The sequence below is a fragment of the Indolivaga capnocytophagoides DSM 22835 genome, from assembly GCF_000426485.1.
Taxonomy (GTDB): Bacteria; Bacteroidota; Bacteroidia; order Bacteroidales; family Dysgonomonadaceae; genus Dysgonomonas_A; species Dysgonomonas_A capnocytophagoides.
Genome location: NZ_AUFL01000005.1, coordinates 1 through 57,671 on the forward strand (window position 1 = coordinate 1; position 57,671 = coordinate 57,671).

At 37.6% G+C, this 57,671-nt stretch carries 49 protein-coding genes, 1 tRNA gene and 1 riboswitch (1 of these 51 running past the window's edge); of the genes, 36 read left to right on the plus strand and 14 right to left on the minus strand.

Annotated elements, in window-relative coordinates:
• Nucleotides 1–216, plus strand: a 216-nt coding sequence (locus K322_RS18310) for an ATP-binding protein (protein WP_035331106.1), incomplete at its 5' end; no start/stop codon positions are given.
• A gap of 431 nt (nt 217–647) precedes the next feature.
• On the opposite strand, the gene K322_RS0101730 is transcribed toward K322_RS18310, so the two are convergent.
• The 3 genes from K322_RS0101730 to gnd all read right to left on the minus strand — a co-directional run bounded on the left by K322_RS0101730 (nt 648) and on the right by gnd (nt 3,657).
• Nucleotides 648–1,844 (minus strand): site-specific integrase, encoded by a 1,197-nt coding sequence (locus K322_RS0101730; RefSeq protein WP_026625309.1) that lies wholly within the window; start codon nt 1,842–1,844, stop codon nt 648–650.
• 109 nt (nt 1,845–1,953) lie between these two features.
• A tRNA-Arg gene (locus K322_RS0101735) sits at nt 1,954–2,027 on the minus strand.
• A gap of 178 nt (nt 2,028–2,205) precedes the next feature.
• Nucleotides 2,206–3,657 carry a decarboxylating NADP(+)-dependent phosphogluconate dehydrogenase gene (gene gnd, locus K322_RS0101745; protein WP_026625310.1) on the minus strand — a complete coding sequence of 484 codons (1,452 nt, stop codon included), beginning with the start codon at nt 3,655–3,657 and terminating at the stop codon, nt 2,206–2,208.
• 677 nt (nt 3,658–4,334) lie between these two features.
• Here gnd and K322_RS0101750 point away from each other — a divergent pair.
• Nucleotides 4,335–7,499: a TonB-dependent receptor gene (locus tag K322_RS0101750; RefSeq protein ID WP_026625311.1), complete on the plus strand. Its 3,165-nt coding sequence runs from the start codon at nt 4,335–4,337 to the stop codon at nt 7,497–7,499.
• Between the two features lie 99 nt (nt 7,500–7,598).
• Here K322_RS0101750 and dapA read toward each other — a convergent pair whose 3' ends face one another.
• The 5 genes from dapA to gloA2 all read right to left on the minus strand — a co-directional run bounded on the left by dapA (nt 7,599) and on the right by gloA2 (nt 12,294).
• A complete protein-coding gene (gene dapA, locus K322_RS0101755) occupies nt 7,599–8,492 on the minus strand; it encodes a 4-hydroxy-tetrahydrodipicolinate synthase (protein WP_026625312.1) in 894 nt (297 codons plus the stop codon).
• A 78-nt stretch (nt 8,493–8,570) separates the two neighbouring features.
• Nucleotides 8,571–9,092, minus strand: a complete 522-nt coding sequence (locus K322_RS0101760; protein WP_026625313.1) for a DUF6913 domain-containing protein — start codon at nt 9,090–9,092, stop codon at nt 8,571–8,573.
• A 7-nt stretch (nt 9,093–9,099) separates the two neighbouring features.
• Nucleotides 9,100–11,097: an NAD-dependent DNA ligase LigA gene (gene ligA, locus K322_RS0101765; protein WP_026625314.1), complete on the minus strand. Its 1,998-nt coding sequence runs from the start codon at nt 11,095–11,097 to the stop codon at nt 9,100–9,102.
• Between the two features lie 119 nt (nt 11,098–11,216).
• Complete coding sequence (locus K322_RS0101770) at nt 11,217–11,831, minus strand: 4'-phosphopantetheinyl transferase family protein (RefSeq protein WP_026625315.1); 615 nt, start codon at nt 11,829–11,831, stop codon at nt 11,217–11,219.
• Nucleotides 11,832–11,907: 76 nt separating this feature from the next.
• Entirely contained in the window at nt 11,908–12,294 is a 387-nt protein-coding gene (gloA2, locus tag K322_RS0101775; protein ID WP_026625316.1) for an SMU1112c/YaeR family gloxylase I-like metalloprotein, read from the minus strand.
• Between the two features lie 368 nt (nt 12,295–12,662).
• On the opposite strand from gloA2, the gene K322_RS0101780 reads away from it, so the two are divergent.
• Both K322_RS0101780 and K322_RS0101785 read left to right on the plus strand, forming a co-directional pair.
• Nucleotides 12,663–14,207: an alpha-N-arabinofuranosidase gene (locus K322_RS0101780; RefSeq protein ID WP_026625317.1), complete on the plus strand. Its 1,545-nt coding sequence runs from the start codon at nt 12,663–12,665 to the stop codon at nt 14,205–14,207.
• A 333-nt stretch (nt 14,208–14,540) separates the two neighbouring features.
• Nucleotides 14,541–17,147, plus strand: a complete 2,607-nt coding sequence (locus K322_RS0101785; RefSeq protein ID WP_026625318.1) for an alpha-L-arabinofuranosidase C-terminal domain-containing protein — start codon at nt 14,541–14,543, stop codon at nt 17,145–17,147.
• 132 nt (nt 17,148–17,279) lie between these two features.
• Here K322_RS0101785 and K322_RS0101790 read toward each other — a convergent pair whose 3' ends face one another.
• Nucleotides 17,280–17,600, minus strand: coding sequence for an Hsp20/alpha crystallin family protein (locus K322_RS0101790; protein WP_035331110.1), 321 nt, complete (start codon nt 17,598–17,600; stop codon nt 17,280–17,282).
• A gap of 142 nt (nt 17,601–17,742) precedes the next feature.
• Nucleotides 17,743–19,365 (minus strand): hypothetical protein, encoded by a 1,623-nt coding sequence (locus tag K322_RS0101795; protein WP_026625320.1) that lies wholly within the window; start codon nt 19,363–19,365, stop codon nt 17,743–17,745.
• A gap of 213 nt (nt 19,366–19,578) precedes the next feature.
• Here K322_RS0101795 and K322_RS0101800 point away from each other — a divergent pair, with 213 nt between their 5' ends.
• The 5 genes from K322_RS0101800 (at nt 19,579) to K322_RS0101820 (ending at nt 24,057) form a co-directional block, all read left to right on the plus strand.
• Nucleotides 19,579–20,169: a LuxR C-terminal-related transcriptional regulator gene (locus K322_RS0101800; RefSeq protein WP_260200843.1), complete on the plus strand. Its 591-nt coding sequence runs from the start codon at nt 19,579–19,581 to the stop codon at nt 20,167–20,169.
• Nucleotides 20,166–20,858 carry a hemerythrin domain-containing protein gene (locus K322_RS0101805; RefSeq protein ID WP_026625322.1) on the plus strand — a complete coding sequence of 231 codons (693 nt, stop codon included), beginning with the start codon at nt 20,166–20,168 and terminating at the stop codon, nt 20,856–20,858. The genes K322_RS0101800 and K322_RS0101805 overlap by 4 nt, the downstream gene beginning before the upstream one ends.
• 476 nt (nt 20,859–21,334) lie before the next feature.
• The gene (locus K322_RS0101810) at nt 21,335–21,919 is read left to right on the plus strand and encodes a hypothetical protein (RefSeq protein WP_026625323.1); all 585 of its coding nucleotides are present in this window, start codon (nt 21,335–21,337) and stop codon (nt 21,917–21,919) included.
• Nucleotides 21,920–21,928: 9 nt separating this feature from the next.
• Nucleotides 21,929–23,479: a PKD domain-containing protein gene (locus tag K322_RS0101815; protein ID WP_035331112.1), complete on the plus strand. Its 1,551-nt coding sequence runs from the start codon at nt 21,929–21,931 to the stop codon at nt 23,477–23,479.
• The gene (locus tag K322_RS0101820; protein WP_026625325.1) at nt 23,479–24,057 is read left to right on the plus strand and encodes a hypothetical protein; all 579 of its coding nucleotides are present in this window, start codon (nt 23,479–23,481) and stop codon (nt 24,055–24,057) included. Before K322_RS0101815 ends, K322_RS0101820 begins: the two co-directional genes overlap by 1 nt.
• A gap of 74 nt (nt 24,058–24,131) precedes the next feature.
• Here K322_RS0101820 and K322_RS0101825 read toward each other — a convergent pair whose 3' ends face one another.
• Together K322_RS0101825 and K322_RS0101830 are read right to left on the minus strand one after the other, a co-directional pair.
• Nucleotides 24,132–25,394: a phosphoglycerate kinase gene (locus tag K322_RS0101825; protein WP_026625326.1), complete on the minus strand. Its 1,263-nt coding sequence runs from the start codon at nt 25,392–25,394 to the stop codon at nt 24,132–24,134.
• A gap of 210 nt (nt 25,395–25,604) precedes the next feature.
• Nucleotides 25,605–26,042, minus strand: a complete 438-nt coding sequence (locus K322_RS0101830) for a hypothetical protein (protein ID WP_026625327.1) — start codon at nt 26,040–26,042, stop codon at nt 25,605–25,607.
• A gap of 532 nt (nt 26,043–26,574) precedes the next feature.
• On the opposite strand from K322_RS0101830, the gene K322_RS0101835 reads away from it, so the two are divergent.
• From K322_RS0101835 to K322_RS0101890, 12 genes are all read left to right on the plus strand, one after another.
• Nucleotides 26,575–27,567 (plus strand): AAA family ATPase, encoded by a 993-nt coding sequence (locus K322_RS0101835; protein ID WP_026625328.1) that lies wholly within the window; start codon nt 26,575–26,577, stop codon nt 27,565–27,567.
• Between the two features lie 92 nt (nt 27,568–27,659).
• Nucleotides 27,660–28,538 carry a DUF58 domain-containing protein gene (locus K322_RS0101840; RefSeq protein WP_026625329.1) on the plus strand — a complete coding sequence of 293 codons (879 nt, stop codon included), beginning with the start codon at nt 27,660–27,662 and terminating at the stop codon, nt 28,536–28,538.
• 42 nt (nt 28,539–28,580) lie between these two features.
• Nucleotides 28,581–29,696, plus strand: coding sequence for a hypothetical protein (locus K322_RS18315; RefSeq protein ID WP_157279368.1), 1,116 nt, complete (start codon nt 28,581–28,583; stop codon nt 29,694–29,696).
• Between the two features lie 26 nt (nt 29,697–29,722).
• Nucleotides 29,723–30,706 carry a vWA domain-containing protein gene (locus K322_RS0101850; RefSeq protein WP_026625330.1) on the plus strand — a complete coding sequence of 328 codons (984 nt, stop codon included), beginning with the start codon at nt 29,723–29,725 and terminating at the stop codon, nt 30,704–30,706.
• 55 nt (nt 30,707–30,761) lie between these two features.
• Nucleotides 30,762–31,784 carry a VWA domain-containing protein gene (locus K322_RS0101855; protein ID WP_026625331.1) on the plus strand — a complete coding sequence of 341 codons (1,023 nt, stop codon included), beginning with the start codon at nt 30,762–30,764 and terminating at the stop codon, nt 31,782–31,784.
• A 92-nt stretch (nt 31,785–31,876) separates the two neighbouring features.
• On the plus strand, nt 31,877–32,629 hold the full coding sequence (locus K322_RS0101860) for a tetratricopeptide repeat protein (RefSeq protein WP_026625332.1): 753 nt from the start codon (nt 31,877–31,879) through the stop codon (nt 32,627–32,629).
• A gap of 52 nt (nt 32,630–32,681) precedes the next feature.
• Nucleotides 32,682–34,514 carry a BatD family protein gene (locus tag K322_RS0101865; RefSeq protein WP_026625333.1) on the plus strand — a complete coding sequence of 611 codons (1,833 nt, stop codon included), beginning with the start codon at nt 32,682–32,684 and terminating at the stop codon, nt 34,512–34,514.
• Nucleotides 34,515–34,541: 27 nt separating this feature from the next.
• Nucleotides 34,542–35,300, plus strand: a complete 759-nt coding sequence (locus K322_RS0101870; RefSeq protein WP_026625334.1) for an SH3 domain-containing protein — start codon at nt 34,542–34,544, stop codon at nt 35,298–35,300.
• 3 nt (nt 35,301–35,303) lie between these two features.
• Nucleotides 35,304–36,038 (plus strand): phosphatase PAP2 family protein, encoded by a 735-nt coding sequence (locus K322_RS18320; RefSeq protein WP_051290558.1) that lies wholly within the window; start codon nt 35,304–35,306, stop codon nt 36,036–36,038.
• Nucleotides 36,039–36,097: 59 nt separating this feature from the next.
• Nucleotides 36,098–36,352, plus strand: a complete 255-nt coding sequence (locus tag K322_RS0101880; protein WP_026625335.1) for a DNA-binding protein — start codon at nt 36,098–36,100, stop codon at nt 36,350–36,352.
• Between the two features lie 9 nt (nt 36,353–36,361).
• Nucleotides 36,362–37,480 (plus strand): universal stress protein, encoded by a 1,119-nt coding sequence (locus tag K322_RS0101885; RefSeq protein ID WP_026625336.1) that lies wholly within the window; start codon nt 36,362–36,364, stop codon nt 37,478–37,480.
• A 342-nt stretch (nt 37,481–37,822) separates the two neighbouring features.
• Complete coding sequence (locus K322_RS0101890; RefSeq protein ID WP_035331115.1) at nt 37,823–39,883, plus strand: dipeptidyl-peptidase 3 family protein; 2,061 nt, start codon at nt 37,823–37,825, stop codon at nt 39,881–39,883.
• 101 nt (nt 39,884–39,984) lie between these two features.
• Here K322_RS0101890 and K322_RS0101895 read toward each other — a convergent pair whose 3' ends face one another.
• Nucleotides 39,985–40,596: a hypothetical protein gene (locus K322_RS0101895; RefSeq protein ID WP_035331174.1), complete on the minus strand. Its 612-nt coding sequence runs from the start codon at nt 40,594–40,596 to the stop codon at nt 39,985–39,987.
• 145 nt (nt 40,597–40,741) lie between these two features.
• On the opposite strand from K322_RS0101895, the gene recN reads away from it, so the two are divergent.
• From recN to K322_RS0101965, 14 genes are all read left to right on the plus strand, one after another.
• On the plus strand, nt 40,742–42,403 hold the full coding sequence (recN, locus tag K322_RS0101900) for a DNA repair protein RecN (RefSeq protein WP_026625339.1): 1,662 nt from the start codon (nt 40,742–40,744) through the stop codon (nt 42,401–42,403).
• The gene (locus K322_RS0101905; protein ID WP_026625340.1) at nt 42,400–43,113 is read left to right on the plus strand and encodes a hypothetical protein; all 714 of its coding nucleotides are present in this window, start codon (nt 42,400–42,402) and stop codon (nt 43,111–43,113) included. Before recN ends, K322_RS0101905 begins: the two co-directional genes overlap by 4 nt.
• A 31-nt stretch (nt 43,114–43,144) precedes the next feature.
• A complete protein-coding gene (gene rlmB, locus K322_RS0101910; protein WP_026625341.1) occupies nt 43,145–43,885 on the plus strand; it encodes a 23S rRNA (guanosine(2251)-2'-O)-methyltransferase RlmB in 741 nt (246 codons plus the stop codon).
• Nucleotides 43,886–43,897: 12 nt separating this feature from the next.
• A complete protein-coding gene (locus K322_RS0101915; protein ID WP_026625342.1) occupies nt 43,898–44,272 on the plus strand; it encodes a RidA family protein in 375 nt (124 codons plus the stop codon).
• Between the two features lie 7 nt (nt 44,273–44,279).
• Nucleotides 44,280–44,657: a YccF domain-containing protein gene (locus tag K322_RS0101920; RefSeq protein ID WP_374116869.1), complete on the plus strand. Its 378-nt coding sequence runs from the start codon at nt 44,280–44,282 to the stop codon at nt 44,655–44,657.
• Nucleotides 44,658–44,830: 173 nt separating this feature from the next.
• Nucleotides 44,831–45,343 carry a hypothetical protein gene (locus tag K322_RS0101925; RefSeq protein ID WP_026625344.1) on the plus strand — a complete coding sequence of 171 codons (513 nt, stop codon included), beginning with the start codon at nt 44,831–44,833 and terminating at the stop codon, nt 45,341–45,343.
• An 81-nt stretch (nt 45,344–45,424) separates the two neighbouring features.
• Nucleotides 45,425–46,504: a tRNA 2-thiouridine(34) synthase MnmA gene (gene mnmA / locus K322_RS0101930; protein ID WP_026625345.1), complete on the plus strand. Its 1,080-nt coding sequence runs from the start codon at nt 45,425–45,427 to the stop codon at nt 46,502–46,504.
• A gap of 39 nt (nt 46,505–46,543) precedes the next feature.
• A complete protein-coding gene (locus tag K322_RS0101935) occupies nt 46,544–47,182 on the plus strand; it encodes a trimeric intracellular cation channel family protein (RefSeq protein WP_026625346.1) in 639 nt (212 codons plus the stop codon).
• A gap of 140 nt (nt 47,183–47,322) precedes the next feature.
• Nucleotides 47,323–47,958 (plus strand): peroxiredoxin, encoded by a 636-nt coding sequence (locus tag K322_RS0101940; protein WP_026625347.1) that lies wholly within the window; start codon nt 47,323–47,325, stop codon nt 47,956–47,958.
• Between the two features lie 527 nt (nt 47,959–48,485).
• Complete coding sequence (locus K322_RS0101945) at nt 48,486–50,429, plus strand: NAD(+) synthase (protein ID WP_026625348.1); 1,944 nt, start codon at nt 48,486–48,488, stop codon at nt 50,427–50,429.
• A 184-nt stretch (nt 50,430–50,613) separates the two neighbouring features.
• On the plus strand, nt 50,614–52,032 hold the full coding sequence (locus K322_RS0101950; RefSeq protein ID WP_026625349.1) for an aromatic hydrocarbon degradation membrane protein: 1,419 nt from the start codon (nt 50,614–50,616) through the stop codon (nt 52,030–52,032).
• A gap of 166 nt (nt 52,033–52,198) precedes the next feature.
• Nucleotides 52,199–53,566 (plus strand): GDSL-type esterase/lipase family protein, encoded by a 1,368-nt coding sequence (locus K322_RS0101955; protein ID WP_026625350.1) that lies wholly within the window; start codon nt 52,199–52,201, stop codon nt 53,564–53,566.
• A gap of 17 nt (nt 53,567–53,583) precedes the next feature.
• Entirely contained in the window at nt 53,584–54,993 is a 1,410-nt protein-coding gene (locus K322_RS18325) for a LysM peptidoglycan-binding domain-containing protein (RefSeq protein WP_051290560.1), read from the plus strand.
• Between the two features lie 88 nt (nt 54,994–55,081).
• Complete coding sequence (locus tag K322_RS0101965; protein WP_260201338.1) at nt 55,082–56,497, plus strand: MBOAT family O-acyltransferase; 1,416 nt, start codon at nt 55,082–55,084, stop codon at nt 56,495–56,497.
• Nucleotides 56,498–56,560: 63 nt separating this feature from the next.
• On the opposite strand, the gene K322_RS20775 is transcribed toward K322_RS0101965, so the two are convergent.
• The gene (locus K322_RS20775) at nt 56,561–56,719 is read right to left on the minus strand and encodes a hypothetical protein (RefSeq protein ID WP_157279370.1); all 159 of its coding nucleotides are present in this window, start codon (nt 56,717–56,719) and stop codon (nt 56,561–56,563) included.
• Nucleotides 56,720–56,917: 198 nt separating this feature from the next.
• A riboswitch (cobalamin riboswitch) is annotated at nt 56,918–57,083 on the plus strand.
• Nucleotides 57,084–57,193: 110 nt separating this feature from the next.
• On the opposite strand from K322_RS20775, the gene K322_RS0101970 reads away from it, so the two are divergent.
• Nucleotides 57,194–57,671, plus strand: the beginning of a protein-coding gene (locus tag K322_RS0101970) for a TonB-dependent receptor plug domain-containing protein (RefSeq protein WP_026625352.1). It continues 1,517 nt past the right edge of the window; the window shows 478 of its 1,995 coding nt (coding positions 1–478); it begins with the start codon at nt 57,194–57,196; the stop codon falls past the right edge of the window.

Consider the following 57,671-nt stretch of genomic DNA (forward strand, 5'->3'; position numbering starts at 1 on the left):
GCTAAAGAACGTTCAATACTGCTTGACATCATCGAGGATCGTCATGAGCGAAAATCTATCATTGTGACTTCACAATTACCGGTTGCCAACTGGTATGATGCAATAGGAGAGCCAACAGTCGCTGATGCCATTCTTGACCGCATCGTGCACTCGGCACATCTGATAGAACTCACCGGTGAGAGTGTGAGAAAAATGAAGGTAGGTAAAAACAAGTAAATCTGAAATAAAAATGACCCCATCGACCAGGATATTTTAGGGGTAATTATAAAGTTTTTTCAGGGGGCAATTTAGATTTGGCACGAGGGGGCAACGCTCACTGGATTTTCCAATTATCACCTTTTAGAATTTTCTTAAAAGAATCAATTAAGAATTTGCCTTCTTTGTCGAAACAGTTAGGAAAATGTTTTTTCAAAATGGTAATTTGTTTGCTATTGGCGGTTATATCCTTGTTGTCGAATATGTTTTGTTCTGTCATAACGCTTTATCTTGTATTATTTTTAGAATTATAACAAAAGTAACATTAAATCAAATTAAAGTGATGTATAATAGCTATGAAAATTTAGCCATAGGACATATTGAATACATCTTTTAAAAGAAAAATATATGTTGTCTAAAAAAATAGGGCAGTCGATAAACTGCCCCAATGCCTACAACAAATTCTTCATTGCTTCATCAATCTGACTATTTTCAAAGCTGTCTAAGTAGATTTGAGTGATCTTTTCGGAACTATGACCTAGTGATTCAGAAATTATAGAAGTATTCACTCCAGAGCGTTTTAATACAGTTGCGTATGTGTGCCTTGCAACATAGGTTGTAATATCAATCGGTAGTTCCAACTCTTCACCTATCTCTTTTAAACTCTTATTGATTATTCGTAAAACCTTATTCACTCGATTAGCTTTCTGCTGAGCTGTTTTATGAAATGCAGAAAGGATTGGAAACAGGTACGCATTGTCCGAATGGTACTTTTCTACTATAAATAATGCCTTATCTTGAATAGGTAACTTTATAAGCTTCTTCGTTTTCTTTCTAGTATATACAAGCCTAGTATCAATAATATTATCTCTTGTAAGATAAGCCATATCAACAAAGTTGATTCCTCCAGATAAATAAGAGAAATAAAATAAATCGATTGCTAATTGTGTATATTCTCTGTCTACTTTATAATTTATAATCTGTTCAACATCTGTCTTTGTAATAGAGCGTTTAACAGTCTCTTTTTTGAGCTTAGAGACTTTATATATTCTAAATGGGTAATAGTCTGCTTTAACAATATTTTCTGTAATAGCACGATTGTATAACACCCTAAAAGTTCTAAAGCGTACTCCGATTGAATTATCACCTAAACCTTTATTTCTAAGAAATGATTCATATTGTTTCAACCAATTAATATCAATATCTGAAAAATATACGTCAAGATGCTTATTAAATTCTAACAATGAAGCTCTTAATTCCTTAAATGTCGATGCATATTTTAATCTCCCCTCATTGTAAAGTCTATCTATTTCGGAATGTAAGAAATCAGATACAGTCTGAATACTGTTTCCTCCTACTACAACTTCAACAAGTTTAGTTACTGTAAAATCTTTGCTTTCAGATTTGAATTCTATAATTTGATTAGAAAACTCTTTTGTCTTCTCTGTAATTAGATTGTTTATTAACTCTTTGTTCGGACAATTTCTTCGTGGTTTATTCTTGTCAAAATCCCAAAATTGTGGTAAAATAGATATTCCAAGACTTAAATATTTAAGCTTTCGACCTTGACAAAGTCTAATCATTAATGGATGTTCTCCGTTTGCTAAAGTTTTTGATTTGTAACATACAACATTCACAGTCGTTTGCATTGTTTTGTCGGTTTAAACCTTGGTTTAAACATCTGTCATATTCCATCACCAAAACCACCCATATCCACAACAAAAAAGCACTCATAATTTCTTATAAGTGCTTTTGGAGTGACCTCGACAGGATTCAAACCTGTAACCTTCTGATCCGTAGTCAGATGCTCTATTCAGTTGAGCTACGAAGCCATTGCTTAAATGCGTTGCAAAAGTACGGAGCTTTTTTTAATTTTGCAAGAGTTGATGCGTATTTTTTTGAATTAAAATAACCTGATAACTGTAAATGATTAGTAGCTCAGCATTTAAGAAATAAAAAAAGCAGAGTAATTTTTATTTACTCTGCTCTATATTCTATGATATCGACTGCTTATACATTATATGTCGAAGAAGCTGTGTCTCCACCGTGACCTGTCCAATTTGTATGGAAGAATTGTCCGCGAGGTTTATCAATTCTTTCATAAGTATGAGCTCCGAAATAGTCTCTTTGAGCTTGCAGTAAGTTCGCAGGCAATCTATCGGAACGTAATCCGTCGAAATAATTAAGAGCAGCAGCCAATGCAGGCACTGGCACTCCATTAAGTACAGCTTGTGCAATAACTTGTCTCCAACCATCTTGAGTTTGTTCGATTTTCTCTTTGAAAAATGAATCAAGGATCAAGCTTGGTAAGCTAGGATTCTTATCAAATGCTTTTTTGATATCTCCCAAGAATGCAGAACGGATAATACAGCCACCTCTCCACATAAGAGCGATACCTCCATAATTAAGGTTCCATTTGTATTCTTTAGCAGCTTCCATCATCAGGTTGTAACCCTGAGCATACGAAATAATTTTAGCTCCATACAAAGCCATTTTCAGATCGTCAACAAATTTCTGTTTGTCTCCTTTGAAGTTTGCTTTAGTTCCGGTAATTTGTTTCGAAACTTCTACTCGAAATTCTTTCTGAGCCGATAAGCAGCGAGAGAATACCGATTCGGCAATTAGAGTAAGCGGTATACCTAATTCTAAAGCCGAATCTACAGTCCATTTACCTGTTCCTTTTTGCCCGGCAGTATCAAGGATAGAATCAACTAGAGCATTTCCGTTTTCATCTTTGTATGCAAGAATATCTGCTGTTATTTCTATTAAATATGAATTAAGCTCTTCAGTATTCCATTTTTTGAAAACTTCGTGTTGTTCATCAGCACTCATTCCCAATAAATCTTTCATTAATTGATATGCCTCTGTTATGATTTGCATATCTCCATACTCAATACCATTGTGCACCATTTTCACAAAGTGTCCGGCTCCACCTTCGCCAACCCAATCACAACAAGGTTCACCATCGACTTTAGCGGCAATCGATTGGAATATGCCCTTTACATAAGGCCAGGCAGCAGGAGAACCTCCGGGCATCATTGAAGGTCCTTTCAATGCACCTTCTTCACCACCCGATACACCTGTACCTACATATAACAGCCCTTTGCTTTCTACATAAGCTACTCTACGGTTAGTATCGGTATATAGACTGTTTCCTCCATCTATAATAATATCACCTTCTTCAAGATGAGGTAACAACAATTCGATGAAATCGTCAACAGGCTTTCCAGCTTTAACCAACATCATCACTTTTCGGGGACGCTCAAGAGATGCGATAAGTTCTTCAATAGAGTGCGTGCCGATAAAATTCTTTCCAGCTCCACGTCCATTGACAAAAGCATCTACTTTCTCCACTGTTCGGTTATATACAGCTACGGTATAGCCTTTACTTTCCATATTTAACACTAGGTTCTCACCCATCACGGCAAGACCAATCAATCCTATATCCGCAAGTTTTTTCATATTATATTATTGATATATATTATTTGTTAGAACAATCGGTTTTAGTATGTGTTTTCATTAATTTTTTAATATTTGCTAAAGTTAATCAATAGTTTTGAATTTAAGCCCAATATAATAGATAGAAACTATTTATATCAATTACTATCTTATAGCAATCATCTCCTCATCACGCTATCTACATGATACATAATACATTGTACACTTCCCTCCAGCAGAACAAGCTTCCTAAAGAGATGAAAAGCATCCTATTTATGTTAAATTGAAAAGTAATTCTATCTATTTTATTTCATTATGATAATTTATTCTATATTTGCATTTCAAATTGACATTAATAAAAGTAGTGATATAATTTTAAGTTTTTCTATTATTAATTATTGAGTTATAGCTTCTGCCTAAATAATAGATTTACGCAAAAAAAGAAATTGAACAAGTGTTATTACAGTGTTTAAAAGATTCGTTTCGATTTTCGGTTATTTAAAAGAGTGGAGTTAACAGATAATAAGTGGATAATTTATTTAATGTTACCCATCTGAACCTATCAGCGTAACAATTATGAAATAATTTCTTCACATAAGCTTATTGCAAATGCAATATATCTGTAAAAAAAATATAAGTATTTAGCATCGCATTTAAAGTTTTTTTAAGGCATATATTATAATATTAATCAACAGGTAATTATGGTAAAGAGAATCAGTCATTACTTATCACTAATTTTGTTAGTGGTTTCTATTACTGTTAACGCACAGGTTACGACCTCGTCAATGAGTGGTAAAGTAACTGACGTAAACAATGAAGTTATTATCGGGGCTACAATCCAGGCTCTTCACGTTCCTTCCGGTACTTCATACGGTGGAGTAACCAATACTGACGGACGCTACACAATTCAAGGAATGCGTGCCGGAGGTCCTTACAAGGTTACAATCTCTTATGTGGGCTACGAAACAAAGGTCTTTTCTGAATTAGTCCTAAAATTAGGAGAAGCCACAAACATTTCCACAGAATTAAAGGAGTCTACAGAGCTAAAAGAAGTTGTAGTACTAGGTAGATCCGGTGTAGATGCAAATAAAACGGGAGCCGCAGCAAGTATAAATGCTGCGCAAATAAATAACATGCCTTCTATTACTCACGGTATAGCAGATGTTCTGAGACTGAACCCTCAGATAAGTGTAAGTTCGTCGGGAGCAATGTCGTTCGCTGGTGTTAACAACCGTTATAACAGCTTTCAGATTGATGGAGCTATGAATAATGATGTTTTTGGGTTAACATCGAATGGATCGAATGGAGGACAAGCCGGAACCCAGCCGGTATCAATGGAAACGATTGACCAAATACAGGTTAATATAGCTCCATTTGATGTTCGTCAATCAGGATTCACAGGAGGCGCTATAAATGCCATCACAAAATCGGGAACTAATAATTTCCATGGATCTGTTTATGGTTATGGAAACAATCAGAATCTGATAGGAAATAAATACACCCTGATGAATGGCAGCAACAGTGAAAAATATGACAAGCAGAAAGAATATCAAACAGGTATTACTTTTGGAGGTCCTATCATTAAGAACAAGTTATTCTTCTTTACAAATTACGAAAAAGCAAGCAAAACATATCCAAATGGCTATGGACTGGGAGCTTCTGCATCAAGCATCACTCCTGCACTAGCTGAAAGTATTTTAGCGATAATCCAAGCTAAGGCTCTAGAACAAGGAGTTACTTACAATGGAGGCTTCAGTAATTCTGATGTATATACTAAATCAGACAAAGCAAGTGCAAAATTAGATTGGAATATCAACGATAAACATAAAGCCTCTTTCCGTTGGAGCTTGGTATCTGCAAAGCAATTAAATAGCACCAGTACAGCTTCTAATCTCAACAGTTCTGACTATAGCTATGACTTTATATCTAAAACAAATACATTTGTTGCAGAATTACAAAGCCGTTTATCAAACAATTTAAGCAATGAATTCCGCGCATCTTATGTTCGCGCAAGAGATCAACGTGATCCGGGAAATCCATTTCCTATGATAAGCATTTCCAATGTAGGAAACGGAACTTTAAATATAGGTAATGAACGTTCATCAATGGCTAATTCTCTTGATCAAGATATATGGTCATTTACAGATAACCTTACTATATACAAAGGAAATCATAACATCACATTAGGTACACATAATGAGTTCTACAATTTTGCAAACTTGTTTATTCAAGATGCATATGGAACTTATTATTATAATAGCGTTGACGATTTTGTTGCAGGTAAGATCAATCGTTATCGTTATGGACAAGCCAATGTTGATGTAACAGGTGATCCTCTATGGAAAGCATCTTTTGGTGCCGGACAATTGGGATTATATGCGCAAGACAAATGGAATGTATCAGATAAACTAGATATTACTTTAGGTCTTCGCATGGATATTCCTTTGTTTTTCGATACTCCAGCTGAAAATGCAGGTTTCAACGATTATTCAACACAGCAGGGTTGGGGTTACAAAACAAATCAAAAACTAAGTAGTACACCTATGTTCTCGCCCCGCGCAGGATTCCGTTGGAATGCTGATGGTCACAATAAACTTGTACTTCGGGGTGGAGCAGGTATCTTCACTGGTCGTATCCCTTTTGTATGGTTGAGCAATAACTTCTCTAACACAGGTATACAGTTATCGACATACAATACAACTTCAACTGGAAACCTATCTCTGATATTGGATCCTAACAAGCAATCTGAAAATGCGAGCAAGCTGGCAGCTTCTGGTGCTCAGACAATCAATGTATTTGATAAAGATTTCAAATTTTCTCAGAATCTACGGTTCAATTTAGGTTTAGACTTCGAATTGGGAGGCATCAACTGGACAGCAGAGGCTATATATTCTAAAACACTGAATGATATCCTTTATCAAAACAAAGCCTACGACGTTAATGGTAAAACTTTAGGTGGAACTATCAGCAGTTTGGATTTTGATCAACGCCCAATGTTTTCACGGACAACTACCGGAACAGACTATGCTTACATATATGCATTATCAAATACCAGTAAGGGTTACTCGTATAACTTATCTTTGAAAGGTGAAAAGAAATTTGATTTCGGTTTGGATCTGATGGCGTCATATACCTATACACGTTCTAAATCACTTAATAGCGGAACTTCTTCTGTAGCTCAGTCAAACTGGAACTACAACTATACAAGAAGCAATCCGAATGATCCGGAATTAGGATTTTCTGCATTCAATTTCCCTCACAGAATCAATGCATCTGCCTTCTACCACAAAACATACGGATCAGGATGGACAACAACTGTTGGCCTTATCTATTCAGGCTCATCTGGTGCTCCTTATTCAATATATTATAATGGAGACCTAAATGGCGACAGTTCTAATGGTAATGACTTGATCTTTATCCCAACAGATGCACAAATAGATCAAATGCCATTTTTAGCTACCAGTGCTTATTCTGTTGATGCTCAAAAAGCAGGAATGAAAGAATGGATCGCCAAAGATTCTTATTTAAGTAAACACCGCGGAGAGTACTTTGACCGTTATGCAGACAATGAAGATTTTGAACATCACTTCGACTTCCACTTGGCTCAAAAATTCAGCTTTAACGCAGCTGGTACAGTACACTCTATAGAGCTTTCATTCGATATTATGAACGTTGGTAATATGCTTAATAAGAAATGGGGACGCTATGCGGCTGCCGGAGGCTCTTCTACTTATTACAGCCCTATCACTTATAATAGCTCCACATCTCAATTCCAATTCTTACATGATGGAGACTACAACATGCGTTCATACAGCGATTATTATTCTCGCTGGAGAGGACAACTTGGTTTGAAATACACTTTCTAATCAATTAATATAGTTAAACAGTAAAAGCCGATTACTTAAAGTAATCGGCTTTTTTATATCTTAATTTTAAAAGAATCTGCTTTTAGAGAAAGATGAAGATCAGCATTTTATGTTCAGTTCATTCAGCACTAATCTTATTTTCTCGAAAGTGGTGATACGAGTAGGAACTAAAGGCAGTCTTAACTTATTCTCTATATATCCCATCATATTCAGCATGGACTTTACACCGGCAGGATTACCATCGATAAAAAGCAAACTGAACAATTCACTAAAACCATGATGTATAGTCAATGCACTCTGATAATCTCCGTCTAAAGCAAGGCGGGTCATCCGGCTAAATTCTTTCGGAAAAGCATTGGCTATAACTGATATAACACCTATTGCACCTAATGTAATAAGAGGAAAAGTAATTCCGTCATCGCCTGATATTACATCAAATGATTCTGGTTTACGCTTTATTATATCATCCATCTGGGTCATATCTCCGGATGCTTCTTTGATAGCAACCACATTCTTAAATTCATTTGCTATACGTAAGGTTGTTTCGGCAGACATATTCACGCCTGTCCTTCCAGGAACATTATACAGTATAACAGGCAGTTTAGATGCTTCGGACACAGCCTTATAATGTTGATATATACCCTCCTGCGAAGGTTTATTATAGTATGGAACAACTGACAGTATAGCATCTATTCCGTCAAAATTGCCATTTCTCAGGTAATCGACTATAGCACGCGTATTATTACCTCCGGCTCCGAGTATAATAGGAATCTTCCCATTAACCCGATTAACAACCAATTCGATAATATTCTTTTTTTCGTCTTCTGTAAGGGTTGGAGTTTCAGCTGTTGTCCCCAGTATTACAAGATAATCTGTATTATTCTGAATCTGGTAATCAACAAGTCTGGTCAGAGCATCATAATCAACACTCTCATCGTCCTTAAACGGAGTAATTAATGCAACACCTACACCTCTTAGATTTATTCTTGACATAAATTATATTCTTGTCTTGTTTGGCTGTTGACTCTTCTGTTTCTTGAAAATTACGGTAAAGTTAATCAATATTTAAACTTACCGCATCTGAGCCAGATAAATTTTTAGCTGTTCGTATGCTTCCGTTAGCGTTTTATCATTTTCACGATAAAACACAAAATCATAAACCTTATACTTCACCTCAGATGTTCCGATACAAAAACGACTCTTATTTCGAACAAGGAGAGACAACAAATAATTGTCTTTTTCGGCAGATAAATCTATCAGTGTATCATATTTTTCATTCCCGAATTCGGTAAATACACCGGAACGTATCGCCTTCATCCAGCTTAGATCTTTATTTAAATCTACAGTCTTCACCCATTCGGGTAATGTTATACCGAATATTTCACCCTTCGATGTTTTCGGCAAGACAGTCCACGCAGATACCAATTTACCTGCTCCTTGCAGGTCAGCGGCAACAGACTGCACTTCTTCCCAATCTTTGATATCAAAAAGAATAAGTACATTCTTTATTTTATCGAAATTCAGAAATTGGTGCTCACGCTTATTATTCTTTAGTTCCGATTCTATACTCTTTTGTATGAAGTATTCAAACATAAGCAGATTATTCTATCATTTTCAAAAATTCATCTTCATTGAGAATGGCAACGCCTAATTTTTGGGCTTTCTCTAATTTCGCAGGTCCCATATTGGCTCCGGCAAGTAAATAATTTGTTTTAGCAGAAATAGATCCGCTGTTTTTCCCTCCGTTCGATTCGATCAATCCTTTATACTCGTCTCTCGAATATTTCTCAAAAGTCCCACTGATAACAATAGTCAGCCCTTTTAATTTATCGGAACCTGATACGGATGTATTTTGCTTTTGTTCGAACTGAATACCGAACAGCTTCAATTTATTAATTATTTCGATATTTTCTTCTTTACGGAAAAAATCAACTACACTCTGCGCAATCCGTTCTCCTATCTCATCAACCTGAACCAAATCTTCTACAGTAGCCTGCTCCAGTAAATCAATAGACGGAAAAGCCACTGCTATTTTTTTTGCGACTGTTTCACCAACATATCTGATCCCCAATCCAAATAACACCCGTGAATAAGGTACTTTGTTAGAATCTGCAATACTGTCAATCAGATTTTTCGCACTCTTTTCAGCCCAACGTTCCAGTACCGCTACGTCTTCCCACTTCAATGTGTATAAATCAGCAACATTACGGATAAGTCCTGCATTGAACAAATGTTCTACAGTTTCCGAACCTCCCGATATATCCATTGCCTTACGGGTTATATAATGTTCAATCCGCCCTTTTATCTGAGGAGGGCATCCCATATAGTTGGGGCAATAAAATGCAGCTTCGCCCTGATCTCTTACCAGTTGTGTATGACATTCGGGACATTCATGAATAAACTCAACCTTCAGGCTACCGGGTTTTCTGAGGGAGGTTTCAACTTTAGTTACCTTAGGAATAATCTCTCCACCCTTTTCAACATAAACCATGTCTCCGATATGCAGATCTAAAGCTTCAATCGAATCGGCATTGTAAAGAGACGCCCTTTTTACAGTAGTACCCGATAGTTTAACTGGCTGAAGATTAGCCACCGGTGTTACCGTTCCGGTACGTCCAACCTGATAAGACACAGATAACAATTCAGTTAATTCTTGTTCGGCCTGAAATTTATAGGCAATAGCCCAACGTGGAAATTTGGATGTGTAACCTAAATTCTTCTGTTGCAAGAGGGAATTTACTTTTAATACAATCCCATCGGTTATAACAGGTAGATTTTTTCGCTCAACATCCCAATATTTTATAAAAGCGAAAACTTCTTCTATTGTCGTACATTTTTTTGTAGCATCGGAAATTTTAAAACCCCACTCTTTCGCCTTTTGCAAATTTTCGTAATGTCCTCCTGTTGGTAAATTCTCACCCAGCATGTAATACAGATAAGCATCTAGTTTTCTGGATGCTACAATTTTAGGATCCTGCAACTTCAACGTTCCAGATGTAGCATTACGAGGATTGGCAAAAAGCGGTTCTTCCTGCTCTGCTCTCTCCTTATTCAATTCATCAAAAACTTTCCAAGGCATAAGAATTTCACCCCGAATCTCAAATTCAGCAGGATAATCCGTCCCTCTCAGCACCAAAGGAATACTTCGAATGGTTTTTACGTTGGCTGTAATATCATCTCCTTTAACCCCGTCTCCACGAGTAACAGCCTGTACCAGCCGCCCGTTTATATATGTAAGGGAAATAGATGCTCCATCGTATTTCAATTCACAGACAATCTCGAATGTGTCGTTCAGGTCTTTTTTGACACGGTCGAAAAATTCTTTTACTTCTTCTTCCGAATAGGTATTACCTAAAGACAACATCGGATATTTATGGGGAATCTGTACGAAGTTTTTGGTTAAGTCACTGCCCACACGCTGACTTGGAGAATTGGGATCGGCAAATTCAGGATGAGCCTCCTCAAGTCGGGTAAGCTCCTTCATTTTCTGATCGAACTCAAAGTCCGAAATAGTTGGGGTAGACAATACATAATAGTTGTAATTATGTAGATTCAGTTCTTCTCTCAAAGATTCAATATGCTGTCCGATGGATTCCATGGGTATCTGTTTCTGATATTTTTTGATAGAATACAAAAATAAGAATTAATTTGAATTAAGTCTGCAGCCCTTTTTATTTACAGACGGAGAAAAAGGCTCTGCTATTCAAAGCGATTCTCTCATATCGTAAATGTGAGGACATAATAGTCCGTAATAAAATACTGAATATTAAAACAAAGCTGTCGCTCTGTATAAAATTCACGAGATGTTAAAACTCCTGATGCAGCAGGTGTAAATGAATTGATCAGAAAATCGTTTTTCAACTCAACACCTTCCATACTTAACGCCTTATACATCGTTTCTTTTGCCGACCAATGGAGTAAAAGATGGATTATTTCGTTTTCGGAATCGATAAATTCCTTATCGGAAATAAAGCGGGAACGTATTCGTTTTACCCGATCAGATATATATTCTATATCTATACCGAGATACTCCGAATGCGACAAAATAACAGCTGCATATCCTTTTGTATGACTGATAGATATATTAAGAGGATAATCTCTGAGATACGGTTTACCATTCGACTGATATTCTATTTTTGCAGAACGATCTATTATATGAGACAATAATACCCGTGTTGCAGCAATTTCGAGAAGACGGCTTTCGGAATGATATTCCTGACGCAGCGTATCAGACTCTTCTTTTTCAAGCTGAGATAATAGAGTATCCGCGGATTCTGTTATCTTCCAGACCCCTAATATATATTTAGAATTTGTTTCTTTATGAATCAGCATTAATATTTTAATTTAACTCATCCTTGTAGTTTACTCTCACGAATATACGAAAAGAGATGATACCCTAAAAACGAATTCACCGCTCATACATCTCAATCGGTAACCCATCGGGGTCACTGAAAAAAATAAACGATTTACCTGTATATTCATCAACTCTGATATCTTCGTGAAGAATCCCTTTCGAATCCAGTTCTCTCACAGAATCTTTAATATCATCAACGGCAAAAGCCAGATGCCTCAAGCCTGCGGCCTCGGGATAAGACAAACGTTTGGGAGGATCGGGGAAAGAAAATAATTCGATCAGATAAATCGCGTTCAGAGACAAATCTGTTTTATATGAATTTCTTTCTTCCCTAAAATATTCAGCTTCTACTTTAAAGCCCAATACATCTGTATAAAATTGTTTGGATTTGGAGTAATCCGAACAAATAATTGCGATATGGTGTATACCTTGTAATTTCATTTAAGGATGCAAACCTATTTATAGCCTTGGCAAGTATAACAATCAGAGTTCGTTATAACTTGAAAACATATTATTAAATACCTCATATTACTTAAATATTCTTCTTTGAAAGAAACGAATGTAACAAAAAATACATCATTCTGAATAAAATGACTTATATCTTCTCTATTTTTGACCAGAAATTAGTGTTTGTTTTACAATAATTAATTATATCTTCGTGTCAGAGCTCGGGACTCTTTCATTTGATCAGAATCCTTATAAGCAACTGAAAGTATTTAATGATATATTTAACAAAATAATTATCTGATGCTTTTACATTCGTCTAGTCAATAAACAGGTCTGAGACCTTAACCACTTAATTAATACACATGAAAAAAATCCTTACCACAGTTTATGCGATTTTGTTAGTTACATTCTCAGCATCATCACAGAATTCGGATGTTTCGATCCGTGTCTATCCCGAAAAGGGAAATCAAGTTATCAGCAAACACATTTACGGTCATTTTGCAGAGCATCTGGGGTCGTGTATATACGGCGGACTTTGGGTTGGGGAGAACTCTCCGATACCGAACACCAAAGGTTATCGCACAGATGTGCTTGAAGCCTTAAAAAAGCTGCAAATACCCAACCTGCGCTGGCCTGGAGGCTGTTTTGCAGATGAATACCACTGGATGGACGGAATAGGTCCTCGTGAAAAAAGGCCGAAGATGGTCAACAACAATTGGGGCGGCACTGTTGAAGACAATAGCTTCGGCACACACGAATTTCTTAACCTTTGCGAATTATTAGATTGCGAACCTTATATCAGTGGCAATGTCGGCAGCGGAACAGTTGAAGAACTTGCCAAATGGGTAGAATATATGACATCTGACGGAGACAGCCCGATGGCAAATCTGCGCCGTCAAAACGGACGTGAAAAACCTTGGAAAGTAAAATACCTTGGTGTCGGAAACGAAAGCTGGGGATGCGGAGGCGATATGCTCCCTGAATATTATGCAGATCTGTACCGCAGATATGCTGTATATTGCCGCAACTTCGACGGGAACCAGCTTTTCAAAATAGGCAGCGGTGCCAGCGACTATGATTATAACTGGACAGATGTACTAATGAAAAAAGCAGGTAATAAAATGAATGGCTTATCGCTTCATTATTATACTGTAAAAGGATGGGGTAAGGACCAAAAAGGGTCTGCAACCAACTTTACCGATGAAGACTACTACTGGACACTAGGCAAATCGCTCGAAATAGAAGAAGTCATACAAAAACATATGTCTATCATGGACAAATACGACAAAGACAAAAAAGTCGGTCTGATGGTGGACGAATGGGGTACATGGTTTGAAGTCGAACCCGGAACCAATCCCGGATTTCTTTATCAGCAGAATACAATGAGAGATGCTTTTGTAGCAGCACTAACGTTAAACACCTTCAACAAATACGGAGACCGTATACAAATGGCTAATATTGCTCAGGTTGTTAATGTTTTACAATCAATGATACTAACCAAAGACGATAAGATGACCCTAACCCCTACATATCATGTGTTTGATATGTATAGAGTACATCAGGATGCGACCTATTTACCTTTGGACATTATCTCTCAAACTAAAGAAATCAGAGGACGGAATGTATCTTTAGTGAATGCTTCGGCTTCAAAAAAAGACGGACTGACTCATATTACTTTAGCGAATATAGACCTGACCAATTCTCAGAATGTCAATATAGATTTATCAAATACGAAGATATCCAAAGTCAGCGGACGTATTCTTACTTCAAAAGATATACATGATCATAACACCTTCGAAAACCCGAATCTGGTACAACCCCAGACTTTCAACGGCGCAAAAATCGTAAATGGTAAACTGAACGTTCAATTACCGGCTAAATCTATTGTTGTTCTCGAAATACAATAAAGGAATCAGATCTGTTTTATCTCTTTTTATCTATACGGAAAGGGACGAATTAATTAAGAGAAATCAGCTAGCACTGAAACAAATACCAATTGAAAGGGGAAAAGGTGTCATTCGAAAAAGTGTAATTTTAGAGTAACCTTTGTTACCTTTTAATTATGAGCAATTATCTGACACGAACAGGTAAGGTTACAAAAGGAAAAAGTAACACCCCAAAGCGTACACAAAGGGTGTAACCTTTGTTACCTTTTTCAAAATTGATAACTGTTGACTGATCACTGATTTTTGTCTTTTTCGATAAATACTCATTAATAAGCATTTATATTATAGAAAACAATGAAAAAAATTATATTCCTGATCAGTATATTTATACTGACCACGTTATATACAACTAGAGCATCGGCACAAGCCGTAGCCAATGCTCCACAGTCGGCATACATATTTGCGTATGCCACCACCAAGAACAACGGACACAACGGGCTGCATTTTGCATGGAGTTTAGATAAAGTCTATTGGCATAGCATCGGACCGGAACACAGTTATATGAAAAGTGATTATGGCCCTTGGGGTAGTCAAAAGCGTATGCTCGCTCCATTTCTATTTCAGGCAGCTGATGGTGTATGGCACTGCATCTGGAGCCTGAACGAAAGGGACGGAGTTTTTGCTCATGCGGCATCACAGGATCTTGTTACATGGAAAAGACAATCTTACCCTGAAGTCATGGAAGGCAGTAACTGCTTAAATCTTCAAATTACCCCCGATAAAGCTGCCGGATCGTATCAAATATCGTGGATTAGCGACAAAGCATCAGCCAAACAAGCCTTTATCGTAACAACCAAAGATTTCAAAAATTATTCTTCAACAAAATCTATAAATACGCCAGCTCAGGATTTAAGAACTTCTGTCATTATAGACGGTACAGCCGAAACAGGAACAGTTCATTCTGTCTCATGGAGTATTGTGGATGGACTCATCAAAAGTCAAAAACTAGCAGCCTATAACAATTCAATCTGGTCGGAACTCGCAAAAGACGATCCTATCCGATTTGCATCTTTGGAACCATTTTCTGTAAACATATCTGTCGATGCTTCAAAAAGCAAGAAGATAAGCGACCTGCTTATCGGTGCATTCTTCGAAGATATTAACTATGCGGCAGACGGAGGACTGTATGCTGAGCTTATTCAAAACAGAGACTTTGAATATACTGTAAGCGACAAAAAAGGCAGAGACCAAAACTGGAACAGCAAGTATGCATGGGACGTATCCGGAAATGGCATCAGCTTCTCTATTGACTCGGTTTCACCCATACATATAAATAATAAGCATTATGCAGTTCTGAATATCAGCCAGCAAGGTGCATCTTTCACGAATAAGGGATATGACGGAATTGCAGTAAAAGGAGGAGAAAAGTATTATCTTTCACTATTTACCAAAGTTCTCAACGGAAAAGGAGGAAAACTATCCATTCGCTTGAAAAACAAAAATGGCAAAACCATTGCTGAAAGTCAGATTAAAACAGGCTCTACAGATTGGAAAAAGCAAGAAATAATTCTATCTGCTAAAGAAACATCTGCTGAAACTATTCTCGAAATAACCCCTGAATTTACGGGTAAAGTTGCACTTGATATGGTTTCTCTATTCCCACAGAACACATTCAAGGGACATCGCAATGGACTACGTGCCGATCTGGCACAAACTATCGCAGATATACATCCCCGATTTGTCCGTTTTCCCGGTGGCTGCGTCACTCACGGCGATGGATTACACAATATCTACCAATGGAAAAATACAATCGGGTCTCTTGAGTCTCGTATCTCACAAGGCAATATCTGGAATTACCACCAATCGATGGGACTGGGATATTTCGAGTATTTCCAATTCTGCGAAGATATGGGGGCAGAACCTCTGCCTGTAATCGCAGCCGGAGTGCCCTGCCAGAATTCAGGAACGGGAGGTGCAGGCCAGCAAGGCGGCGTACCTATGGAAGAAATGGGACAGTATATTCAGGATATTCTCGATCTGGTAGAATATGCCAACGGAGATGTAAAAACCACATGGGGTAAAAAACGTGCCGAAGCCGGACATCCCAAACCATTCAATCTGAAATATATCGGTATAGGAAATGAAGATCTTATTACAGATATTTTCGAAGATCGCTTCACAATGATATACAACGCTTTAAAAGAAAAGCATCCCGAAATTACAGTTATCGGAACAGTAGGTCCATTTTGTGAAGGTACTGATTATGAAGAAGGATGGGACGTAGCAAGCAGGTTGCATGTACCTATGGTAGACGAACATTATTATCAGACTCCGGGCTGGTTTATTCACAATCAGGATTTTTATGATAAGTACGATCGTTCTAAATCGAAAGTCTATCTGGGAGAATATGCATCACACGTTCCGGGAAGGCATAACAATATGGAAACTGCTTTGTCGGAAGCTTTGTATATGACTTCGCTCGAAAGAAACGGCGATGTGGTAAGTATGAGTTCTTATGCTCCATTGCTGGCTAAAGAGAAATATACCAACTGGAATCCCGATTTGATCTATTTCAATAATACAGAGGTGAAACTAACACCGGGCTACTATGTGCAAAAGCTATATGGCCAAAATGCAGGAAATGAATATCTGCCTTCGATAATCAGCACGAATGAAACCAATAATTCGGCGAAAGTAAGAGTCGGCAAGTCGATTGTCCGTGACAGCAAAACGGGGGATATTATAATAAAACTGGTAAATATGCTTCCTGTGGCTGTAGATACCAAAATAAACATGGGAGACATATCCATTACTGATACTAATGCCCAGAAAACAGTACTACAAGGACAACCCGATGACAAAACACCGACTCCGGTAGTATCGGATTTTAAAGTAGGAAAAGAGTTTAACAATGAACTTCCACCCTACTCGTTTACTGTAATCAGAATAAAAGCCCAATAAGTAAAAAAGAAGACTGCCTCATTGAGGTAGTCTTCTTCATATAATAGTCGAAAGCGTTCTAAAAGAACTTTGTTTAAAATCATAATAACCAATACAAAGGTTAATGAGTACTTTTCGAACGCTTTCTTTATCTTATACAGACAAATCCTTTTTGGGAAACGATACTTTAAATGACCCGTGCTTGCAGTCCATACAACTGGACGATACATCTATAGAGCCCGGTATCTTTATATTTCTTAGGAAACAAGTATCGGTACCTCTCTGACAACCATATATACACAACACATTATCTTTGAAGCTCAATTTGAAATCGCCTTCATGAAATCCGGGAGCATACAATTCGATTCTGAATTCGTCTTTATTATCAACATAGCTTACTGACGAATAGCACCCGTGATGATAATCTCTTACTTGGCTTTGTTCCAAAGATGGTAATAAACGTCTACTCTCCATAATTATTATTGATTGAAGTTTGTACATATTTATAACAAACAATCAGTCGAAATTGATTTGGTTCTTTTCATAAAGAATCTAAAAGATTTATAGGAATAACGATAATAAATCAAAAAAGCTTAAGTATATATACAGAGGTTCATTATAAACAACTTTGACCTTGGATTATTTTATACTGTGGGATATATGACCGAGTCAGAGTTATAGGCTGAGTTCCATATTCTGGTTTAGGGTATAGCGTTAAAGTAACTTTTACAACAAAATTATGTTTCACTCTTCCCGTTGTTATTGAATGCGCCTCACATGTAATAACAGTAGGATCCATAGATGGTTTATACGTCGGAGCAGCTCCACTAGTATAACTAATTTTAGGATACCTGTAAAATACATTCGAGTCGTCCTTATACAACAAAACGCCCTTATCAATTCCAAATTCAGAATAACTGTCACTATTCCAATTAGTACTCCCGTTAAATTTTTCATAATATATAATCTCGGAATCAACATTGTATGAGTTAATCATATTCTGAGTTTCCGGATTGAGCTCTACCTTTACCGAACCAGATTCGATATACATAGCCTGAGAATAACTATAAACGCCATTGTACCCATTTCCACCAGTATGCTCCCATGCTACTTTATCAATAATTATAATAGGACTTTTCTCTATATTCCACACTCCTAACGGCGAGGTATAAATTGGAAGAAGTCTGTCTCCTGTTACAGTCAAAGAGCCAGGAAATAATAAGTTCTGAATAGGTTTTCCTGCAGAAGGAATTACACTGGTTATAGATCCTGATATATTTACCGAACCTGTTGTTTTAAAAGATAAGTCCTGTACCGTTTTACTTGAACTTCCTCCTATGCCAAGAAAAGACCCGAAGACCAGATTGACACCACTTGTAATCATCGCTGAAACTCCTCCACTAACGATTGCAGAAACAGCAGAAGCCGCTAATGATGGCAAAATTTTCTTCGCTGTCAACTGATTATTAACATAAGATTTTGCAGAATCGGCAACAACCGTTGCTGCACTATTTATTATATCAGTTACGGGGTTAGAAGAACTTGTACTTACTATTGTACCTTCAGATTTTAAATTAACATCTCCTAACAGTGAAATATCCCCAACATTCTTATCATACAAGCCAATACTAAATAATTGTCGTTTAGTTGAAGCATCAGGATCATATGTAAACTCAATATCAAAACAATTCCAACCTAAAGTTAGACTTTTTGATTCTGTTGACGATATATTAGTCACATAAGATTCTGATGCACCACTGCTGGTTAGAGGCAGAGTGAAGTGTCCTGCTGTATTTAAGAGTTTAGAAACCTCAGACAGTCGTACCTGCCAAAACGTAACACTGCCTGCTTGGGGTCGTTCTTTCAAATAATAGAACACTCTCAAAAGTCCTGTCAGCTTATTATAAAACATCAAATAGTATTTACCTTCTTGATATTCTTCAGGATCAGTACAGAAATTATAAACCATCATCCAACCATTCTTTTTCTGGTAGTCGCTCGTGATATAATATGGAATCTGAGCTTCGGCCCCATTGTACCAAGGTAAAATAACTTCCTGAGAAAAATTAAAAAGACTGATCTTGTTAATGTTTTCCCAATCAAAAGAGACATTCTGCCTTAAACTCTCAGAGGATCTTAGCGTAGACTCTGGTTCCAAGGGATCATCCAACAATGATTCTTGAGTATTACAACTAAAAAAAAATAAAACAATAGAGAACAATAATAAATTCGTTTTCATAGGTCTGTTTTATAAAAAATTAATAACAGCCCAAAGGTAAGAACCAGATAACCATATCACTATAATAAATTTCTCCTTTTATTATAAAATCAGTTATTATTCAAATACTCTAATTTATATTAAAAGACAAATAATCTAGGATTATTAATATTTTATCACGTTCTTTGTATTATAAAGAATCATTCTAGATAAGATCAAGAGTAGATGGCAAGCATGAGTAAGGTTTTAGCAGTTGCAGAAACATCATATATTATCCGAAAAGGATTGGTATATGTACTTTCTCAGTTACCTATTGTAGCAAAAGTAGTAGAACTCAAAGAATTAGAAGACATTAATTATCAATTAAATATACTTAAACCGGATGCCCTGCTTATCAATCCAATGCTATTGGGACATACTGCAAAATCCGATATAAAACAACATCTCAGTCTCGAGAAAAGCATTCCGGTCATAGCTTTGGTTTATAATCTTATCGATGAACGATTCTACCAATCATACGATGCATTGATCAGAATAAATGATTCTGAATCTAAAATAGAAGAGGTACTATCGACCGCTCTCAACAAGGATCACATGAAAAAGACCGATCAGGAAGAGTTGAGCGATAGAGAAAAAGAAATATTAACCAGTATCGTAAAAGGTATGAGCAACAAGGAAATAGCCGAATTTCATAACATATCGATACACACCGTCATTACACACCGCCGGAATATCGGCCGAAAATTGGAAATACACAGTGTATCAGGACTTACAATCTATGCTATATTAAACAAATTGGTAGACATAAAAGACATAAAGCTATGAGCAACATTACAGTAAAATATAATAAGAAGATGAAAATGTCAGATCTTATTGATGCTGATTATAAATTGCTGCTATTACTTACACGCCTGAAATTCTCTTTGGGATTCGGGGATAAAAGCGTCGAAGCCGTATGTCAAAAATATAATTTCGATGCAGAATGCTTCTTGTTTCTGGCTAATTTCCAATCAAACAAATCGATTGTCAATATACACGAAGTATTTGAAAAGCTGCCACTGGCTCCCTTCTTATACTACCTGAGATGCTCCCATGAATACTTTCTGGAAAAGAGATTACCAAATATCAGAAGAAAACTGAAACTAATTTTCGTTGACTCGGAAAAAGAACTCGAAAATCTGGTATTAGACTTCTTTGACAATTATATGAAAGAAGTACAGGAACATATGATGTATGAAGACAACACTGTATTTCCTTATGTGCAGTCATTAATAGAAAAGTCAAATAAAGATAAATATTCGATCAATATATTTGAAGAACGCCACAATGATATCGAGGCTAAAATGACAGACCTGAAACGAATATTAATGAAGTATGTTTCAGGAATAAAAGACCAAACATTAATGACCAATATTTTGCTCGAATTGTATATGTCGGAAGAAGAACTTGCCGCTCATACTTACATCGAAGACAAACTGGTAATACCACGTGTAAAGAAAATAGAAAAGCTATAAATGCTTTGTCTTTATAAAATAATTCATATATTTGTCAGATAAATAACTCTTTACCAACAGAGAATGATCTTATATTTCACACATAAAAGACTAGCAGCCCTTCTGAATTTTAACAATTTAGATTTGCTTGTGTCGTGTGAAATATTAGAGAGAGAGAGAGAGAGAGAGAGAGAGAGAGAGACGCATCTAGCGTAATAATCAAACAAAAAATTCTATTATGTCAAAATGACGAAGCGTTTTTTTATGCTTTGAGTTTTGTCGTATATCTACCTAAACTAATATATATATTATCAAAAGTAAACCGACAGGATAAAGCGTGCACAGCAGTGTTGTTGTTTTGTTGTCGTTCTGAATCTGCTTCAAGCATATACTTGTCCGACAGTCGGTTTCATCATGCAGTAAAGTGCATCCTCTGCACTTTACTGCTTTCTTTCTTACTAACAATTACTCGAAATATAAACAACAAATGAACAACAATGAAAAAAATCTTATTCTCGATGCTATGCTTTATCTACATAACATCATTTTCACACGCACAAGTTGGTATCAATACTCAAAGTCCACACACAAGTGCAGCATTGGATGTCACAAGCCCCAATAACGATAAAGGAGTACTTATCCCACGTATGACTACGGCTCAGAAAACAACGATCTCTGCTCCCGCTGCCGGACTAATGGTGTATGACACTTCAAAAAAATGTCTTTCCCAGAATGTAGGCTCGTCTATATCTCCCATTTGGATATGTCTGGCTCAAAATGAGACTCAATTCTTCTATATGCCTTCAGTAGCTATAGACGCATCAACAGTGGCAATCGGTAAAACTCTAGATTTATATACCGAATACAAAAAACAGTTCGGAACACCTAATGCAAAAAGTACAAGTGCACCAGCCAGCATACCTTATTTTCCATCGGCAAACGACTTATATTATTATATAACCTATTATGATCCTAATGTAATCAAGATCAATGCTTTGACCGATAGCGGAGTTGCTAGCTATGACATACTAAAAGAAGCAGATTATCAATCATTTATAAATGTTATATTTGTTATTAAATAAGGAATATCAATGAACAGAATAATAATACTTTTTGTAGTACTCCTGTCTGCATTAACGATGCAGGCTCAACGCTCTTCATATATCTGGTACTTTGGAAGGAATGCTGGACTTGATTTCAACAACACTCAATCGGCAACATCCTCTACAAGCCAAATAATCAATGATGTCCCCACCCCTCTAACTGGTCCAATCTATACAAATGAAGGATGTTTTACTTATAGTGACCGTATAACAGGACAAGTACTTATATCATCGGACGGCATGAATGTTTATAACAAAAATAATGTTCTGATGCCAAATGGAACAGGACTGCGAGGAAATCCTTCATCGACCAGTTCCGGAATAATAGTTCCATATCCGGGTAAAAAAAATACATTTCTGATATTTACAGTTTCAGCAACCACTGAAGGCAACAAATATGGAATTAATTATTCGGTCGTAGACATGTTGCTTGATAGTGGTTTGGGCGATGTTGTAGCTTCCCAAAAGAATATAAATCTTCCACTCAACAGTTCAGGCTATAATAATGCAGATGCAGCCGAAAATATCTCAGCTGTACAACACGCCAATGGGGTAGATTATTGGCTACTTACCCGTTTCCGTGATGTAATCTTAGTTTGGGAGATTACATCTTCTGGAATTTCTTCTACTCCATCAATTTATAAAACAAGTCATAAGATAGGAGTACATCCTTATCCTATAGGAGGAGGCATCGGATATTTGAAATTCAATAGCGATGGCTCGAAATTTATTCATGTAGATCATTCAGCTTATAATAGATCATGGTTTACAATTGCCGATTTTAACCGCACGACAGGTGTTGTAAGCAATATTAAAGAACGGGATATTGAAAATGAGTATGGAGCGGCATATGCTCTCGAATTTTCAAATAATAGCGAATATCTGTATGTGGCTACAATCGAAAGTACTCCAGCAAAAAACGGGCTTTATGTTTCGAAAATGAGCGATGTCGAAAATTTATCTCAAACACCTATTCCGGCAACTAAACTGAATGATGTTATCAGCTGCATACAAATGGGGGCGGACAGACGGATTTATGGTATTGCCAACGGATTAAGAAATCTTTATATAATAGCCAATCCTGATGAAGGAGATACACAAGTCTCTATTCTGACCAATTATCTGAATACCGGAACAATGGGACGATTAGGTTTACCCGTATTTGCCATATCATTCTTTAAAACACTCCCTATTATGGCAAAAGATCCAATATGCGTAGGTATAAGCAATACTTATCGTATAACAATATCCTTATCCGGTATAGCCCGCTTAGTTGACCTTACTTGGGATTTTGACGATGGTACAGTTATAACACAAAATATTCCTTCGGGAAGCAGTAGTACAAGCACATTCCATTATACGCACACCTATACAACCAACGGTACATACACTTTGACAGTATCTCCTAGTATTGATGACGGGGATGGACAAATATACACAGACCCTGATAAGATCAGTAAACGGATAATAACAGTAAGTGACTGCAGTGTCATTACTAATCCAATGATAAGAACCAATATAATAAAAGAAAAACAGTAATGAAGAAATTTCTTTATATAACCATCTGCTGTATATATGCAACAATGGGATACTCACAGATAGCAATCAATACCGAAACTCCAGATGCGAGTGCTGTATTTGATATAGAATCGACAACAAAAGGAATTATTCTGCCCAGATTAACTACCACAGATAAAGAAACAATAGTGTCTCCGGCGACAGGGCTCATAGTGTATGATACTACAAAAAAATGCCTTTCGATGAATATCGGTTCGGAAGAGAGTCCCAACTGGATCTGCGCAACACAAAATTCGACACATTTTTTTTATATGCCATCTATAAATGTACCAACGCCAAGCTTGGGTGTGGCAACCACCCCTCTTGACCTCTATGCGGAGTATAAAAAACAATTTGACACTCCTATGTATAAAAGCACAAACGCTCCAGCTCAGATTCCTTACTACCAGTCGGCAAAGGATTTAGATTATTATGTCACCTATTATGACAGTAATGTTATGAACGTAAGCAATATTGATAACACTGGTAAGATGTCCTATCACATCATTCGCAAAGCAGACTTAGATTCTTATATGAATGTTGTATTTGTTGTAAAATAGGTATTTTGTAATCATAAAAAAAGCTCGCATTGTAAAAATACGAGCTTTTTTATATATCTCTAATGTAGGATCGATTAATAACCTCTGATCGCTTTTACTCCGGGAAGAACTTTTCCTTCGATAAATTCAAGCAATGCTCCACCACCTGTAGATACATAAGATACCTGATCCGCCAATCCAAATTTATTCACACAAGCAACAGAGTCACCACCTCCAACGAGAGAAAATGCTCCATGTTTAGTAGCTTCTGCAATAGCCTCTGCAATAACTTTTGAACCATGAGCGAAATTATCAAATTCGAATACACCTACAGGACCATTCCATAGAATAGTTTTCGAATTTTTGATTACTTCAGAAAATTCAGCTTCACCTTTTGGACCTATATCAAAACCAGACCATCCGTCAGGAATATTAGCAGCATCAGCAAACTGAGAGTTCGCGTCATTAGCAAACTTATCTCCGATCTTAGCATCCGATGCCAATACTAGGTTTACATTATTAGCCTTAGCTTTAGCCATTATTTCTTTAGCAAGATCCAGTTTATCGTCTTCGCAAAGAGAGTTACCGATTTTTCCGCCTTTAGCTTTTTCGAAAGTAAACGCCATACCACCACCGATGATCAGATTGTCAACTTTAGATAGAAGGTTTTCGATAATATCAATTTTAGAAGAAACTTTAGATCCCCCGATAATTGCAGTAAACGGACGAGCAGGATCTTTCATGATTTTTTCGACTGCATCCACTTCTTTTTGAAGCAGGTAACCAAACATTTTATGATCTGCATCAAACAAGTCGGCGATAAGAGCTGTAGATGCGTGTGCACGGTGAGCTGTACCGAAAGCATCATTTACATATACATCAGCGTATGAAGCCAATGTTTTAGTAAATTCTTTCTGTGATTCTTTGACTGCTTTTTTAGCAGCAGCCTTCACTTCATCGGAAGCATCATCAGCTAATCCACGAGGTTTTCCTTCTTCCTCTGCATAAAAACGAAGGTTTTCAAGAAGAAGAGCCTCTCCGGGTTGCAAAGCAGCAGCTTTCATAGCAGCCTCTTCGCTTGCACAATCACTTGCAAACTGAAGATCTACACCTAAAAGTTTAGACACATGAGCAAGAATGTGTTTCAATGAATATTTATCTTCAACACCTTTAGGGCGACCCAAATGCGATGCAATAATAGGACTGCCACCATCAGCGATAATTTTTTTCAAAGTAGGCAGAGCTGCACGGATACGTGTGTCATCAGTGATGTTAAAGTCCGCATCAAGAGGCACATTAAAGTCAACTCTCACAAAAGCCTTTTTACCGGCAAAGTTAAATTTGTCAATTGTTATCATAACTTTTTGAGTTTAAATATATTTAAGGTCTCAGACCTATTATTATTCTTAGAAAGAACCATTCATCCAGTAAACAAGTTACCGGTAATCACAAAATAAGCGATACAAATATACAAAATTATGTATTAGATATTTTACCATAAAATTAAAAAGAGCGGTCACTTATTAAAAAATAAATAAACCGCACTTATTCTAACTTCTCATTGGCGTCTATGCCTCTTCTTCATTTTTCTTTTTCGAAGGAAGGTATCCCCAGATAATACCAATTACGAGTAAAATTAAAACAGGCTTCAACCCGATTTTATTCCATAATGAGGGGCTTGGACTATCTTTTAATTCGATATTAAACTCCTTCGAAACTTCGGCTAGTTCCGTCTCATTAAGTTCATAATAAGTTTTTTCGTCATCCGACACCAAAACATACTGGGCATCACTGTAATTCCAGACAGGCATCCAGAATAAGCCGAACTGCTTATACATAATACCTATATTAAAATGTGTACCATCTTCCATTCTTGCATCCGTAGGTAGTTTCTCCACAGTCTCCAGATTAGGTCCATCATGATAAATAATAAGACCTTTGGCCTCTACGTTCTGTGAGATTACTAAGAAGAACATCACAAAAACAAATAAAATAAGCTTTTTCATTAAAAAAAATTGTTTAAAAGTGTTGTTGAGTACTAACAATAGAATTGAGACACAAAAGTATAAAAAAAGTCTAAATCAAAAACATAAAAAAACACAACCATCTAAATATAAACAAATTACACTAACCACCAATAAAATCTGAACAAACAGAAATACATTTCGAAATCAAACACAAAGCTTCAAACACAATAAATAATTGAAGATATAATACCTTCTCTTTTTGTCATTATTAAAAATAAGCCTTATTTTGTGCTTTTCTTATTAATTAGTAAGCCTACGAAAAGAAAAACGAGCTATGTCAGAAGGCATTGCAGAGGACTTTAAATACCTCTTACAATACAGCATTTACAGCTTAATCTTTTTTAACGACAAAATATTCATTCTGACATTTAACATTTATAAATTTGTCAGGCTTTTTAGGTAAAACCAAATAAAAGTAAGTTTTAATGACATTCTCAGAGAGAAGATGATCGATTGTCATTATTAATGATATAAATAGTAACAATAATATAACTAATAATATTTTCTACTTATGGCTCAAGTTGATATTCGAGAATTGAATGAACGGATCGAAAGTAAGAGTGCGTTTGTAAACATGATAACAATAGGAATGGACAAAGTAATCGTCGGGCAGAAACACCTTGTCGAATCTTTGTTGATTGGATTATTATCTGATGGACACATCCTTCTGGAGGGGGTTCCCGGACTTGCAAAAACCCTTGCAATCAAAACATTGGCTTCTCTTATCGAAGCTGACTATCATCGTATACAATTTACTCCTGACTTACTTCCTGCCGATGTTATCGGTACTATGATCTACAGCCAGAAGAATGAAGAATTTTTGGTAAAAAAAGGTCCCATCTTTTCTAACTTCGTATTAGCGGATGAGATCAACCGTGCTCCGGCAAAGGTACAGAGTGCCCTGCTTGAAGCAATGCAGGAACGTCAAGTCACAATTGGTGAAACCACTATGAAGCTGCCCAAACCATTCCTTGTAATGGCAACTCAAAACCCGATTGAACAAGAAGGAACATATCCTCTGCCTGAAGCTCAGGTAGACCGTTTCATGCTGAAGGTTATCATAAACTACCCGAAGAAAGAAGAAGAAAAATTAATCCTTCGCCAAAACATCCTCAATCAATACGAAGAAATTAAACCGGTAATGAAGGCCGACGAAATCATCGAAGCCCGTAAAGTGGTAAGTGATGTATATCTGGATGAAAAAATAGAAAAATATATTGTCGACATTGTTTTTGCCACACGTTTTCCTGCTGATAACGGACTGCAATCACTTAAAGGGCTAATTGGTTTCGGGGCATCACCTCGTGCATCTATCAGTTTAGCATTGGCATCGCGCGCTTATGCATTTATCAAACGCAGAGGATATGTAATCCCCGAAGACGTGAGAGCTGTATGCCACGATGTATTGCGCCACCGTATCGGACTTACATATGAAGCGGAAGCAAGCAACACAACATCTGAAGAAATCATCAGCGAAATCTTAAATAAGATAGAAGTACCTTGATTCTGTGACCAGTCAGGCAAATTCGGAGATATGTCCTGAACGATAAGTATCGGCATATTCTCACATTAGAAAATTGGCATATTAACTGATTTATGGAAACAAGTGAATTACTAAAGAAAGTACGTCAGATAGAGATTAAGACCCGTGGATTGTCCCGCAATATTTTTGCAGGACAATACCATTCTGCATTCAAAGGAAGAGGGATGGCTTTTTCGGAAGTTCGGGAATATCAATTCGGTGACGATATCCGCGATATAGATTGGAATGTAACAGCCCGTTATAATAAACCTTTCATAAAAGTATTCGAAGAAGAACGGGAAATGACCGTTATGCTCTTGATTGATGTATCGGGCAGTCTCGACTTCGGTACGCACAATCAAACGAAACGGGATATTGTAACTGAAATGGCTGCTACTCTGGCATTTTCGGCAATACAAAACAACGACAAGATCGGTGTTATATTCTTCACCAATAAAATTGAAAAATTCATACCTCCGAAAAAAGGGAAAAAGCACATCTTATACATTATTCGTGAACTGATTGATTTTCAACCAACCAACACCCAAACAGATTTGGCGATGGTACTGAAATTTCTCACTAACGCCATAAAAAAAAGATGCACGGCATTTCTTATTTCCGATTTTCTGGATGTACACGACTACGACAATGCTTTGACCATAGCCAACAGAAAACATGACCTGATAGCATTACAGATCTATGACAAGTTGGAAACGGAATTGCCTGCAGTTGGGCTAATAAAAATGATCGACGCAGAAACAGGTGAAGATACATGGATAGATTCCTCAGCTAAGTCTGTTCGTGAACGCTATCATAGGCATTACCAGAAACAGTTGATGAAAGTAGAAATGGCATTTACCAAAAGCCGGGTCGACAGTGTGTCGATAAATACGGACGAAGATTATGTCAAATCACTGTTATCGCTCTTTCAGAAAAGGAATTACATGAGATAAGGTCTGAAACCTTACTTTGTTTAGTATTAGATACAAAAACTTATGTTGAGAAATAAAACGCTTATATTAACGATCTTACTTTGCTGCGTATCCTTACTGCCATACACCATGTATGCACAAAAGGCTACTGCAAGAGTAAGCGTCGAGCCATACGAGATTTCGATCGGGCAACAAGCGACTATCAGTTTACAAGTCATTGCTCCGAAAGGACGGCATATAGCTATGCCGGTATATGCCGACTCGCTAGTCACCGGTATAGAAGTACTGGCTATGCCCAAACCTGATACCACTTATGCGCATGAGGTGATGACTATAGTGCAGAAGTATGTAGTAACCTCTTTCGACTCGGCATTATACCATGTACCTTACATTCCTGTAATTGATGGAAAAGATACAATCAAATCTAACGAACTTGGATTAAAAGTAATCACACCTCCCTTATCGGAAGCGACAAATGCATATCTGGAACATTTGAAAGCAAATCCGAATGACTCCATCGTCTTTGATAAGTTAGGTGTATATGACATCAAACCTATTTTGCAGCCACCTTTCGTGTGGCAAGATTATCTGATATATATATTGGGTATATTGCTTATATTGATGGCAATTGCTGCTATTATAATAGGTATTTATCTGTACAAGCAAAAGAAGAAAAAAGGATATTTCTTCAAACCGGAAGTTATCAAACCGCCTCATGTCATCGCATTAGATGCGCTAGATCATGTAAAAGTAGAAAAACTGTGGCAGCAAGGACGGGAAAAAGAGTATTATACTGAACTTACAGAGATACTTAGAAAATACATCGAAGATCGCTACCATGTTAATGCTTTTGAAAAGACATCCGATGAGATACTCGCTACCATAAATAACTTTATGGAGGCAGATTCGTCTTACGAGAGCCTGAAACAGATATTGAAACTGGCAGACTTTGTTAAGTTCGCTAAGTATAGACCATATCCTGACGAAAATGACTTAAGCCTGATCAATGCATACCTGTTTGTCAATCAGACTAAGGTAGAAGAAATCGCACCTCCTGCAAATGAAAATGGAGAATCTAAAAAAACTTCGGATGAAGAAGAACACGAGGAAAATATCAACTGGTCGATTTCTGAAGATGATATGATCAATGATCATAAAAATGATAAAAAAAACAAATAGGTCTGAGACCCTAAATTACGTTCGAAATGGAATTTGCAAACCCTAAATATCTGTTTTTACTCATTTTATTAATACCTCTCATTGTCTGGTATATCATAAAATTGAGAAAAGTACAGCCGACACTGAAGATGTCATCGACCGGAGCATTCAGAGGAGTGTCTCCTACAATCAAAGTATATCTCAGACATGTTCCGTTTATATTAAGGATGATAGCTATAGCATTAGTTATCATTGTTATCGCAAGACCTCAAAATTCCAATTCATGGGAAACGTCCCAATCGGAAGGTATTGATATTGTTATGGCTCTTGACGTATCCGGATCTATGATGGCTCAGGACTTCAAGCCAAACCGTCTGGAGGCGGCAAAAAAAGTCGCTTCTGAGTTTATCTCGGATCGGGAACAAGACAAAATAGGATTGGTAATCTTCGCCGGAGAAAGCTTCACGCAAGCACCCCTGACTACCGATCATGGGGTATTACTCAACTTATTGCATGAAATTCGCCCCGGAATGATCGACGACGGTACAGCTATAGGTCTAGGTTTAGCAAATGCTGTCAACAGACTGAAAGACAGCCAGACAAAATCAAGAATTGTCATACTCCTTACCGATGGTTCAAATAACCGGGGACAAATAGCTCCGATCACAGCTGCCGAACTTGCCAAGAGTTATGGTATCAGGGTATATACTATCGGGGTGGGAACACGAGGAACGGCTCCTGCACCTGTAATGACTCCCTTCGGAGAACGTATACAAAACGTACCTGTAGATATAGACGAAAAGACATTAACTCAGATAGCCGAAATGACCGGAGGTGAATATTTCCGAGCTGTAGACAATTCGAGTTTGAAAAAAATATATGCGCAGATCGACTCTATGGAGAAATACCTTATCAGCGTCAACAAAGTTACCCGCAAGCAGGAATTATACCTGCCTTACGCCCTATTGGCATTGGGCTTGATTCTAAGCGAAGTAATCTTACGCCGTACCTGGTTACGTAATATTCCATAAGTTATCTGTTTGAAAAATAAATAAAATAGGTCTGAGACCTTAAACAGTAGTTGATATGTTTCGATTTGCTAATCCAGAATATTTATATCTGTTATTTTTACTTCCGGTTCTGATAGCTGGATTCATTTTCCTGAATATCCAGAAAAGAAAAGCGGCACAGAAACTCGGAGACTTACGTCTGGTAAAACGACTGATGCCGGAGTTATCTCTAAAACGGTCGTATCTGAAATTTTGGCTGGTATTTGCCATCTGTGTTTTGGGAATCATTGTTGTAGCACGCCCTCAGTTCGGAACTAAGGTTGAGAAAGTCGAACGAAAAGGAATCGAGCTGGTGATTGCAATAGATGTATCGAATTCAATGCTTGCCCGTGATGTAAATCCAGACAGACTATCGAAAGCAAAGCAAATACTAACGCGTATAGTCGATGAACGTAAAAACGACAAAGTTGCGATTGTAGTCTTCGCCGGAGAATCATATGTACAATTACCTATGACTACCGACATACAATCGGCCAAAATATTCCTGGACAACATCAATACATCTCTTGTTCCTGTACAGGGGACAGTTATCGGAAGTGCCATAAATATGGCAATGAATAGTTTTACCAGTGACAAAGAGGTGGATAAGTCTATCATTCTGATAACCGATGGTGAAGACCATGAGGATAATGGTGTGCAGATGGCTCAACAAGCCGGAGCAGCAGGTATACAGATCAATGTGGTAGGTATCGGAACTCCTGAGGGATCACCTGTACCGTCATCACCGAACAGCAATGATATGAAAAAGGATAACGAAGGCAATGTCGTTGTTTCTAAATTAAACGAAGAGATGTGTAAACAAATAGCTCAGGCCGGAAAAGGAATGTACGTAAGAGCCGATAACTCAAACAATGCATTAAAAAGCCTTCAGGCTGAGTTAGACAAGTTGCAGAAGAAGAATGTAGACGGAGTATCATATTCGGAGTATGACGAAAAATTCCAGTTCTTCGCATGGTGTATGCTTGTATTGCTTATCATCGAAGTTTGTATTTTCGATAAGAAAAATAAAATATTCAGAGGAATAAGACTCTTCAAGTAACCGCAAGAGGTTCTTGAAGTATTATTTCCATTCAACAATCTGTTGTTATACTTACCAAAGTAATAAAAAGGCCAAGAGCCTTCGATAGAACTATGAAACAAATTTTTGTTATAATATTCGTTTTGATATCTACAAGTTGCTTGTTTGCTCAACGACAAGTAAGGAAGGATATACGTAAGGGTAATAATGCCTATAAAGAACAATTATACAATGCTGCCGAGGCCAGCTACAAGTCGGCTTTGGAAAAGAATGCAGCATCTCCCGAAGCAATTTATAACCTAGCTAACTCTTACTACAAACAAGGCAACTGGGATAATGCTCTGAAAACATATCAGCAGTATCTGGCGACGGAAAATAAAGACCATACCAAAATGGGTGCGGCATGGCACAATATTGGAAATGCTCTATTGCAGAAGAAAGATCTGAAGCAGTCGATGGAAGCATATAAGAAAGCATTGAGGCTAAATCCCGGAGACGAAGAAGCGCGTTATAATCTGGCTACAGTCCAGAAAATAACAAAGGATCAACAGGACAATAAGGATAAAAACAAAGACCAGAATAAAGATCAAAACAAAGATCAGAAAGACAAAAATAAGGATCAGAATAAAGACCAGAACAAGGATCAAAACAAAGATCAAAAAGATAAAGATAAGGATCAGAACAAAGACCAGAATAAGGATCAAAAACAAGATCAGCAGCCCCAAATGTCTCAGGAGAACATCCAGCAGCTATTGAAAGCAATAGAGCAGGACGAAAAAGAGACTCAGGAGAAAGTTCAGCAAATCAAAGCTTCTGACCGTAAACAAAAGAACGAGAATAATCGCAGGCAAAATAAAGACTGGTAAAAAACCAACGCTATTTGTCTTGATGTAAAATTCGAAAAAGCAGATGTGTACAATGCAAAAATATTTAATTTTATTTATTTTATCATTACTAAGCTTAGGTATAAACGCACAGGAAGTAACATTCAGAGCCAGTGCTCCTAATACTGTAGCCAAAGGCGACAATTTCAGACTTGTATATACACTGAGAGGCGGAGAAGGCAGCAATATCAACGTTCCTGAGACTATAAAAGGATTTGACATACTCTATGGCCCCGCAGTATCATCGAGTTACAGTACTCAGATTATAAACGGTAAAGCGACAACAGACTCTTCCGAATCGTATATTTATACTATGACTGCTGCATCGGAAGGAACATTTACCATACCGGCCGCAACAATCAGGGTAAATGGAAAAACCTACACTTCAAATTCGATACAGATAAAAGTTCTGCCTCCGGATAAAAATACAAAAGCAACACAACAAGGAGGAGGAAATCAAGGAGGACAACCCTCTGAATCATCATCCACTGCTCAAAAAATAAGTTCATCGGATGCTTTTATCCGAGCGATTGTATCTAAATCGAAAGTTTACGAACAAGAAGCATTTACTGTAACATTCCGTTTTTATACTACACTGCAGGTATCGGATATCGGAAAAATAGAATTTCCCGAGTTTGAAGGCTTTATGGTCGAAGATCAGGACCTACCTCCTACCCGTCAGCTGACTATGGAACACTATAATGGTCGGAATTACTATTCGGTAGATCTCAGACGGACATTGCTATTCCCTCAACGATCAGGAAAGATAACCATACCATCGGGTAAAATAGAAATGGTTTTTAATGTCAGATCTGGAAAAGCAGTCCAGACATTCTTTGGTCCACAATACGTCATGACAGACGTAAAAAAAACCATGACAACCAGCCCGTTGACTATTAATGTAACTCAACTGCCGGAAGGAAAACCCGCAAACTTTTCTAATGGAGTCGGCTCATTCAGTATGTCCCAGTCAATTACCTCTACCAATGTGAAGGCTAATGATGCGGTTACACTTAAACTGGTTATTTCGGGTACAGGGAATATGAAATTGATCAAAACACCTGAACTGGAATTACCGAAAGATTTTGAATCGTATGATCCTAAGATAACCAACGATCTCAAATACACAGACAAAGGATTGACAGGTACAAAAACCATCGAATACTTATTTATACCCCGTTATCAGGGAACGTATAAAATACCGCCCGTCATACTGTCTTATTTCGATAATAATTCGAATTCATATAAAACGCTGTCGACACCCGAATATACCTTGAACGTAGCTAAAGACCCGAATGCAGGACAAAACAACGCTACCAGTTTCAACCAATCGGAGGTGAAAGTAGAGCAGGATATCCGTTATCTGAAAACAGGCAATCCTTCGTTTACGAAAACAGACTCTTTCTTTTTCGGTTCTACAGCATATTACCTGTGGTACATAATTCCGATGCTGATTTTTATTGTTTGTTTCATTCTTTATAGAAAACAGATAAAAGAAAATGCGGATGTTATCAGAGTGAAAACTAAACAAGCGAATAAGGTAGCTGTAAAACGCCTTAAGCTTGCCGGTAAATATTTGCAAGCACATCAGAAAGAACAATTTTATGAAGAGGTACTCCGTGCAACATGGGGATACTTGAGCGATAAACTGGTCATTCCCGTAGCGAATCTAAACCGTGATAATATAGAAAACGAACTTATCAGGTACGGAGCATCCTCCGAACTTATAAGCAAATTTATTTCGATACTTGATACCTGCGAGTTTGCCCGTTATGCTCCTGTCGAATCCGATACAGCTATGGACAATCTATACAAAGACACTGTAGATGCTATTGGAGAAATGGAAAATCTGAAGGTCAAAAAATAACAGGTTTGTAAGAAAAGATTATTAGTTATGAAACATATAGTTGCACTTATATTTATAATTCTACCTATATTTGGCTTAAATGCGGAAACGGCTTCCGAGCAAGCAGCAAAGGCCTATCAGGATGGAAACTTCCGCAAAGCAATAGAGGTTCTCGAGACAGAAATCAAGGCTCAGAAAGAACAAGGTAAGGTTTCTCCTGAACTATTTTACAATCTGGGAAACGCTTATTTCAGAGTAAATGAAGTACCTCAGGCCTTATTGAATTACGAACGTTCTTTACTGTACAACCCGGGAGACAGAGATGTGAGACATAATATCGAATATGCTCAAACTAAAATAGAAGACAAGATATTAACGGCTGACAACTTTTTTTTACAAATGTGGTTTGACGGTGTACAAAATCAAACAACAGCCAATAATTGGGCTAAATGGGCTATTACATTTTTTGTAATATTTGTCGCAGCTCTTTTCCTGTTCTTCTTCAGCCCTAAGTTAAATTTAAAAAAGGCAGGTTTTTATGCAGCGATAGTTTGTTTAGTTGTAGTGATATTTACCAATATATTCGCCTACAGGCAAAAAAATAAAATAGAAAACCGAAATACAGCTATAGTTATGGCAGGCTCAGCTCCTGTTATCAGTGCACCAAATACGACCTCAAAAGAGCTTTTTATTCTTCATGCCGGAACCAAAGTCGTTATCAATAAAATTGACGGAGGCTGGTACGAGATCGAAATTGCCAATGGAAGTATCGGCTGGGTTCAAAAAGAAAAACTGGAAATAATTTAGTGAATGATTGGCTATGAAAACGATGCTGAAAGACTTGTAGAAGAGATATTACCTTACGAACGGAATGCTTTTTTATGGTTGAATGAAGCCCACAATATTTTTTGGGACAGTTTTATGTGGATTTATAGTGAAAAAACTACATGGATTCCACTTGTTATAGTTGCATTACTTGTATTCATATACAAAGTAAAATGGAAAGAAGCCGCCATACTTATTTTTTGTATGATACTGCTTGGAGTACTATGCGACCAGCTCTCAGCCGGATTAATTAAAAACACATTCGAACGATTACGGCCGACTCATCATCCGGATTTCAAAAATTTTGTCACCATTGTCAATGATTACAGGGGAGGACGATTCGGGTTTGTTTCAGCTCACGCAGCAAATGGATTCGGTATAGCTACATTCTTATCATTGATGTTCAAATATCGCCGATTTACGGTGATCATATTCACCTGGGCAATACTAACCTCTTATTCACGTATTTACCTCGGGGTTCACTTCATATCTGATATTATCGGAGGCATGATAGTCGGATCTATTATCGGATTCCTTGTTTATCTGCTGCTGCAGTACTGCCGCATAAAAGTACTGAACCATACACCACAACAACTTAAAATACCTTTATACTCGAAAGTCAGAGCAAACATTCTTAGTCTGACAATTGTTATTATTGTAACAACAATTTTTATAATCAGCTTCTGTAACTTTATGTTCGGATTTAGTTGGCTGTTTTAAAATGATTTGTTAACTTTAATGCAACAATCTTTTAGTGTTGACCTTAATATAACATCATTATGACGAAAACGATTGAATACAACGAGCTTCGTAAGATTAAAGACAGTTTGCCAGATGGCAGCATCCACAGGATTGCTCAAGAACTGGATTTATCCGTTGAAACTGTTCGCAATTATTTTGGCGGACATGATTATAAGAAGGGCGAGAGTTGCGGCGTACATCTAGAATCGGGGCCTAATGGAGGCATCGTAGTTTTGGATAACACCCAAATTCTCGAAATGGCTTTAAAGATGTTGGAAACCGAACAAAATTGAAAAAGAACTATGAGTGATAAATTAGTAACACTTGCCATACATACCGAAACAAAGGCTCAAATATTGAAAGCTGTTTTGGAGAGTGAAAAGATCTCCGTTATAGCCGAAAATGTTGGAAGTAATGATAGCAGCCAGCCGACAGGGGTGCGCTTAAAAATAAAAGAGTCGGATCTACCAAGAGCCTTGAATGTTGTGGAAAGTCGTAACTTATTTAGCTACAGCGAACCTGAAACCTACAAAACAGATGACGGGCGTAAAAGAATTTTAGTGCCTGTCGATTTTTCTGATTATTCTTTGAAGGCTTGCCAAATCGCTTTTAATCTGGCAAAAGAAATTGATGCCAAAGTAAAGATTCTTCACGTCTATTTTAATCCGTACTATCCTACAGCATTACCAATGGCCGAAGCTTTTGCTTATCAAGGTAAAGAAGAGGCCGATTTTCAAAATATATTAGAAAGAGTAAACCGAGACATTCAAAAGTTATGTAATAAGATTGACGAAAAGATTGCAAATAATGAATTCCCGTCTGTAAATTACTCTTATGTTCTGAAAGAAGGATTACCCGAAGAAGAAATAGTTACTTTTGCTAAAGACTACAAGCCGGCCTTAATTGTAATGGGAACCCGCGGCAAAAATCAGAAAAGTGCCGACCTTATCGGCAGTGTTACTGCTGAAGTGATTGAAATGACAGAAATTCCATTATTGGCAATACCGGAACATACATCATTCAATGATTTTAAGCAGGTAAAAAATATTTCTTTCCTTACCAATTTTAGTCAACGTGACCTTGTCTCTTTCGATGGCATGATGGATTTCTTTAAAACATACAATGTTAAGATCCACATGACTCATATTGAAAATAAAGCTACAGACAAGTGGTCTCTTATCAAACTCGAAGGCATACAGTCTTATTTCAATAAACAATATCCGAATATATCTATTGACTACAAATTGATAAGCGGACAAGATGCTGTAACTGCAATGGATGAATTCGTACAGGATTCGAAAATTGAGTTAATCGCACTTACAACCGCAAAAAGAAATATATTCTCCAGAATGTTCAAACCAAGTGTATCCCGAAAGATGTTATTCCAGATAGATATACCTTTGTTTGTATTACGTGGATAGGCTCTCACAAGCCTTTATATTAAATTTGTCAATATTAAATTCTAAAAAGCAATTTAAGACTTGTTTTTGATTAAGGTCTCAGACCTGTTTAGTGCTTTGGTAAGCACAATAGCCAGAGCCTGTTATAAACTAAAATATATTATTAATATTTGTATAATTTATAAAACACCTCATATTTTGACGAAAAACGTTATAGAACCATCTCATCCTCTACAGATTGGGTTGGTTCTATCTCGTTATGAACTAAAGAAGAAAAGACTTGTCGGCTTATAAACCCGTTTACTTAGAATTTACTTATCAATATAATAAAAAGGTCTGAGACCTAGCATAATTAATTTATCAATGAAAAGAACGATACTGATGGCTATTACAGGATTGTCGGTTGTTCTCTGTGGCTGTAAAAGTGAAAAGCCAAAGGACACCACTGCTCAAGACGAAAACTTCACATATGAAGTGGATGCTTTTGCAGACTTACAAATATTACGTTACAAAGTTCCCGAATTTGAATCTTTAAGCTTAGAACAGAAGGAAATGATTTATTATCTTTCTCAGGCAGCTATTGAAGGACGGGATATATTGTTCGACCAGAACAATAAATACAATCTGGCTATTCGCCGTACACTCGAAGCCATCTACGAAAATTACAAGGGAGATAAAACAACAAACGATTATAAAGAGTTTGAAGTCTATCTGAAACGTGTATGGTTTTCGAATGGTATACATCACCATTACGGAGAAGAAAAATTCTTACCCGGATTCTCTAAAGAATTTTTTGAATCGCAGGTAAAAGCTCTACCTCAAGATAAAGTTCCGGTAAAAGCTGGTCAGACGGTCGATGATTTCTTCAAAATGATCGAACCGGTTATGTTTGACCCTACCGTTATGGCTAAAAAAGTAAATCAGGCCGATGGAGTAGACCTCATCAAAACCTCAGCCAACAATTATTATGGTGACGGAGTTTCTCAGAAAGAAGTTGAAGCATTCTATGCTAAAATGAAAAACCCGAATGACTCCACTCCTATTATGTTTGGAATGAACAGTCGTTTGGTTAAAGAAAATAACCAGCTTGTAGAAAAGACATGGAAAGTAGGCGGACTTTATTCCCCTGCTATCGAACGTATTGTTGGATGGCTTGAAAAAGCGAAAGGTGTAGCCGAAAACGATGCTCAAAAGAAAGTAATAGACAAACTGGTTTCGTTCTATACAACAGGAGACCTTAAGACTTTTGACAGCTATGCTATAGCATGGGTTCAGGACTCATTATCAAGAGTCGATTTCGTGAATGGGTTCACAGAAAGTTACGGAGACCCTCTGGGTATGAAAGCGAGCTGGGAATCTACTGTTAATTTCAAGAATACTGAAGCAACCAAACGTACCGAGATTATCAGTACCAATGCTCAATGGTTTGAAGATCATTCTCCGGTAGACCCTCGTTTCCGTAAAGAAAAAGTAAAAGGAGTTACAGCTAAAGTGATCACAGTAGCACAACTCGGAGGCGATTGCTACCCATCTACCCCGATTGGTATCAACCTACCAAATTCCAACTGGATACGTAAAGATTACGGTTCGAAATCGGTTACCATTGAAAACATCATGGAAGCATACGACAAAGCAGCTGAACACAGCGGTTTCAGTGAAGAATTCGTATGGTCTAAAACCGAATTGGACTTATTACATAATTACGGATTCATCACAGACATTCTGCATACCGACCTACACGAAATTTTAGGTCATGGTTCTGGTCAATTATTGCCGGGAGTAGATCCTGATGCACTTAAAGCGTACGGATCGACAATAGAAGAAGCTCGCGCCGACTTATTCGGATTATACTATCTGGCTGATCCCAAGTTAGTAGAACTGGGTATCACTCCTGATGCCGAAGCCTTCAAAGCAGAATATTACCGCTATATGATGAATGGATTGATGACTCAGTTGACACGCATCGAACCCGGCAAAAATGTAGAAGAAGCACACATGCGCAACCGTCAGTTAATTGCTCGTTGGGCTTATGAAAAAGGGAAAGCCGACAAAGTGGTGGAATTCAAAGAACGTGACGGCAAAACATTTGTTGTGGTAAATGATTATGCAAAATTGCGTAACTTGTTTGGACAACTGCTTGCTGAAATTCAACGAGTAAAATCGGAAGGAGATTTCAACGGAGCAAAGAATCTGGTAGAAAACTTTGGCGTTAAGGTTGATCCTAAACTACATAGCGAAGTACTTACCCGCTATAAAGCACTTAATCTGAAGCCATACAAAGGATTTATCAATCCTGTATTCGAATTGGTTAAAGATAAAGATGGCAAAATTACGGATGTGAAGATTTCATATAAAGAAAACTATGTTGAACAAATGTTGAGATATTCTAAAGAATTCTCGGTATTGCCAACCTATAACGATTAAAAATCGGGAGTTTTTATCAATAAACTCACATAAAGGACAATAAAAACAGGCTGCTATATCATAATAGCAGCCTGTTTGATTATTAATAATAGCTTAAATCTTCACTTCATATTGCGCCGATGCCTGTTTAATTCTTCTTTAAGAGGAATAATACTTAGCGTCACAGATTTGTACAGTTTTTGAAATTCGAGATGATCATCTAACCTCACATTGCGCCGGACAAATTCATCAATACTCAAATCATCACTATACCCCTTAAATATAGAATCTTTGATTTTTCGGGCTTGTTGAACAGCAATCCCAAAGTGTTTCAAAGATGGAATAAGTAATAATGACCGGATTACTTCCGGCAATTCTTTATAATCTAAGGCTGTAGCAAAATCTTTTTCTTCGACAAAAGAAATCCACAATCTCACTTTTCCTAGCCCCTCAGCTGTAATACCTCCTATCGGTTTATAATTGAGATCGTACATATCTTCTCTTATCATCGAAACAGTACGGTTCAAATCATATTTTTCCCGTTCATAATATTTCTCGGCAGTATACTTATCACAGCTCGTTTCACTGCATATCTTTGCTATAGCAGCTGCTTTAAACTTTTCGACACAAAGCTTCACGTCTCCATTGTTTTCTTTAAGCATCTGCAATGCTTCAGACATGGGGATAGGCACAATCTGTCGAAGTTCTTTTATTTGAGTTTTATAATCGGTCATTTTCATTCGTAATTAAAGATTACAAATATAAGAAGGTATGTCAAGATAACGAAATTTCACTACCTTTGCTTTAAGGTTAGATATACGTGTATAAGCACAGACTACCTGAAATATAAACATTACATTTTGTTGATTATCAAACATTATGCTAAAATCATTATATATTAAGAATTATGCCTTGATAGATAGTCTGGAGATAGATTTTGAGTCGGGATTCTCTGTCATCACAGGAGAAACCGGAGCCGGAAAGTCTATTATTCTAGGTGCTCTTTCTCTTATTTTAGGACAAAGAGCAGATATCAAAGCTATCAAACAAGGTGAAAGCAAATGTATTATTGAAGGAACATTTGATGTAGCGGCTTATGACCTGAAAGATTTTTGCGAACAGGCCGGAATTGAGTATGATCCTCAGACTTATATATTACGACGGGAAATATTGTCATCGGGAAAATCCAGAGCATTTATCAATGACTCACCCGTATCTCTTACCGAACTGAAAGATCTGGGTGGCTTTCTTATAGATATTCATTCGCAGCATCAGAATCTGATGTTGGGTGATACACATTTCCAACTTCAAGTTATAGATTCTTTATCCGGAACAGGAACTTTATTAAAAGAATACAGACAAGCGTTCAGAATATACAAACAAGCAGAAAAATCATTACTTGATTTACAGGATCTAGCCGCTCAGAATAAAGCGGATGAGGACTATGTCAGATTTCAGCACGAAGCCTTGTCCGAAGCTAAATTAACAGAAGGAGAGCAAGACGAACTTGAAAAAGAGATGTCGACTCTCAATCACGCAGAAGACATAAAATCGGCTCTATATAAAATACACAATCTTTTATCGGATGATGATAAAGGGATTGTTGTATCTCTTAAAGAAGGATTAAATGCAGCAAACGGATTGGACGGAGTTTACTCGAATGCCGAATCTATCGCGCAAAGGCTAGAATCGGCGTATATAGACTTAAAAGATTTAAGCAGCGAAACCGAACGCTCCGCCGGCGATGTAGAATTCGATCCCGAAAGGCTGACCTTTATTGAAGAAAGACTGGATCAGCTATATTCCTTACAGCAAAAGCACAGAGTATCTTCAATCGCTGAACTGATTTCCATCTACGAAGAACTTACTATTAAACTGAGTAATATAGATTCATACGATCAGCAGATCGAAGAACTGGAAAAAGATTTACAGGCCAAACAGAATAAAATGCTCATTTGCGCCGAAAAGCTCAGTAAACAGCGCAAGTCAACAACCCCGAAGATAGAAAAGCAATTAATCGAAAAAATCACCTATCTGGGTATGCCTAATGTCCGCTTTGAATGCCGGATCACGGCTAAATCTCATCCAGACTCTACAGGAATAGATGATTTGCAATTCATGTTTTCTGCAAATAAGAATGTACCTTTGCAACCTGTTGCCGATGTAGCATCGGGCGGTGAAATATCGAGGGTTATGCTATGCCTCAAATCAATGATAGCAGGAGCAACAGCCTTACCAACCATTATTTTTGATGAAGTGGATACAGGTGTATCCGGTGAAGTAGCAGATAAAATGGGACAGATAATGAAAGAATTTGGCGGACAGATGCAGGTTATTGCGATCACTCATCTACCTCAAATAGCAGCCAAAGGTAAAGCCCATTATTTTGTTTATAAAGCGGATAGCCAAACCGAAACCACAACCAATCTGAAACGATTGAATGATAACGAACGGATTCAGGAGATCGCTCAAATGCTAAGTGGATCGAAAATAACAGATGCGGCCATCGAGAATGCAAAAGAAATGTTAGGAACAAAATGAGTAAAATAAAAAATACAGCAGAAAAAATATTAGGACGGAAATTAGATCCATCCGAAGGTCTCGGCATTGATGCAATAGTATCGGCTGAAGGTAAGTTAGAAACTAGTCTGCCGAATGATTTGAAAGACTTTTATCTACAGGTCGGAAAAATTCCATTATTTACCGATGGATTTGAATTTTTCGCACAGCCAAAACAAATATATATCAAAAGCAATAAGCTAGTATTTCTCGAAGAAAATCAGGCAATGCTTTCTTGGGCAGTAGATCTAGAAGATGCAGACAAGGAAGAAAATATCAAAGTATATCAGTCTCCTAATATCGGAGAATCTGAGAATAAGGTTGTCTGGTATCCCGAAACGTTACGGCTAACCGAGTTTCTCGAAATGATTATGTATTATCAGGCAGCCAGCGGAGATACCGATCTGCAAAAGAAAACCAAAGGAGGGTATCCTTACGGATTTGTTTCTTACAAAAGCGATGTAAAGGAAAACGAGCTTTGGGAATCGTTCGAAAAGGATCTATCCGATAATTGGGAAAAAGTGGTTGATAATAACGGACTCATGATCTATTATTCACCCGATGCTTTACTCTTATATTATACCGTTCAGGATCTGGATACTGATGTCGATGATCTCATATACATCAATACACGCAAAGAGAATACTTTATCAGATTTCAGAGACAAATATGGTTTCGAGGATGTAAATTAAGGTCTAAAAGTAAATTTATACATAAAGCTAAATGAAAGAAAAAGAAATGATTTTCGGTATACGTGCTGTTATTGAAGCAGTAGAAGCCGGAAAGGAAATAGATAAAGTGATTGTCAAGCGCGAATTGTCGGGAGATTTATTCAAAGAGCTTTCAACAGTTCTGGCTGCTCATAATATCCCGATGCAGAAAGTGCCTATCGCACGTATTGATAAGTTTACCCGTAAAAATCATCAGGGAGTTATTGCTTTTCTTTCGGCTATCACATACGAAAGAATCGAAGATATTATCCCTTTCTTATACGAACAAGGTAAAAATCCGTTTATAGTTGTACTTGACGGATTGACCGATGTCCGAAATTTCGGCGCGATAGCACGTACTTGCGAAGTTGCCGGAGTAGATGCGATTGTTATTCCTGCACGTGGGAGTGTAACCGTTAATGCCGATGCAGTAAAAACCTCTGCAGGAGCATTGCTTAAAATTCCTGTATGTAAAGAACAAAATCTGGGAGAAGCCTTGCATTTCTTACAAAACAGTGGAATAAAATTGGTAGCCGCTACAGAAAAAGGAGCCAATGTATATACCAATGTTGATTACACAGGCCCTGTAGCTATCGTAATGGGTGCTGAAGATACCGGTGTATCTCACGAAAACCTTCGGATCTGCGATGAGATGGTAAAAATACCTCAATTCGGAACAATAGAATCGCTGAATGTTTCGGTGGCAGCAGGGGTACTTATCTATGAAGTTATACGTCAGAAAAATATACAATAAATTCAAAATACAATGAAGAAAGTAATATCGACCAATAATGCTCCGGCTGCAATCGGACCATACAGCCAAGCTATAGAAGTAAATGGTACAATATATGCATCAGGACAGATTCCTATCAATCCGGCTACCGGAGAATTTGTATCAGGAGGTATCAAAGAACAAACCGAACAGGTGTTCAAGAATATCAAAGCTATCTTGAGTGAAGCAGGATTATCTACCGATAATATCGTTAAAACAACCGTCTTACTTGCCGATATAGCAGACTTTACTGCCATGAACGAAGTGTATGCAGCCCAATTCAGCGGAACGTTTCCTGCCCGCTCTGCTTTCGCAGTAAAAGATCTCCCAAAAGGAGCTTTGATAGAAATAGAAGTTATTGCTGTCTGATAAGAATATGATAAAAACCATTTGTAATTTAATCTGGCTCGTATTCGGAGGCTTTGCTATAGCTCTCGAGTATATTTTCGGCAGTTTGGCGTTAATGGTGACTATTGTAGGCATACCATTCGGGTTGCAAACCCTAAAACTGGGAATACTGGCCATCTGGCCTTTCGGAAGCCGTGTAGTGACTACCGAGAACTCATCGGGATGCCTCAATACAATTATGAATGTGATATGGATTATATTCGGAGGCTTTTGGATTGCCTTATCACATATCGTATTGGGTGTACTGCTGTGCATAACCATTATAGGCATTCCATTCGGAAGGCAGCATTTTAAATTTATAAAGCTCGCTTTCTTCCCATTCGGAAAACAAGTCGTTGATGCCTGACTTTCAGAATTAAAATATACAGGTTAAAGCCTCTTCATAAAAGAAGAGGCTTTCTTTTTACCACCTCGATATAAAAAAATTATATAAGAGATAGATAACCGCCGGAGATATTCATTTCGATACTTCGGAATAAAGCATTATTTTTGTAAAAAAAATTAAAGAGGGATTATCGTATGAGAAAGATAAAGAGCTTATTATTCGTTTTATTGGTTTTCGTACCACTAATCAGTTACGGACAATTTGTCGGGATAGGAGGACAATATTCGGAAAAGTCTGATGGACAATTTGTTTTCAGCGGGTCATTTCCAACTTATCATCCGGCTCATAACAAACTTAATTCTTTTGTTTCGAGCGGACTTGAGTTCACCACATCGGGCGGAGCAAAGATGAGTGGTCTTCATCTGAAACCAATACAGATAAGCACCTTTTTTTCAGAAGATTTTTTCAATAATACACCATTCACTCTTTTACTCGGTGTAGATGGCGGATACTTGTTCGACTTTCGTCACGATCGTAAAAACGCAATAACAGTCACCCCGAATTTATACTTCGATTATAAATTCTTTTTTGTGAAAGCAGGATACGATTTTGATGTCAGCCACGGTAGAAGCCAGTACTTTGTGAGAGCAGGAGTATGTATCGGAATGGGGAGCCTAAAAATGTTTGGCAACACCAAAATCTGGTAAAAAAAACAGCGGACAATTAATTAGCAGGGCCTTGAACCCTAGTTTAAACATTAAAGATGGCGAGGAGGTCATCAATCGAGTATGAAAATAGCAGCTCTCGTTTCAGGAGGAGTAGACAGTTCGGTTGTAGTACACCAACTGAAAGAACAAGGTTACGATCCGACCATTTTCTATATACGTATAGGAATGGAGGACAAAGACGGGTATATCGATTGCCCTGCAGAAGAAGATATTGAGATAACATCTTACATTGCAAAAAAATACGGTTGTAAATTTGAAATAGTATCCCTGCATGAAGAGTACTGGGAGAATGTCGTAAACTATACCATAGAAGCCGTAAAACGGGGTTTGACACCCAATCCGGATATGATGTGCAATAAAATGATCAAATTTGGATGTTTCGAACAAAACTGGGGACATGAGTTTGATAAAATCGCTACCGGCCATTATGCTACAACAACAGAGCTGGACGGAAAAAGCTGGTTGTCAACAGCAGCCGATCATGTCAAAGATCAAACCTATTTCCTAGGACAGATCAACTATATGCAGGTATCGAAACTCATGTTTCCGATAGGACATCTTCAAAAAAGTGAAGTAAGAGCTATTGCTGCCCAGCAGGGACTACCTTCGGCTATGCGAAAAGACAGTCAGGGTATCTGCTTTCTTGGAAAAATCAATTATAATGATTTTATAGGTCGTTATCTGGGCGAACGTCCGGGAAAAATAGTCGAACTCGAAACAGGCAAAGTATTAGGCAAACACAACGGATACTGGTTTCACACTATCGGGCAGCGCAAAGGACTAGGTCTGAGCGGAGGACCTTGGTTTGTGATCAAAAAAGATATAAAGAGAAATATTATTTATGTATCGAATGGGTATAATCCCGAAACACAATACGGAAAAGTAGTAAATCTTGGAGGTTTTTCATTCATTACAGAAGATATATGGGGCGATTTTGAAGGTACTAAAGATATTACATTCAAAGTACGCCATACTCCGGAGTTTACATCAGGCAGGATCGAAAAGATCGGCGATATATACCGTATATATTCTGATGATAAGATACAAGGAATAGCAGCCGGACAATTCGGTGTCGTTTATGACAAAGATTCTAAACTTTGTCTGGGCAGCGGTGTTATAGCTGATGAGACAGCCGAATAAATTAGACAAAACAGAAACGTATATTTATGGTGTATAGGTATGGAAAAACTACCTGATTTTTGGCAAAATATTCAATTCGTAGATATAATTGAATTTATCGGAACTTTTGCGTTTGCCATTAGTGGTATTCGTCTTGCTTCCGCTAAAAAGTTCGACTGGTTCGGTGCTCTTGTCGTAGGTTTGGTTACGGCTATCGGAGGTGGTACTCTGCGTGATCTGCTTTTGGGGCTGACTCCTTTTTGGTTATTATCGAGCGTATATCTTTGGTGTACTGTTTTTGCTTTGTTTTTTGTAATAGTATTCCGAAAGTTTTTGGTAAAACTAAACAATACATTTTTCTGGTTCGACAGCATCGGATTAGGTCTCTTTGTGGTTGTCGGTTCCGAAAAAGCCTTCTCATTGGGTTACGAATGGTGGGTCGTCATTATTATGGGTACAATAACAGGAGTCGTCGGAGGTATTATCCGCGATATACTGATCAATGAAATACCTATCATATTCACTCAGGAACTATACGCTGTAGCTTGTATTTTAGGAGCAGGACTATTCTGTTTTTTGAATTATATTGGGGTAAATATGTCTGTCATTCAGATAGCCAGCGCCCTATTTGTTTTTGTGATCCGTATCGTGGCAACCCGCTATCAATGGAGATTGCCGATACTTAAAGGAGAGGATTAGCGATTGTGTTAAATCACACTGTTAAAAACATTACAAATATCTATATCTAGATAATAATTATCTATTTGATTTATCAAAAGTGAATTTGTAAGTTTGTACTCAGATAACAAACAAATATTAAAATTTAAAATTACAAAATCATGGCAGTACTAGTAGGAAAAAAAGCTCCTGTATTTTCAACCGGCGCAGTTATAAACGGAAACGAAATTGTTGAAAAATTTTCTTTGGAGCAGTTCATCGGTAAAAAATATGTATTATTTTTCTTTTACCCTGCGGATTTTACATTCGTTTGCCCAACTGAACTAATCGCATTCCAAGAACAAATCGCAGAATTCGAATCTCGTAATGTAGCTGTTGTTGGTGCATCTGTCGACTCTGCATTTTCTCACTGGAAATGGCTTCAGACACCTCAAAACGAAGGTGGTATCAAAGGCGTTAAATATCCTATCATTGCAGACCAAACTCTATTGATTTCTAAAAATTTCGATGTATTGGCTGGCGATTTCGACTATAACGAAGAAGGCGAAGACGTATTCGTTGGAACACCTCAGGCTTACCGCGGATTATTCCTTATCGACAAAGAAGGTATCGTTCGTCACCAAGTTGTAAATGATATGCCTCTTGGACGTAGCGTTGAAGAAGCAATCCGTGTAGTAGATGCTTTGCAATTCACAGAACAATACGGTGAAGTTTGTCCTGCAAACTGGAAAAAAGGTAAAGAAGGTTTAAAAGCTACTCAAGAAGGAATTTCAGACTATCTTGCTCATTCTCACTAATAGTCAGATCTTTCTAAAACTATAAAAAAAAAGTGACCTAGATTTAGGTCACTTTTTTTTTATCTATAGTAAAAGAGTTCTTTAAATGGTTGGTATCTGATGAGACAATCTGAAAATGTGATAATAAGGTAACAACGCAAAAAGTGTATTTTCAGTGTTACCTTTGTTACCTTTTCGGGGATTCTGTAGGGGCGAATAATTATTCGCCCGGTATCTACAAGCGAAAGGTTTTTGACTCTACGGGCAGGTGAAGTTCCGAAATAGGTAAGAAGTAACAGACCAAAGTGTGCATAAAGACTGTTACCTTTGTAACCTTTTCGGAAAATTTAAAATGAGCATTTGATTATTGTTTATTGATAACTGTCAACTGATTTAAATGTTACCTTTTGCTTTCCTTGATGATATCAAAATTGATTATTCGGACTTAGATTCGCTTCAATCGTAATTTTTGTTTTAATTTTGTTCTTACAGTCTAGAGCTGTTTACTAATATACAAATAGGTCTGCGACCTCAATACGAAAGATATTATGGGTAATTATGGTTTTATAAAAGTAGCTGCAGCGACACCCCGACTTAGGGTTGCTGACTGCATTTTCAATACATCTGAAATCTTAGACACAATAAATAAAGCTAAAAAATCGGGTGTCAAAGCCATTGTTTTTCCCGAAACTTGCATAACCGGATATACGGCTAATGACTTGTTCCACCAACGGTTACTTATTGATGGTGTGACAGATTCTATCGAACGGATCAAAAGAGAACTAGCAGAATCTGACATTATAACAATCATAGGTGCACCTATTGAAATATCAAATAGGTTATACAATGTCGGTATAGTTATTCATAGGGGCGAAATTTTGGGGATAGTACCCAAAACGTTCCTACCGAACTACAATGAATTTTATGATAAACGCTGGTTTTCTTCGGCTCGTGAGTTGATCCAATCAACCGTTGAACTTTGTGGACAAAACATACCTGTGGGAACAGACTTGATATTCAAAACCAAAGATTTCAGTTTTGCCATAGAGCTCTGTGAAGATCTCTGGACTCCGATTCCTCCTTCTTCGATACATTCGTTATATGGGGCTGAAGTTATATTTAATCTTTCGGCAAGTAACGAAACTATCGGAAAGAACGAATACCGCCGATTATTGGTCAGCCAGCAATCAGCCCGTTGTATTGCAGGTTATGTTTATGCAGCAGCAGGGAACGGCGAATCGACGACCGATCTTGTATTTTCGGGCAGCAGCATGATTGCCGAAAACGGAAGCATACTCACCAATACCGAACGTTTTAGTTTCGATTCACAACTGTGTATTGCTGATATTGATATAGACAGATTAAGATACGACCGACTGAAAAACAAATCGTTTTCGACATCAGAATACAGGCAGCTCGATAATACCCGATACCGTACTATTCATATAGATACAATCAGTACGGATGACAAATCAGATTATACTCCTGATAGGTTTATCAACCCTACCCCATTTATTCCCTCGGCTGAAAATTTTGATGCCAGATGTTCCGAAATATTCTCTATTCAGGTCGGAGGTTTAGCTAAACGTTTGTTACACACCAATATCAAAACAGCAGTAATAGGTGTATCGGGAGGACTGGATTCTACTTTGGCTTTATTAGTTACCGCTAAAGCTTTCGATAAACTGAATATTCCTCGTGAAAATATATACGGTATCACTATGCCCGGATTCGGAACTACCGACCGTACTTATAATAACGCCATTGAATTGATGAAATCACTGGGGGTTTCCATCCGTGAGATATCTATAAAAGATGCTGTCATACAACATTTCAAAGATATTGATCACGATGAAAATATTCATGATATAACATACGAAAATTCTCAGGCTAGAGAACGCACACAGATATTGATGGATTATGCCAACAAAGTAAACGGGCTCGTTATAGGTACAGGAGACCTTTCGGAATTGGCTTTGGGCTGGTGCACATACAATGGCGATCATATGTCGATGTACGCTGTAAACACAAGTATACCCAAAACGCTGGTAAAAACATTGGTAAGATGGATATCGGAAAAACAAATGGACAATTCATCTCAAGCAATTCTTGTCGACATACTTGATACACCTGTAAGTCCTGAATTATTGCCTGCCGGAGAGAATGGTGAGATACTTCAGATAACAGAAGATACTGTTGGCCCTTATATTTTGCATGACTTCTTCTTATACAACATGTTACGATTCGGATATGAGCCACGCAAGATTTATTTTCTGGCTAAAACAGCATTTTCGGGGCAATATGAAGAATCGGTTATACTAAAATGGCTCAGAACTTTTTACTGGCGTTTTTTCTCTCAACAATTCAAACGGAATTGTATACCGGATGGGCCTAAAGTCGGATCCATAAACCTTTCACCTCGTGGCGATTGGCGTATGGTTAGTGATGCATCTATTGCCTTATGGATACAGCAATTAGAAACTATGCAATAGTTGCATACACAACAAACTGTTGATAACCAGATAGTTATTTTAAGATAGTTTCTTTTGAAACTAAAATAATATTAATACATTTGCAGCCCAAAGGTCGTGAACCTCTTTGTTGCTCCGGCAACTAAAGTTGATTGTATTAAACAAGAGTCTCATAAAACTCTATCAATTATTTATTTTAGATTTCATGAATAAAACTAAACTTATAGCAATTGCTATAGCTTCTAATATCTCAGCCAGCGTTTTGGCAGGAGGTCTTTTAACTAATACTAATCAGAGTGCACACTTCTTACGTAATCCGTCGAGAGACGCCTCTACTGAGATAGATGCTGTTTATACTAATCCTGCGGGATTAATAAAACTGAGTGATGGCTTTCACTTCTCATTTACTAATCAGAGTGCATTCCAGACCAGAACTATAACTTCAACTGCAGATGTTTTCAAACTAAATGGAGGGTCTGCAACTCGCGAATTTGAAGGAAAAGCATCTGCACCTATTATTCCGAGTTTTCAGGGAGCATATAAGAAAGGACGCTGGGTTCTATCAGGCAGCTTTGCTGTTTCAGGAGGAGGAGGTAAAGCAACTTTTGATAACGGATTGCCTTCATTCGAAGCAATGCTGGGATCAACAACTGCATTACTGCCTATGGCAAACCCAAACTATACGGCAACCGCCTATAAAATGGATCAGCATATGAAGGGATCTAACTTTATATTTGGTGGACAGCTAGGGGGTACTTACGAGATCAACAAGATGTTTTCGGCTTATGTAGGGTTCAGACTTAATATTGTAAAGAATAAATACGAAGGATACATAAAAGGGTTTCAGGTAGAACCGGTAGGAATCAATACAAATGCGATCTATTCAGCCATAACCAAGGGCTTAAATGACCAGATACAGGGCTTAATAGCCTCTGGACAAGCTGTCCCTGATCAATTAGCGACAGCATACAAGGGAGCAGCATTTGCCACAATGGCTTCTTCCGAAAATGGTATCAACCTCGAAAGCACGCAAAATGGTTGGGGAGTAGCTCCAATTCTAGGGTTCAACTTCAATCACGATAAGCTCAATATTGGAGTTAAATATGAATTCAAGACAGCTCTAGATGTTGAGAATGACACAAAAGTCGATGACACCGGCATGTTTGGAGATGGAGTAAATACAGCTCACGATATTCCTGCATTATTGACTGTGGGCGCATCGTATCAGATTACTCCCAAACTATTGGCAAGTGTAGGCTATCACCATTTCTTTGATTCAAATGCAAAGATGCAAGATAATAAACAAAAGTATGCAGGTTCAACGAATGAATATCTTGCCGGATTAGAATACCGTATCGACAGAATGTTTCTGATAAGTGCCGGAGGACAGATTACACGATATGGAGTTGAGGACAGTTATCAAAAAGACTTGAGCTTTTCATGTAATTCCTATTCTTTGGGACTTGGTGGAGCTGTTAACGTTTCTCCTACTGTAAGAATCAATATTGGTTATTTTTGGACAAACTATTCTGATTATTCAAAAACTCCTGGTGGAGGAACTAATAAAGATGTCTTCTCCAGAACAAACAAAGTATTTGGAGCAGGGGTAGACTTCTCATTTTAACCTTCTTACATATCATAACTAAAAAAAACTGCCAATGGCAGTTTTTTTTAGTTATAGACCTTTCTAAAATGTAAAGAAAGTAACTAGCTTTGCAGCGAATTAGAACAACAACGACTAGAACGGCAGATTACATTATATCGTATTATAATCTGATTTTCTTTATTTTATGGAACAAAGAACAAAAAATTATTTTGTAAAGTCATTCTTAGCTATAGCGATAGCAATAGGGGTATTCTTCGGACTAAAACAGATACTTCCCAAGAATATATTCACTGATAACAAGAAAGACAGTGATGGCATTGTCATAGATAGTCTTGCACTGGCTGCAATTGCAGATAGTGCGATGATTGTTGATGCTACCCTCCCTGATTCGATCAAGGAAGATTCATTGGCAAACAGAGTGCATATATCAATATCCGATGACAGTGAGGGACTTGGCAACCTCTCATCATTCTATGAAAAGCTATACCAACTTGAAACAAACGGAAAAGGTAAAGTTAGAATAGCCTATTTCGGTGATTCAATGACAGACGGAGACCTTATAGTACAAGATATCCGTCAAGCCTACCAGAGTCGATACGGAGGCAAAGGAGTTGGATTCGTGGGAATTACGTCCTTATCTGCTTCAGCGAGAGGGACAATCAGCCATCAGTATTCAAAAGACTGGAAAACCCAATCATGTCTGACCGTTAAGAAGCCAACCCGCCCGTTTGGGGTAGACGGACAAGTCTTTTTTGCTGCTCCAGCTGGAACATCCTGGGTAAAATATACAGCATCGAATCAAGATAATATATCAATGTTATACAATCCTGTACTATTCTATGGAAGTTCGGGCAACAAGGATGCTCGAATCAGAGTGACCACAGGCAATAAAGACTCTGTACCCGAATACAAATTAAATACAGATAGAACTCTGAATACATGCAATCTCGGCAATACAGGAAAGACTCTGAAAATCGCATTCGAAAAAGCTGATTCCATTCCATTCTATGGAGTAAACTTCGATGACGGAAAAGGTGTACACGTAGATAATTTCTCCATTAGAGGAAATTCAGGATTACCGCTATCTTTGTATAACAAAAGCCTTATGAATGCATTGGATGAAACTTTAAATTACGATCTCATCGTTTTGCAATACGGAACCAATGTTCTCGGATATGGAACCTCTGATTACAGTTGGTACGAAAATAAAATGATCTCAGTAGTTAATCACCTGAGAAACTGTTTTCCGAAAGCCGACATACTAATCGTATCAGTTGGAGACCGAGCTAAAAAAGTGGATATGGATATGAAAAGCGATAAAGCAGTTCCGCCATTAGTCAAAGCTCAACGTAATTGCGCCCATGAAGTCTATGCCGGATTTATAGACCTCCAGTCTTTGATGGGAGGAGACGGGTCAATGGTAAACTGGGTTAACGAAGGTTACGCCAATAAAGATTATACTCACTTTAATGCCAAAGGAGCCCGAAAAATAAGCACTTTGCTATACCATGAATTAGATAAAGGCTACTCTGAATACAAGAAAATGAAATAGAACACCATAATTGATTGATGATATTAAAAAGAGCCATACTACTATTTATTATATCCGCATTTTTTCATGGATTAGTATTCGCTGAAAACGGGATAGAGTCCTCTGGTAATGATTTTCATAATTACCAGCAGCTAAAACCACTCTTTGAAAAACTGTACAAACTCGAACATAATAAATCGGGTAAAGTCAATATTGTACATATAGGCGATTCTCACATACAGGCGGATCTGTTCACCAATACCATACGGCAGGCTCTTCAATCACGCTTCGGAAACGGTGGATATGGATTCTGTTTTCCATATTCACTTGCAAAAACTAACGGAACGGGCTATACCAAATTCTCATCTAATGCCGTCTGGAATAACCGCCGGAATATTTTTCCGATTACCGATGTTTCCATCGGCTTGAGCGGTATAGGTTTTTATACAAACAAAGCAAATGCCAGCCTCCAATTAGAGGTAAATCCGCTGTATGCTTTCAATAAGATAAAAGTCCTATCGACATCTCGCGAAACTAATTTCGAAGTCTCATTCACCGATGAACCCCAGGAAAAACGAGAACATATTCATCCTGTGACTAAAGAAGACTTATCCGAATCGGAAGTAAAAATCCATACCGTGAAAACAGGCGAAACCCTGTACCGAATCGCATTAAACAATCACACAACCATAGAACAGTTGAAAGCTTGGAATGACCTCAAGTCAAGTACAATAAAGAAAGGAATGGTACTCGTAGTCTCAGAAAAGGCTAAACCAACAAGATCAGTCCCCAAAACAGATAACCGAAAACCCGAAACAATTACATCTCAAGCCGGGAAATACTATATAGAAGCCAAAGATTCTATTCTATCCAATACCGCATATATTACATCAAAGAGTAAAGTGACAGAATCCAACTTAAGCGGCATAGTAATCGAGAACGATAAGCCGGGCATTATCTATCATACTATCGGAGTAAATGGAGCGAAGCTGTCTGATTACAATAAGTACCCCCTGTTTTTTAAACAATTACCGATACTCCACCCAGATCTTGTCATTATCTCTCTGGGCACCAATGAGTCTTTCGGTAAATGGTCGACTCCATACTATATGGATCAGCTAAACCAGTTGGTACAAAGTATTCGATACGAAAATCCATCTGCAATCATACTCGTAACCACACCGCCTCCATCGCTGTTCAGAAGAAGTACCCCCAACGACTTTATCGAAGATTACAGAGACGCAATGATGCAATCGAACGACTACGTTGTTTGGGATTTGCTCTCGAAACTGGGAGGAATAGAGGCTCCCCTCAACAATAACCTATCCGGAAATATGGCAAGAGACAGAGTTCACTACACCAAAGACGGATACGAAGAACAAGGCATATTATTCGCAACGGACTTTCTAAAAGCTTACGACCAATACATCAAAAACAGAGTAAAATAGAATGCTATCAACCTACCTAGAACCGATATTATCATATTTCACACCGGATCTTGTTACATCATGGTTTAAATATGACCCGAAAAATCCTATGCTTTTCAGCAGTGCGTTATTTCTCGGCTTCTTCCTTGTCTTTTACTTCATATACATATTTACCCGCAACTATAAGCATTTCAGAACAGGATATGTAATCCTCTTTTCTTTATTCTACTATTACAAGGCCGGAGGCGAATACGTTATATTACTTGTATTCTCGGCTTTGATCAACTATATTCTGTCCGAAACAATGGACTTGTCAAGAAAAAAGGTAACACGTAAACTTGTCCTTTCGTTTACCGTTATCTTAAATCTGGGAGTTCTGGCATATTATAAGTACACAAATTTCTTTATTGACAATATAAATACCGTATTTCACAAGGACTTTCTGCCACAGCATATTATGCTGCCAATCGGTATCTCATTTTTCACATTTCAGGCAATCAGCTATTCAGTAGACCTCTATCACAAAAAACTAAGGCCGGCGGCTAATGTCTTTGACTTTGCATTCTATCTTTGCTTCTTTCCCCAGTTGGTAGCAGGTCCGATAGTGAGGGCAAAAGACTTTTTACCTCAAGCACTACGAAAAATAACTCTATCGAAAGAAGATGCCAGCTTCGCTTTATTCCTTATCATAAGCGGACTTATTAAAAAGTCAGTGATCTCGGACTTCATTTCAATCAATTTTGTAGATCGGATATTCAGCAGTCCTCTAACCTATACTCCATTCGAGTCTTTAATGGCAGCATATGGATATACATTACAAATATTCTGCGACTTTTCGGGATATTCAGATATGGCTATTGGCATAGCCTTACTGATGGGCTTTAAACTGCCCGAGAACTTTCACACTCCTTATAAATCGACTTCCGTTACCGAATTCTGGAAACGATGGCACATATCCCTTTCATCGTGGCTGAGAGATTATCTATACATCCCTTTGGGAGGAAACCGCAAGGGGAAAATCCGAACTTACATCAATCTGTTCCTGACTATGCTTATAGGCGGCCTATGGCATGGAGCTGCATGGAAATATATCGCATGGGGGGCATTGCATGGAGGCGCATTAGCTGTAGAACGACTATGTAAGCAATTTTTTAAACTACCGGAAAAGAATATTCTCGTAAATCTTATTTGCGGGATACTAACCTTCCACTTTGTAACATTCTGCTGGATTTTCTTTAAGGCTGATTCATATCAGACCGCAATAGATTTAATCACAAATATATCACACCTAGAGTTTATTCCAGAAGAATGGCTTGTTATTATAGATGGATACCGCAATGTATTTATTGTAATAGCTATCGGGTATCTGCTACACTTTGTTCCCGAGAAGTTCACTAAACTGGTACAAACAGGATTTGAAAAACTTCCTTTTATCGGAAAAGCAATTATTATCGGAGTTGTTTTCTGGCTGGTATACGTGACCGCTTCCAGCGAAACTCAACCATTTATCTATTTTCAATTTTAAGCGCCTGTTATTTCATCAATAAATCAACGATTTAACTCTAAAAGGTAACAAAGGTAATAGCCTTTATGCACACTTTGCTCTGTTACTTCTTACCAATTTCGGAACTTCACCTGCCCATAGAGTCAAAACCTTTCGCTTGTAGATACCGGGAGAATAATTATTCGCCCCTACAGAATCCCCGAAAAGGTTACAAAGGTTACACTGAAAATATACTTTTTGCATTGTTACCTTATTGGCACATTTTCAGATTGTCTCATCAGATACCAACCATTTAAAGAACGCTTTTACTATAGATAAAAAAGACAAAAGAGACTGTCAGCCTAGATAAAATCCCAAAGAGGTATCACCCCCTTATTTAACAACACATGACACAATTTTCCGCTCAAAAAGTCTAACTATAATTAAGTTATAAGCTATCTTTGCAATGTTGTTTTGTTCCTCTTCGGGTAACTTTATCTCTACTCCCGAAACGGATGCAAAAGGGTAATCGGGTGAAAATCCCGGACAGACCCGCTACTGTAAGCTAAACCTAGAAATAATAAAGGTAAAAGCAAGTCAGAAAACCTGCAAAACGACTCCAATCAGACAGCTTTCGAGGGATAAAGCTTAAGATAGAATCTTCGATTTCTTTCTCTTCAAACTCCCATTCAGAAAGCTGGAATGATTATTTATAAATAAAAATTCTAAGCAACTGTAATGAAGTTTTACCATATTCTCCCGCTTGTTATCATACAAAGTTATGCTTTATCTGCCGTCGGTCAGGTTAAAGACTCTATCGGTACCCAGCACATTCAAGAAGTAGAAGTTTCGGCTAAGCTACATCCTTCGATGACCCTGTCGAGTAATCCGGTGCAAACCTTCTCCGGCTCAACCATAGACAAGGTTGGTATTCTTTCAGTTGCGGATGCTGTACGCCGCTTTTCGGGTGTGGTTGTAAAAGATTTTGGAGGAATAGGAGGAATGAAAACCATTGCTGTAAGAGGTGTAGGCTCAGAACACACTGCTGTCTTATACGATGGTATGGCTGTGAGTAATGCACAATCGGGACAAATAGATATAGGTAAATTCTCCCTTGATAATGTAGAAATGATATCCTTGACGATAGGACAGTCCGACGATATATTCCGTACCGCACGCTCATTGGGAGCCGTTGGAGTATTAGATATACAAACCT

Bases quoted from the DNA above. Each gene is read 5' to 3' on its own strand.
- K322_RS0101730 (WP_026625309.1), bottom strand. From the start codon at position 1,844: ATGCAAACGACTGTGAATGTTGTATGTTACAAATCAAAAACTTTAGCA.
- gnd (WP_026625310.1), bottom strand. From the start codon at position 3,657: ATGAAAAAACTTGCGGATATAGGATTGATTGGTCTTGCCGTGATGGGT.
- K322_RS0101750 (WP_026625311.1), top strand. From the start codon at position 4,335: ATGGTAAAGAGAATCAGTCATTACTTATCACTAATTTTGTTAGTGGTT.
- dapA (WP_026625312.1), bottom strand. From the start codon at position 8,492: ATGTCAAGAATAAATCTAAGAGGTGTAGGTGTTGCATTAATTACTCCG.
- K322_RS0101760 (WP_026625313.1), bottom strand. From the start codon at position 9,092: ATGTTTGAATACTTCATACAAAAGAGTATAGAATCGGAACTAAAGAAT.
- ligA (WP_026625314.1), bottom strand. From the start codon at position 11,097: ATGGAATCCATCGGACAGCATATTGAATCTTTGAGAGAAGAACTGAAT.
- K322_RS0101770 (WP_026625315.1), bottom strand. From the start codon at position 11,831: ATGCTGATTCATAAAGAAACAAATTCTAAATATATATTAGGGGTCTGG.
- gloA2 (WP_026625316.1), bottom strand. From the start codon at position 12,294: ATGAAATTACAAGGTATACACCATATCGCAATTATTTGTTCGGATTAC.
- K322_RS0101780 (WP_026625317.1), top strand. From the start codon at position 12,663: ATGAAAAAAATCCTTACCACAGTTTATGCGATTTTGTTAGTTACATTC.
- K322_RS0101785 (WP_026625318.1), top strand. From the start codon at position 14,541: ATGAAAAAAATTATATTCCTGATCAGTATATTTATACTGACCACGTTA.
- K322_RS0101790 (WP_035331110.1), bottom strand. From the start codon at position 17,600: ATGGAGAGTAGACGTTTATTACCATCTTTGGAACAAAGCCAAGTAAGA.
- K322_RS0101795 (WP_026625320.1), bottom strand. From the start codon at position 19,365: ATGAAAACGAATTTATTATTGTTCTCTATTGTTTTATTTTTTTTTAGT.
- K322_RS0101800 (WP_260200843.1), top strand. From the start codon at position 19,579: ATGAGTAAGGTTTTAGCAGTTGCAGAAACATCATATATTATCCGAAAA.
- K322_RS0101805 (WP_026625322.1), top strand. From the start codon at position 20,166: ATGAGCAACATTACAGTAAAATATAATAAGAAGATGAAAATGTCAGAT.
- K322_RS0101810 (WP_026625323.1), top strand. From the start codon at position 21,335: ATGAAAAAAATCTTATTCTCGATGCTATGCTTTATCTACATAACATCA.
- K322_RS0101815 (WP_035331112.1), top strand. From the start codon at position 21,929: ATGAACAGAATAATAATACTTTTTGTAGTACTCCTGTCTGCATTAACG.
- K322_RS0101820 (WP_026625325.1), top strand. From the start codon at position 23,479: ATGAAGAAATTTCTTTATATAACCATCTGCTGTATATATGCAACAATG.
- K322_RS0101825 (WP_026625326.1), bottom strand. From the start codon at position 25,394: ATGATAACAATTGACAAATTTAACTTTGCCGGTAAAAAGGCTTTTGTG.
- K322_RS0101830 (WP_026625327.1), bottom strand. From the start codon at position 26,042: ATGAAAAAGCTTATTTTATTTGTTTTTGTGATGTTCTTCTTAGTAATC.
- K322_RS0101835 (WP_026625328.1), top strand. From the start codon at position 26,575: ATGGCTCAAGTTGATATTCGAGAATTGAATGAACGGATCGAAAGTAAG.
- K322_RS0101840 (WP_026625329.1), top strand. From the start codon at position 27,660: ATGGAAACAAGTGAATTACTAAAGAAAGTACGTCAGATAGAGATTAAG.
- K322_RS18315 (WP_157279368.1), top strand. From the start codon at position 28,581: ATGTTGAGAAATAAAACGCTTATATTAACGATCTTACTTTGCTGCGTA.
- K322_RS0101850 (WP_026625330.1), top strand. From the start codon at position 29,723: ATGGAATTTGCAAACCCTAAATATCTGTTTTTACTCATTTTATTAATA.
- K322_RS0101855 (WP_026625331.1), top strand. From the start codon at position 30,762: ATGTTTCGATTTGCTAATCCAGAATATTTATATCTGTTATTTTTACTT.
- K322_RS0101860 (WP_026625332.1), top strand. From the start codon at position 31,877: ATGAAACAAATTTTTGTTATAATATTCGTTTTGATATCTACAAGTTGC.
- K322_RS0101865 (WP_026625333.1), top strand. From the start codon at position 32,682: ATGCAAAAATATTTAATTTTATTTATTTTATCATTACTAAGCTTAGGT.
- K322_RS0101870 (WP_026625334.1), top strand. From the start codon at position 34,542: ATGAAACATATAGTTGCACTTATATTTATAATTCTACCTATATTTGGC.
- K322_RS18320 (WP_051290558.1), top strand. From the start codon at position 35,304: ATGATTGGCTATGAAAACGATGCTGAAAGACTTGTAGAAGAGATATTA.
- K322_RS0101880 (WP_026625335.1), top strand. From the start codon at position 36,098: ATGACGAAAACGATTGAATACAACGAGCTTCGTAAGATTAAAGACAGT.
- K322_RS0101885 (WP_026625336.1), top strand. From the start codon at position 36,362: ATGAGTGATAAATTAGTAACACTTGCCATACATACCGAAACAAAGGCT.
- K322_RS0101890 (WP_035331115.1), top strand. From the start codon at position 37,823: ATGAAAAGAACGATACTGATGGCTATTACAGGATTGTCGGTTGTTCTC.
- K322_RS0101895 (WP_035331174.1), bottom strand. From the start codon at position 40,596: ATGACCGATTATAAAACTCAAATAAAAGAACTTCGACAGATTGTGCCT.
- recN (WP_026625339.1), top strand. From the start codon at position 40,742: ATGCTAAAATCATTATATATTAAGAATTATGCCTTGATAGATAGTCTG.
- K322_RS0101905 (WP_026625340.1), top strand. From the start codon at position 42,400: ATGAGTAAAATAAAAAATACAGCAGAAAAAATATTAGGACGGAAATTA.
- rlmB (WP_026625341.1), top strand. From the start codon at position 43,145: ATGAAAGAAAAAGAAATGATTTTCGGTATACGTGCTGTTATTGAAGCA.
- K322_RS0101915 (WP_026625342.1), top strand. From the start codon at position 43,898: ATGAAGAAAGTAATATCGACCAATAATGCTCCGGCTGCAATCGGACCA.
- K322_RS0101920 (WP_374116869.1), top strand. From the start codon at position 44,280: ATGATAAAAACCATTTGTAATTTAATCTGGCTCGTATTCGGAGGCTTT.
- K322_RS0101925 (WP_026625344.1), top strand. From the start codon at position 44,831: ATGAGAAAGATAAAGAGCTTATTATTCGTTTTATTGGTTTTCGTACCA.
- mnmA (WP_026625345.1), top strand. From the start codon at position 45,425: ATGAAAATAGCAGCTCTCGTTTCAGGAGGAGTAGACAGTTCGGTTGTA.
- K322_RS0101935 (WP_026625346.1), top strand. From the start codon at position 46,544: ATGGAAAAACTACCTGATTTTTGGCAAAATATTCAATTCGTAGATATA.
- K322_RS0101940 (WP_026625347.1), top strand. From the start codon at position 47,323: ATGGCAGTACTAGTAGGAAAAAAAGCTCCTGTATTTTCAACCGGCGCA.
- K322_RS0101945 (WP_026625348.1), top strand. From the start codon at position 48,486: ATGGGTAATTATGGTTTTATAAAAGTAGCTGCAGCGACACCCCGACTT.
- K322_RS0101950 (WP_026625349.1), top strand. From the start codon at position 50,614: ATGAATAAAACTAAACTTATAGCAATTGCTATAGCTTCTAATATCTCA.
- K322_RS0101955 (WP_026625350.1), top strand. From the start codon at position 52,199: ATGGAACAAAGAACAAAAAATTATTTTGTAAAGTCATTCTTAGCTATA.
- K322_RS18325 (WP_051290560.1), top strand. From the start codon at position 53,584: ATGATATTAAAAAGAGCCATACTACTATTTATTATATCCGCATTTTTT.
- K322_RS0101965 (WP_260201338.1), top strand. From the start codon at position 55,082: ATGCTTTTCAGCAGTGCGTTATTTCTCGGCTTCTTCCTTGTCTTTTAC.
- K322_RS20775 (WP_157279370.1), bottom strand. From the start codon at position 56,719: ATGCAAAAAGTATATTTTCAGTGTAACCTTTGTAACCTTTTCGGGGAT.